This is a genomic window from Amycolatopsis solani (genome assembly GCF_033441515.1).
Lineage (GTDB): Bacteria > Actinomycetota > Actinomycetes > Mycobacteriales > Pseudonocardiaceae > Amycolatopsis > Amycolatopsis solani.
Window position 1 is genome coordinate 2,097,055 of the sequence record NZ_JAWQJT010000002.1, and the last position, 57,671, is coordinate 2,154,725.

The window sequence follows — 57,671 nt, forward strand, 5'->3', positions numbered from 1 at the left end:
GGACGCGCTGCCGGGCACTTTCGGGCGACACCAAGGGTTCCTCCACCGGGGACGGGCGACGGAACGAGCTTTACCGGACGGTAAAGCAGCGGGACCGTACAGTACACCTCCATGAGCCGGCCGAGTCCCCCTGATCGATCCAGCAGCCGCCGCAGCCCGGCCGCCCGGCCCACCGACGGCGAACTGCTCGACGCCGCCCGCGCCGTGTTCGCCGAGCGCGGCTACGCCCAGGCCACCATGGGACTGATCGCCGAGCGCGCCGACTCCACCAAACCGACGCTCTACGCGCACTTCGGCGACAAAGCCGCCCTCTTCCGCGCCACCGTGAGCCGCGAAGTCGCCGCGCTGCGGGACTGGGTGCTCACCGCCTACGAAACCGCGGGCGCGCGCCCGCTGGAAGACCGCGTCCGGCTCGCGGTGATGGCGGTGTTCAGCTACGCCGGTACCCACCCGGACAGCTTCCGGCTGCTGTTCGACTCCGCCGTCGACGAGATGTCGAACGAGCGCCGCGCGCTGGCCGACACCGTCGCCACGCACGTCCTCGCCCGGATCCACGAGCACCTGCTGGCCCACGGCCGCACCCCCGGCCCCGGCGCGGACCTGCTCGCCGCGATGATGGTGGGCCTCGTCGGCCGGGCCGCGATGCACGTCTCGCACTCCCCCGGCGTCGACCCGATCGCGGCGGGCGAGCTGGCCACCTCGTTCGTCGTGGCCGCGCTGCGCGGCCTCGACCCGGCGCTGCTCGACCACGTCGGCGACGCTCGCCCGTGCACCACCTGAGCGTCCACAACGGACTGATTGTCACCCGCTGAACAATTCCCGGCGGGCAACGGGATTCCCTCTTGCCGCTTTCGGCGGCCGCTGCGACGCTGCCGTTACCCGCAAGCGATGAACGCGTCTCCGGAAAGCGCTTGCCACCCCCGTTTCCCCGAAGAGGTGTTGATCAGCCATGAAAACACGCCTGTTTTCCGCCGCCGCCGCACTCGGCATCGCCGTCACCGGCTTGAGCGTGGCCGCCGCGACGCCGGCCTCGGCCGCGCCGTGCACCGACGTCGACGTCCCCGTCGCCCGCGGCACCGGTGAACCCGGCACGCTGGGCTTCATCGTCGGCGATCCCGTCTACCAGGCGGTCCAGGCCGCGCTGCGCCCGCGCACGCTGAGCAGCTACCGCGTCGACTACCCGGCCGATCTCGGCCAGCCCGCGTCGGTGCAGAAGGGCAACACCGATCTGGTCAACCACGTGAAAGCGCAAGCGGCGGCCTGCCCGCAGCAGCGGTTCGTGCTGGTCGGCTACTCCCAGGGCGCCAACGTCGTCGACAACTCGATCGGCGTCAGCAGCGACGGCGCCCTCGTCGGCGGCCCGATCGTGGCGACCATCCCCGCCGAGCTGGCGCCCCGGATCGCGGCGATCCTGCTGTTCGGCAACCCGATTCGCGCACTCGGCCGCCAGGTCACCGGCACCTACCAGAGCCGCACGAAGGACTACTGCGCCGACGGCGACCCGGTCTGCCAGGCGGGTGGATTCAATTTCCTCGCCCACCTGAGCTACGGGAACAACGCCGCCGACGCAGCCGCCTTCGCCGCCACGAAGGTCTGACGTCAGCAGTTGGCGGGGGCCGGTGTTCCGGCGAAGCGGTTGACGATCCACTGGTGGGCATCGGCGTTACCGGCCAGGATTCCGGTGGCGTGGTCCGCAAGGTAGGTCTTCCACTGCTCCCGGACGCCGGCCGCGCAGTACGCCCGGTGCAGCGCCTCCGCCTGCGGGGTGTTGACGATCTCGTCGGTGCTCGCGTGGTACTGGAACACCGGCACCCGCGGCGGGTTCGCCCCCAGCTTGTTCTGCGCGAGCCGCGCTTGCCACTGCGGCGTGCCCAGCGGGTTCGTCGTCGTGTAATCGCTGATCTTCTTGAACGAATAGTTCAGCAGCAATTCCGCGACGCACGCGTTCTTCTTGGCGTCGGACAACTGCTGACGCCCGGTGTCGTTGAGGAACGAATCCAGTTTCAGGTCCGGATAGGCCGCGTCCAGCCCGACCGCGGCGAACGCGAGGAACCCGAACCCGATGTACCCGTCGAGCCCCTTGGCGACCTCGGTCAGGTCCGCCGGGACACCACCCGCGACGACGCCGACGACGTTCAGTTCCGGTGCGTACGAAGGCTGTTTCTCCCCCGCCCACATCGCTCCGCCGCCGCCCTGCGAGTAACCCTGGAAGATCACCTTGGCGCTCTTGGCCAGCCGCGCGGACGGGAGGTTCTGCGCCGCCCGCACCGAGTCGATCACGGCGGGGCCCATCGACTGCCCGGTGATGTAGGTCGGCACGGTCGCCGGCGAGTAGCCCTCGTAGTCGGTCACCGCGACCGCGTAGCCGCTGGAAAGCGAGTCGTTGATGGCGGGCTGGTCGTACAGCGTGCCCCGCTCCATCGCCTTGGACGCCGTGCACTTGAACGCCGGGCCCTGCGTACCCACGGCGTAGCCGACGATCGGCGCCGCGGCGGGGTCCTTTCCCTTGGGCACCAGGATCGTCCCGGTCACCGCGTCCGGGCGGCCCTGGGCGTTGGTCGAGTGGTACATCACCTGCCAGGCGTCGGCGTTGGCCGCGTTGAGCAGCGGAACCGTGGGACGCCAGCGGAGCACGTCCCCGGGTTTCCCGGCCGGCAGCGGGGACGGCGGGGTGTAGAACGAGTCGTCGAACGGCCCGGGCAGGATCGGGGCCGCGCCGGCGGGCGGGCTCGCGGCCACCACTCCCAGCGCCACCAGAGCACAGCTCACCAGCGCCGACACCAGCTGTCGCACAGGGACGGACTTCACCGGAACCTCCATCGGGGTAGGGGATTTCGTTCAGGCGGGCAGGCCGAGAGCGCCGGCCAGGACCGGCCAGGAGTTGTGCAGGGCCCGCTGCCAGTAGGGCCAGCTGTGCGTGCCCGGCCCGTAGTAGTCGACGGTCGCGGGAATCCCCTTGGACCGCAGCAGGTCCGTGAAGCTCTGCGAAGAAAGCAGGGCCGACGGTTCGAGGACGTCGCTCTGGCCGGGCGGATCGAGCGGGCCCGTTTGCCCGTTGCCGCAGGAGATGTAGAGGGCCGTGCCGCGCAACTGGTCGGCGTGGTCGTACGGGTTGGCGGCCGACCAGAGCGGCCGCATCCCGAAGGAGTCACCCCACAGCTGGAGGTAGTTGTAGATGCCGGCGCGGGCGAGGATGCCGATGATCCAGACCGGGATGCCGGGGAAGAGCGTGTTCGGCACCCCGCTGTAGGACGCGGCCGCGCCGAACATGCCCGGGTGCTTGAACGCGTAGGCGAGCGCGCCGTACCCGCCGATCGACAGCCCGGCGACAGCGCGTTTCGTGCCGCCGCGGTAGCCGCGTTCGACGATCTGGCGCACTTCGGCGGTGTGGAAGGTGTCCCAGTCGGGGGTGGCGCCCAGGCCGAAGTTCCACCACTTGGTGTACATCCCGGCCGGCCCGTCGGTCGGCATCACGACGAGGGCGTCCTTGGTCGCGGTGAACGCCTTGACGTCGGTGAACTGGTCCCACGACCGGTAGTCGACCGGTTCGCAGCACCCGTGCAGCAGGAACAGCACCGGCCAGGTCCGGCTCGGCTGCGAAGCCCAGCCGGACGGCACGATCAGCCGGACCATCCCGGTGGTGCCGAGCGCGGGCGAACTGATCTTCAGGTCGACGGTCCGGGCGTCCACCCAGGTCTCGCCGACGACCTTCGCGCCGTCGTCGGCCACGGCGGGAGCGGCCACGGCCGGCGTCACACCCCCGGCGGCCACCAGCAGCACGGCCGACAACGCCAGCAAAGCCCATCGCTTCATCGCGACTCCTCGATCACAGGGGGATGTTGCCGTGCTTCTTCGCCGGCAGGGTCTGGCGTTTGGTCCGGAGGGTGCGCAGCGCCCGCGCCACGTGCAGCCGGGTCTGCGAGGGCGTGACGACCTGGTCGACGTACCCGCGTTCGGCGGCCAGGTACGGGCCGCCGTGGCGTTCGCGGTACTCCTCGGTGAGCCGGCGGCGCACCGCTTCACGCCGCCCTGGCGGCAGCGCGGCCAGCTCGCGCCGGTGGAGCACCTGCACCGCGCCTTCCGCGCCCATCACCGCGATTTCGGCCGTGGGCCAGGCCAGCACGGCGTCGGCGCCGAGGTGCTTCGAGCCCATCACCGCGTAGCCGCCGCCGTAGGCCTTGCGCACGACCACGGTCACCTTCGGCACCGTCGCCTCCGAATAGGCGTAGATCAGCTTGGCGCCGCGGCGGATGATCCCGCCGCGTTCCTGGCCGGTGCCCGGCAGGTAGCCGGGGACGTCGGCGAGGGTGAGGAGCGGGATCCCGAAGGCGTCGCAGAAGCGCACGAACCGCGCGGCCTTTTCGGACGCGTCGATGTCGAGCACGCCGGCCTGGTGCCGCGGCTGGTTGGCGACGACGCCGACCGAGCGGCCCTGGACCCGGCCGAACGCGCAGATCATGTTGGGCGCGAAGGCACTGTGCACTTCGGTGTACTCGCCGTCGTCGACCAGCGCGGCGACCAATTCGGCCATGTCGTAGGTCCGGTGCGGCGAATCGGGCACCAGCCGGTCGAGCTCGAGGTCGGCCGGCGTGACGACGGGACTGGTGTCGTCGGCGTACTCCGGGGCGAGGTCGAGGTTGTTCGACGGCAGGTAGGCGAGCAGGGTCTGCACCCACTCGACGGCGTCCTCTTCGGACACTGCCCGGTGGTGGGCGTTACCGGCCACTTCGGACTGGACGGCCGCGCCGCCGAGCTCCTGCGCGGTCACCCGCTCGCCGGTGACCGCGTGCACGACGTCCGGGCCGGTGACGAACATGTGTGAAGTCCCGTCGACCATCACGGTGAAGTCGGTGATCGCGGGCGCGTAGACGGCGCCGCCCGCGCACGGGCCCATGATCATCGAGATCTGCGGGATGACCCCGGAGGCGTGGGAGGTGCGGCGTCCGAGTTCGGCGTAGTACGCCAGCGAGACGACGCCCTCCTGGATCCGGGCGCCGCCGGAGTCGTTGATCCCGACGACCGGGCAGCCCAGCGACAGCGCGAGGTCCATCACCTTGAGGACCTTCTCGCCGGAGACTTCGCCCATGCTGCCGCCGAAAACGCTGAAGTCCTGCGAGAACACGCAGATCTGGCGCCCGTCGACGGTGCCGTGCCCGGTCACCACGCCGTCGCCCCAGGGCCGGTTCGCGTCCATCCCGAACTCGGCGCACCGGTGCCGCGCGAACTGGTCGAGCTCGACGAACGAGCCGGGGTCCAGCAGCAGCGCGATCCGCTCGCGCGCGGTCAGCTTGCCCTTGGCGTGCTGCCGGTCGACGGCCCGCTTTTCGGCGATCCGCACGGCTTCGTCCTGCCGGGCGGCGAGGTCGGCGATCCGGAACGCCGTCTCGTCCATCACCGCACCCCCGTCCCGAGCCGCGCGGCGAGCGCGGCGGCCAGCGCCGTCACGTGCGGCGGGTCGATCATCGACACGTGGTCACCGAGCACCCGCACGACGTCGAGGGCGGGGCAAAACGCGTCCCAGCCGAGGGTGTCGTCGGTGCGCAGGTACCGCGGGTCGAGCGCGGTGGTCAGCGGGTGCGGGTCCTGTGCCCGCAGCAGCACCACGCGCCCGTCGTAGCGCGCGGGGGTGTACCGCTCGGCGACCCGGGCGTCCACATAGGACTCGTACTGGTGCCGCAGCACCCCGGCGCCCAGATCCGGCACGAGCTCGGTCAGCTTCGCCATCACCCAGCGGATCTGGGCGTCCTCGTCGAGCCGCGTGAGTTCGTTGCGTGGCACGGAGAAGGGCACCCCGTACGTCCGCGAGACGTGGTCGGCGAACCGGTCGAAGCGGTCCAGCAGCAGCTCTTCCGCCGAGGTGCCGGGCGCGGGCAGCGGCAGGATGGTGTCGATGAGGAACACCAGTTCGGCGCCACCGAGGTGCCGCGCGGTCTCGTAGGCCAGGCAGCCGCCGAACGACCAGCCGCCGAGCCGGTACGGGCCGTCCGGCTGGATCTCGCGGACGAGCTCCGCGTAGCAGGCGGCCTTGGCCTCGACGGTGTCCTCGTCGTCGATCCGCTCGAACCCGTACACCGGCTGCCCTTCCGGCAACAGCCGCACGAGCTCGCGGTACACGCTCGCCCGGCCGCCCGCGGGGTGGAACAGGAACACCGGATCGCCGACACCGTCCCGCAGCACCCGCACCGGCCCGCCACCGTGTCCTTCGAGCTCGGGCCGCACCAGCTCGGCGATCGCGGCGACGGTCGGGGTGTCGAACAGCCCGGCGGGCACGACGTCGAGTTCGGCGGCGAACAGCGCCCGCAACCGTTCCGGATCCCCACCGGCGGCGAAGAAGTCGTCGTGCACCCCGGGTTCAGGACCGCCGACGGCGGTCCGCCAGTGCCGCGCGACCCACCGTTCGGCCGGATCCCGCGGCCCGGTGACAACCCGTCCGGCCGGCGCGGCCGCCCCGAACCCGGCCTGCTCGGCGAGGTGCGCGGCGAGTTCGTCGAGGCTCGCACCACGCAGCAGCAGCGGAATCGGCAGTGGCAGGCCGAAATCCCGCTCCACGGCGCCGCGAGCGCGCATGGCCGAAAGCGAGTCCAGCCCGAGCTGGGTGAGCGGCACGTCCCGCTCGACTTCGGCGAAGCCCAGCAGCCCCGCGATGAGCCCGGCGAGGTGGTCGGCGATCGCGGCCCTGGCCCGCTCGGGTGGTTGTCCTCTTAGTATTTCCAGACCATCCCAAGTGGACTGTTCACGGGGTTTGAACAGACCGAAGAACGGTCGTTCGGCCAGCCGTGGGAACATCTCGAGGACGGCTTCGGCGTCGATCCGGGCGACCCCCGTGTCCCGCCGATCGCTCGTCAGAACGGCTTCGAGCGCGGCCAGGGCTTCTTCGGTCCCGAGCGGGGTGAGCACCGGATTAGCCGACCCGGCCGCGGCGCCGACCTCGCCCCAGGCACCCCAGTTGATGGTCGCGGCGGGCAGTCCCTGAGCCCGGCGCCAGGCGACGAGCGCGTCGGCCCAGGCATTGGCGCCGGCGTAGGCGGCCTGCCCGGGCGATCCGAACAGCGCGGCGGCGGAGGAGTAGACGAGCCACCAGTCCAGCTCGACCCCGGCGGTCGCCTGGTGCAGCCGCCAAGCCCCGAGCGCCTTCGGCCGCCAGACGGCGTCGAGCGCCCCGGAATCGAGGGTGATCGCGGCCCCATCGGCAAGAACACCGGCGGCGTGCAGCACCCCACGAAGCGGCACACCCCCTTGCCCGGCGGCCGCGACGAGCTTCTCGGCGATGCCGGGTTCGGCGATGTCACCGGACACCACGAGAACTTCGGCACCGAGCCCGCCTGAACCGGCGGCGTCTCGCTCCTCGGCCGCACCCGGCTCGGCACGCCCCACCCCGAAGCCGAGTTCCGCCGGGTCAGCCGTACGGCGGCTGCTCAGCACTACCCGCGTCGCCCCGTGCTTGACCAGCCACTTCGCCGCCACCAGTCCGAGGCCGCCGAGACCGCCCGTGATGATGTAAGCGCCGTCCCGGACCGGTTCGCGGACCGGGTCGCCGAGGTCGGGACGGGTCAGCCGCCGGGTGTACCTCACACCGTCGCGCCACGCGATCTCGTCGTCCGGCGCGTCCGCGCGTATCTCGTCGCGCAGCCGGGTGAAGTTGTCGAAGTCGGCCAGCGAGACCCGCAGTTCCGGGTGCTCGAACGCGAGTACCCGCACCAGCCCGCGCACCGCAGCCGTGCCGGGATCGCCTGCCTCGCCAGGGCGGACAGCCTGCGCGCCCGTCGTGACCAGCCACAACCGGGGCGGCGCCGGCAGTTCGGCCAGCTCCGCGACGATCCCCGCCAGCGTCTCGACCAGCCGCGCGGCGGACTCGGGGTCCGGGCCGCCCGCCGGGTCGAGGCGGGCGATCACCGCGGTCGGTTGGCCGTCTCGCACCGATTTCGCGAGCGCCGCCCGGTCGGCGAGGCGGGCGGTGTCCAGCTCGATCCAGTGGTGCTCGCGCTCCGGGGCTTCGGGCAGCTCCGCCGGCTGCCAAGCCGCTTCGAGCAGGAGCCGTCCGAGCGCCGCGTCGCGGAAGCGGCGGCAGTAGACGTCGCGGAACTCCACCAGGACGACGTCCTCGGCGTCGACCAGCTGGACGCTCCCGAGCAGGCCGTCGCCGGACGGGCCGACCACGGCGTCCACCCGCACCCCCCGGCGCGGCTCGCCCGCGACAATCACCTCGCCCACGGAAAGCGGCAGGTAGAGGGCGTCCGCCGCACCGACGGCTGCGGCCAGCGCGTGCAGGCAGGCGTCGGCGAGGGCGGGGTGCAGCACGTACGCCGGGTGGTCGGCTTCGGGCAGCGCGATCGACGCCGACGCGCGGCCGCCGGTGGCCACCACCCGGCGCAGGCCGCGGAACGCCGGGCCGTAGGACTGCCCCAGCTCCGCCAGCGCGCGGTAGACGTCGACGGGCTCCCCGTCGACGGCACCGAACGGCGGCGACGGCGTCCCGCCCGTCCCGATCCGCGCCGTCGCGTGACGGACCCACTCGCCGGACGCGGACCTGGCGTGCACGCTCAGCTCGCCGCCGGTCAGGCTGGTCGTCACCTCGGTGTGCTCGCCGAGCGGCAGCACTTCCCGCAGTTCGAGGTCGTGCACGTGCCGTCCGGCGGCCAGCGCCAGCTCGAGGAACCCGGTCGCCGGGAACACCGGCTGGTCCCGCACAGTGTGGTCGGCCAGCCAGGGCAGCAGCGCGGTGCCGACGTCGGCGCGCCAGAGGTGCCCGCCGTCCGGGTGTTCGATGTGGACACCCAGCAGCGGGTGACCGCCAGCGGCGCGGACGGGCCGCCGTGGCCAGAACCGTTCGTGCCGCCAGACGGGCCCGGGCAGCTCGACCGGCACCGACCGCGGCCGCGCGGCGAGGACGCCGGGCAGGCCCAGCACGTGCAGCCGGGCGAGGCTGGTCAGGAACGCGGCCCGTTCGTCGGCCCGGCGGCTCCCCGACGGCAGTCCGAGCACCCCGGCCTGCTCGATCGCGGCCAGCGCGACGGGGTGCGGCGCGATCTCGACGAAGACGCTGTGCCCGTCCCCGGCCGCGGCGGCGAGGGCCTGACTGAACCGCACCGGACGGCGCAGGTTCGCGGCCCAGTACTCCACGTCGAACGCGGGCGGCGTCCGAGGATCGTCGAGAACGCTGCTGTAGCAGGGAATCCCGGCGGTGCCCGGGGTGAGCCCGGCCAGCTCTTCGCGCAGCCGCCCGAGCACGGCGTCGACGGCGGCGGAGTGCCCGGCCCCGCCGACGGGCAGCCGCCGCGCCAGCCTGCCGAGCCGTTCGGCGTGCTCGACGAGCGCTTCGACCTGGTCGGCGGGCCCGCTGACGGTGCACTGGGTGGCCGAGGCGTACACCGCGATGGCGACCTCGGGAAACTCGCCGAGCTCGGCGGCCGACAGCTCGACGACGGCCATCGCCCCCTCCCCCGACTGGTCGAGTTCGGCGAGCAGCCGCGCCCGCGTGGCCATCACTCGCAGACCCGCGGCGGCATCCAGCGACCCGGCCACCACAGCCGCGGCGACCTCCCCCATGGAGTGCCCGAGGACGGCGGCCGGGGTGACACCGTGCGCCCGCCAGAGAGCGGCGAGGGCGAGTTGCACGCCGAAGAGGGTGAGCTGGGTCGCGGCCAGGTCCGGCAGGTCGCGGCCGAGCGCTTCCCGCAGGGAGAACCCAGCTTCGGCGCGGAAGACGGGATCGAGGGCATCGATCTCGGCACGGAAAGCGGGCTCGGACTCGAGGAGGAGACGGCCCATGCCGGACCACTGCGAGCCGTAGCCGGAGAAGACGAAGACAACGCTGGGCTCGCCGGTGAGGTTCCGCGCTCCAGCCGGGCCAGCAGTCTCACCTGGCTCAGCCGCGGCACCCGGCCGGGCTGCCCCACCCGGGCCACCAGAGCCGGCCGAGCCCGCTGGCCCAGCCACGACACCCCGCCCGGCCGCCAGCTCGCGCAGCCCCGCCACCACTTCCCCGCGGCTCTCCCCCACCGCCGCGCCGCGCGCCGGCAGGTGCTCACGCCCGTGGGCCAGCGTTGCCGCGACCGCGCCGAGCGGTACCTCGCTCTCCTCGAGCGAGTCCGCCAGCTCGCCGGCCCGCGCCCGCAGCACCTCCCCCGAACGAGCCGACAGCGCGAAAACCTGCGGCCCCGCCGACTCCGCCCGCGCCGGGAACGCCGCGGCCGGCCACTCCTCGAGGACCACGTGCGCGTTGGTCCCCCCGAACCCGAACGCCGACACCCCGGCCCGCGCGGTCCCGGAATACCTCGGCCACGGCGTCCCCTCCGTGACCACCCGCAGCCCGCTGAAGTCGATGTACGGGTTCGGCGCGTGGAAGTGCAAGCTCGCCGGCAGGCGCCGGTGGGTCAGGGAGAGCACCACCTTGAGCAGGCCGGCGATCCCGGCGGCGCCTTCGAGGTGCCCGAGGTTGCTCTTGAGCGAACCGAGCAGCAGCGGGCGATCCGCGTCGCGTCCGAGCACCGCCGAGAGTGCCGCCGCCTCCAGCGGATCACCCAGCGGGGTGCCGGTTCCGTGCGCCTCGACGTAGTCCACAGTGGATGGATCGATTCCCGCGTAGGCGTCGCGCAAGAGGGCGGCCTGTGCCTCCGGGTTCGGGGCCGTCAGCCCGTTGGAGCGGCCGTCCGAATTCACCGCGCTGCCGCGCACCAGTGCCAGCACGCGATCGCCGTCACGCCGGGCCGCGCGCAACGGCTTCAGCACGACCACGCCGCAGCCCTCGCCGCGGGCGATGCCGTCCGCGGTCGCGGCGAACGGCTTGCAGTGGCCGTCGGCGGCGAGTACCCCGGCGCGGTGGAAGCCGGCCGTGATGGCCGGGGACAGTAGCACGTTCACCCCAGCGGCGAGCGCGATTTCGCTCTCGCCGCCGCGCAGGCTCCGCACCGCCTGGTGCACCGCGACCAGCGACGACGAGCACGCCGTGTCCAGTGTGAGGCTGGGTCCGCGCAGGTCGAGCAGGTACGACAGCCGGTTCGCGGCGATGCTCGCCGCCGCGCCGGTCCCCGACCAGACGTCGACCCCCGCGACGTCGGTCATCGTCAGCGAGCCGTATTCGGTGGCCGACAGCCCGACGAACACGCCGGTCCGGCTGCCGCGCAGGCCGGACGGCGGGATCCCGGCGTGCTCCAGCGCCGCCCACGCGACTTCCAGCAGGATCCGCTGCTGCGGGTCCATCGCCTCGGCTTCGCGCGGGGTGATGCCGAAGAACGCCGCGTCGAACCCGGCGACGTCGTCGAGGAAGCCGCCCCGCGCCGGCAGTCCGGCCAGATCCTCGGCGGGGGCGAAGGTCTCCCAGCGACCCTCCGGGACGTCGCCGATCGCGTCCCCGCCGTCGTCGAGGAACCGCCAGAACGCCGCCGGGGATTCGATCCCGCCCGGCAGGCGGCAGCCGAGGCCGATGATCGCGATCGGCTCGCCGGCTTCCCGTATCGGCTCAGGAACCCGCTCGGACTCCACTGTGGACAGATGGGTGGCGAGCGCGGCGATCGTCGGGTACTGCCAGACGAGCGTCGGCGACAGTGGGCGGCCGACGAACCGGCCCAGGTCGGCGGCGAGCGCCGTCGCGTCCCGAGAGGACAGTCCCAGTTCCTGGAGGGGCCGGTCGGCGTCGACGTCGCCGAGCCGGGCGAGCAGCCAGGCACGGATCCCGGCCGCGTTCACCCGAGCCGCCGCTCGGCCAGCGAACCGTCCGCATAGGACACGCGGCAGCGGGCCCGGCTGATCTTGCCGCTCGACGTCCGCGGCACCTCGCCGGGCGCCAGGAAGACGACGTCGTGCAGGCGCAGCCCGTGCCCGGCCGACACCGCCGCCCGCAGATCCGCGGCGGCGTCGGCGACCTCGGCTTCGAAACCCTTGGCCCGTTCGACGACGATCACCGCGGCTTCTCCTTCAGGGACCTCGACAGCGAAGGCCGCCGCGGAATGGGGCCGTACGGCGGGGTGCTCCTCCACGGTCTGCTCGATGTCCTGCGGGTAGTGGTTGCGGCCGTCGACGACGACCAGGTCCTTGAGCCGGCCGGTGACGAAGAGTTCGCCGTCGAAGACCACGCCGAGGTCGCCGGTCGCCAGCCAGCCCTCGCCGGTTTCCGGGTCGAGCGGCGGCAGGCCGAAGGTCGCCGCCGACGCCTCGGGCCGTCCCCAGTAGCCGCGGCCGACGTTCGGGCCGCTGACCCGGATTTCGCCGACCGTCCCCGGCTCGACGGCCTCCCCCGTCACCGGGTCGGCGACCCGCACCCGCTGGCCGGCCGGGCGGCCGCACGAGACGAGCGTCGTCCCGGACGCCGCCGGCATGGCGGCCCCGGCGGCCAGCCGGTCCCGGTCGAACGTCACCTGCCGGGCCGCTTTCCCGCTGTCCGTCACGGAAACGAGCACGGTGGCCTCCGCCAAGCCGTAGGAGGAACGGTGGCTTTCGGGCCGCAGCCCGCACCCGGCGAAGGCGTCCTGGAACTTCGCGATCGTGGCCGGCCGTACCGGTTCGCTGCCGTTGATCAGCGAGACGACCCGGCTCAGCTCCAGGAAGTCCTTTTCGGCCTCGGTCACGCGGGAAGCGCTGTAGGCGTAGGCGAAGTTGGGGGCCGCGCTGATCGCCCCGGGACTGGCCGAAAGCGCTTGCAGCCACCGCGCGGGACGTTCGAGGAACGCCAGCGGGTCCATCAGCACCGACGCCATCCCGGCCACCATCGGCGCGCCGATGCCGAGGATCAGGCCCATGTCGTGGAACAGCGGCAGCCAGCTGACCGTCGACGTCGTTCGGGCCTCAGCGCCATAGGCCGCACAGGCCTGACGGGCGTTGGCCAGCACGTTCCGGTGCGTCAGCACGACTCCGGCGGGCGCACGCGTCGAGCCCGAAGTGTATTGCAGGTAGGCGGGGGCATCGGGATCCGGCTGAGGCCATTCGCGCGCTTCGGCGTCCGGCAGCGCGTCGACGGCGACGACCTCCGGTCCGCCGGTGAACTCCCGCACCGCGTCGAAGTCCGCGGCGGTGGTGAGCACCACCCGCGGGGTGCAGTCGGCGAGCGCGCCGGCGAGGCGGCCCTCGTGCCCGGGCAGGCCCGGGGCGAACAGCGGCACGGCGACCAGCCCGGCCCGCAGCGCACCGAGGAACGCGACGACGTAGTCCGCCGACTGCCCGGCCAGCACCGCCGCCCGCTCCCCCGGCGCCGCGAGGTCCGCGAGCCGCGCGGCGACCGCGTCGACGCGCTCGTCGAGGGCGCGCCAGGTGAGCGTGACCGCGCGACCGTCCGCGGCCGCGCGGTGGTCCAGGTGCGTCACGGCGGGTTCGCCGCCGAGCACCCGCGCCCACCGGCGCAGCAGGGTCGCGAACGATTCGCCGTCACCGAGGTTTTCCGGCGTGGCGGGAATCGGCTGGGAAATGGTTTCCATGGTCCCTCGCAGAGAGCGTTTACCGGCGCAGTGAATAGCCGCGCCCGTGCGGTTGTCAATCGGCGGATCCCGGATGCTCACCGGGAAACGGGTTACGGGACCGCGCGTTTGTCACGCGGCGACGAGGTCTCGGCGGAACGGGCCTTCGACACGCGCACGGCCAGCAGCGCACCGGCGAACGTCAGCCCGGCCGCGGTGAGCAGCCCGGCGGTGTAGCCGCCGGCCAGCGCCGCCGCGGGAGCGGCGCCCCCTTCGAGTCGCGCCGCGCGCACCGCCGTCAGCACCGCGCCGATCAGCGCGACGCCGAGCGCACTCGAAAGCTCCCGGGCCGCGGTGAGCAATCCCGACGCCGTACCGGAATAGCGTTCCGCCACGACGTCGAGCGCGTGCGACGTCATCGGGACGGTGAAGGCCGACCCCGCCCCGATCAGGACCAAACCCGGCACGCGGGGCCAGATCGCCGGGATCCCGTTCACCGCGGCGAGGGCCAGCAGCCCGGCACCGACCGTGGTCAGCCCCGCCACTACTGTCCGAAGTGGACCGTGGCGGGCCACGGCCGGCGCCACCAGCGGAGTCGCGGTGACGACGGCCACGGCGACCAGCACCAGCGGCAGCCCGGCGCCGACCGGGCCGAGCCCCAGGAACTCCTGGTGCAGCAACGGCGTGAAGAAGAAGACACCGGAAATCCCCAGTCCCCACAGCAGTTGCAGGCCGAGCGAGCCGGTGAACACGCGGTTCGCGGTCAGCGCCGCCGGAACCAGCCGGTTCCGCGCCCGCCGCTCGCGGACGGCGAACACCCCGCCGAGCACGGCACCCGCGGCGAGCAGCGGGAGCGCGAACCGGGGTTCGGCCAGCGCGGCGGTGAGCAGCACCAGGCTCGCCGTCACCAGGGCCATCGCCGTCAACGGCGGCGCGCGGGTCGCCCCGCCGGCCCGGCCGGGGGCCGTCGGCAGCAGCACGAGCATCGCCGCCACGAACGGGAGGTTGACGAAGAAGATCCAGGCCCAGCCGAGGTACTCGCTCAGCAGCCCGCCGAGCGCGGGGCCGAGCGCCAGTGCCGCGGCGAGGCACGCGGTCCAGACCGCCGCGCCGAGCGTCCGGCCGCGTGCGTCAAGGTTCGTGCGCAGCAGACTGAGCAGGCCCGGCACCAGGAAGGCGGCCGCCACACCCTGCAGCACCCGGGCGGCGACCAGCAGCCACAGCGACCCGGCCAGCCCGCCGGCCGCCGCGCCGAGCCCGAACGCGAGCAGCGCGGCCGTCAGCGTCCGGCGTGGTCCCCAGCGATCGACCAGCGCGCCCCCGGCCGGCAGCAGCCCGGCGAACGGGAGCATGTAGCCGAGCGCGATCCATTGCAGCGCAACGAGATCGAGCCCGAGGTCGCGGCCGATGGACGGCGCCCCGGCGGCGACGATGGTGTTGTCGAGCGTGGTGACGAACGCGCCGAGCGCGAGGAGTACCAGGGTTTTCATCGCACGCTCCCCACCAGCCCGCGGGTGACGGCGCGCCGCCGTCGCGGGAACCACCAGTTCGCGGCCCCGAAGCGGGCCATCACCGCGGGCACCAGCACGCAACGCACGACGATCGCGTCCAGCAGCACGGCGACGGTCAGCCCGACGCCCGCCTCCCGCACGACGCGGGCGTCGACGAAGGCGAACGACACGAACACCAGCGCCATGATCAGCGCGGCCGCGGTGATGGTCCGGCCGGTCGCCGCGACGCCGTCGACCACCGCGGCCCGGGTGTCGCCGTGACGGCGCCAGGCTTCCTGGATGCGTGCGATGAGGAAGACCTCGTAGTCCATGGACAGCCCGAACAGCCCGGCGAACAGGAACACCGGCAGGTACGGTTCGATCGGCGCGCCGAAGGTGCAGACCACCGCACCCGTCGTCGCGGCCGCGGTCAGCAGGTTCATCACCGCCGCCGTCAGCGGGATCAGCACACTGCGGAAGACCCAGGCGAGCAGCAGGACCGAGATGCCGACGACGCTGATCAGGAAGAGCGGCAGCCGCGCGGTGATCGCCGCCGAGAAGTCGGCCTGGGTCGCGACGATCCCGCCGACGTGCGCGTCCGGGCCGCCGATGGTCGCCGCCATGGTCCTCGTCCAGGCCAGCAGTTCGGTGGTGGCCGGGTCGCCGGGCGCGGTCCGCGGGACGACGGTGAGCAGCCACCCGCCGCCGGGCAAGGCCGTCGGCGGGCCGGCGTCGGCGCGGGCGAGCACCGCCTCCCGCAGCGTGCCCAGCGAGGCGTCACCCGTGCCCACCACCAGCAGCGGGGCACCGGCGCCGGGGCCGAACCCGTCGGTCAGCAGTTCGGCGCCGGTGCGTGTGATGCTGCCCGGCGGGTCGTGCGCGGCGTCCGGCACGCCGAGCCGCAGGCCGGTCATCGGCAGCGCGAGCACGGCCACGACCAGCACCGCGGCCAGCGTGTACGGCCCGGGCCGCGTGGTCACCGAGCGCGCGAGCCGGGCCCAGCGGCCGCCGTTCCCGCCCGGCCCGACGCGCATCCGGGCGGCGGGCCGCAGCAACGCGGGCAGCAGGGTCAGCGCGGCGAGCGCGGTCAGCAGCACCGAAACCGCGGCGGCCACGGCGATCCCCTCGAGGAACGGCATGCCGACGGTCAGCAGCCCGGCCAGCGACACGCACACGGTGACGCCGGCGAAGACCACGCTGCGCCCGGACGTCGCCGCGGCGGCCGCCAGCGCGACCGGCGGTGGGTCACCTTCCCCGCGGCTCTGCCGGTAGCGGGTCAGCACGAACAGCGCGTAGTCGACGCCGACGCCGAGCCCCAGCAGGGCGGCGATCTCGGTGCTGATCTTCGGGACGGTCATGACGTGCGAGAGCAGCGTGACGACGGCCAGCGCGCAGCCCACCGAGACCGCCGCCGTGAGCACCGGGAGCAGTACGCACGTCAGCGAACCGAACGTCACCAGGAGCACCAGCGCCGCGGCGAGCAGGCCGATCCCGGCGTTGCCCAGGTCCGGGGCGGCCGCCGTCATCGCGGCGAGCTCGCCCGCGGCCCCGGCGGTCAGGCCGCGGGCGTCGCGGACTACGACGGCCAGCGCGTCGGCCACCGGCTGCCCGAGGTCCGCGGCCGGCGCGTCGAACCGCACGGTGAGCACGGCGGTCCGCCGGTCGGCGGACACCCCGGCGGGGGTCACCACGACGACGTGCGGGAGCGCCGCCAGCCGGGCGGCGAGGTCGTCGAGCCGGGCCCGGCCGGTGCCGGTGTCGACCGGGCTGTCCGGGGTGCGGGCGACGACCCGTTCCTCGGCACCGCCGGCGCCGTTGCCGCGCAACAGGTTCGCGGCCGCCGTGCTGTCCGCCGCGGGCAGGTCGACCGTGTCGCGGAACGCCGCGCCGGTGTGCAGCGCGGCGAAACCGAGGCCGCCCAGCGCCACCAGCCACAGCACGACGACCACGACGGCGCGGCGGGAGCACCACGATACGAGCGTCGTCATCGGGCCTCCTCGGTTGATCACGCTAACAACGAGGAAGGGCGCGAAGATACCGTCCGGCAGCACAAATCGCGGACCGGAAACCCTTGTGCCCGTGAGTGTTCCGCCGTTTGTCGGACAGGTGACAATACTGGGCGCCGCCATTGGTCTCCACGTGACAGAACCCGGTCGCGCGCCAGGGGCGGCGGTTGCCAACTCCGATCCCGTGTGAGTACATGACCTTCGCGCACCGGTGCCGGAAAGGGGTTGTGGCATGACGACGACCACCCAGGTGATCCCGCAACCCCGGGGCACCGGCCGCGCCCGCCAGCTGTGGTGCTCGCTGCCGGCGGAGGTCGCGCGGCGGTTCCGGCCGCACGCCGACCCGCTCGCCCGGCGGATCCTCGAAGAGGTCCAGCGGGCCGTGCCGGAGTACGCCAAGCCCCTCGAAGGCGAGTTCGGCAAGGTGATCGTGCTCGCGATCGAGCAGGCGGTGCTCAGCTGCATCGACAGCATCGAAGACCGGCCGTCCACATCGGACGAGTGGGCGGACTTGTTCGTGGAGGTCGGCAAGCGCGTCCACCACGACGGCGGCAGCGTCAACTCCCTGCAGGCCGCCTACCGCGCGGGCGGGCGGGCGGCGTGGCGGTACATCGCGGAACTCGGGCAGGCGCACCGGTTCCCGGCTGCGGTGCTCTGCATCGGCGCGGAGGCCATTTTCGCTTACGTGGACGAGATTTCGGCGTATTCGGTCGAGGGATACACGCTGGCGCAAGCGATGGGGACGGGCACGCTCGAACGAAGACGGCGCCGGCTGCTCGAACTGCTGCTCGCCACCCCGCCGTCGTCGCCGTCGACGCTCGCCACGATGGCCGAAGCCGCGCGGTGGCCGATGCCGGAGCAGGTCGCGGTCATCGCGCTCGAGCCGTGGACCGGGCCGCACGCACCGCCGTCGACGCACTTCGCCGACGACGTGCTGGTGGACCTCGACGGCCCGGAACCCTGCGTGCTGACCCCGCACCCGGACCGCGACCTGCTCGGCCTCGAAGGCCGCCTGCCCGGCCGGCGCGCGGCGGTCGGCCCCCGCGTCCGCCCGGCCGACGCGGCGACGTCGTCGCGGTGGGCCCGCCGCACGCTCGACCTGGCCCGCCGCGGCCTGACCGGCGACCACCCGGTGACGCACACGGGCGACCACCTCGCGACGCACTGGTTGCTGCTCGACCGGTTCCTGCTGGACGAGCTGTCGGCGAAGGTCCTCGCCCCGTTCGCGGACCTGACGGCGAAGCAGCAGACGCGGCTGGCCGAAACGCTGCTGTGCTGGCTGGAACACAACGGGAGCACGCCGGAGATCGCGCAGGCGCTGGGGATCCACCCCCAGACGGTCCGCTACCGGGTGGGCCAGCTGACCGAGTTGTTCGGCGACCGGCTGGCGGATCCCGCGCGGCGGCTGGAGATCCAGATGGCGTTGCGCGCGCACCGGCTGCTGGGCACGCGCGCTTCGGGCTCTTGACCGCGCGCCACGCGCGATCCTAGAGTTCCAGCACGGTGTTAGCGTTAACAGCGTGCTGGAGGACGTCCTGATGACCGCACCCGTTCCCGAGTTCTTCGGCCGCGCCGGCGACGCGGACGTCCACCGCTACACCCTGACCGCTCCCGGCGGACTCACCGTGCGGATCCTCGACCACGGCGCGGTGATCCAGTCGATCGAGGCACCGGACCGCGACGGCCGGTACGGCAACGTCGTCCTCGGCTACCCCGGCCTGGACGGCTACCTCGCGAACAACCGCCCGGACGCGGCGCGGGTCTTCCTCGGCGCGGCGATCGGCCGGTTCGCCAACCGGATCGCCGGCGGCACGTTCACCCTCGACGGCGTCCGCCACCGCGTCCCGCAGAACGACGGGAAGAACAGCCTCCACGGCGGCCCGGCCGGGTTCGACACGCGCGTGTGGTCCGCGGCCGCGTTCCCCGGCGGGGTGCGCATGAGCCTCATCAGCCCGGACGGCGACCAGGGCTACCCCGGCCGGCTCACCACCGAGGTGACGTACCGCCTCGACGCACCCGGCCGGCTGCGCATCACCTACCACGCGACGACCGACGCGCCGACGGTCGTCAACCTGACCAACCACACGTACTGGAACCTGGCGGGCGCGGGCGACGTGCACGACCACCGGCTGGAGATCGCCGCGAGCCGCTTCTGCCCCACGGACGAGAGCCTGATCCCGCTGGGCGCCCCGATCCCGGTGGCGGGCACCCCGTTCGACTTCCGCCACCCCTGCCGGATCGGCGCCCGTCTCGGCGAAGCCGACCCCCAGCTGACGACCGCCGACGGCTACGACCACAACTGGGTCTTGGACGCCGGATCGCCGTACGCGGCCCGGGCGTGGGACCCGGCGTCCGGCCGCGTGCTGACGGTGGAGACGACGGAGCCGGGCCTGCAGTTCTATTCGGGCAACCACCTGCCCGAGCGCGGCGCGGGGTTCGCGCTGGAGGCCCAGCACTTCCCCGACTCGCCGAACCGCCCGGACTTCCCGAGCACGGTGCTGCGCCCGGGCGAGGTGTACCAGCAGGAGACGGTGTACGAGCTGGGCCTCGCGGAGGGGTGACCTGCGGAGTAAGCAGGCGCCGGCCGCTTGCCTGCCGGCGGGTGCCGGGCGTTGCCTGCCGGCGGGTGCCGGACGCCTGCCCGCCGGCAGGTACCGGGCGCTTGCCCGCCGGGGGCGGCCGGGCGCCTGCCCGCCGGCAGGTACCGGACGCCTGCCCGCCGGGGGCGGCCCGGGCGCCTGCCCGCCGGCAGGTACCGGACGCCTGCCCGCCGGCAGGTGCCGGACGCTTGCCTACCGGCAGCGGCCGGCTGCGCCGGCCGGCCAGGCTCGCCACCAGGTGCCGCGCCGAGATCGGGCGGACGCGCGCCGGCCGCCGGCTGGGCCTCGCGGACGGGTGACGTGCGGAGTAAGCAGGTGCAGGACGTTTGCCTGCCGGCAGGGGCCGGACGCGTGCCCACCGGCAGTGCCGGACGCCTGCCCGCCGGCAGGTGCCGGACGCTTGCCTACCGGCAGCGGCCGGCTGCGCTGGCCGGCCAGGCTCGCCAGGTGCCGCGCCGAGGTCGGGTGGATGCGCGCCGGCCGCCGGCTGGGGCGTCGCGGGCGCCGGTGGCGTGGGCGACAGTTCGCCGACGGGCACCGGATGCGGGGTTACCCTCGCCGGTCATGGGAGATCTTTCCGCCGACCTCGCGCCCACCGGTGTGCTGCGTGCCGCCGTCAACCTCGGCAACCCCGTGCTCGCGCACGGGACGCCGGCCGAGCCCGGCGGGGTTACCGTCGATCTTGCGCGTGAGGTGGGTGCTCGGCTGGGTGTCGAGGTCGAACTCGTCTGCTTCGACGCCGCCCGGAAGTCGTTCGAGGCGCTGACCTCGGGCGCGGCCGACCTCTGCTTCCTCGCGATCGAGCCGGCGCGGGCGGCCGAGGTCGCCTTCACCGCACCCTACGTCGTCATCGAAGGCGTGTACGTCGTCCCGGACGGCTCGCCGGTCCGCTCCCCCGCCGACGCCGACCGGCCGGGCGTGCGGATCGGCGTCAAGCAGGGCTCGGCCTACGACCTGTACCTCACCCGGACGCTCTCGCACGCGACCATCGTCCGCGGCGAGGACGGCGTCACCGCCTTCGAAGAGCAGGGCCTCGAGGTGGCCGCCGGGATCCGGCAGCCGATGACCGCCTACGCGGCCGCGCACCCCGGGACGCGGGTCGTCGAAGAGCGGTTCATGCAGATCCAGCAGGCCGTCGGGACCACGCCGGACCGCCGTCCCGAGACCATCGGGTTCCTGCGTGACCTGGTCGAAGAGCTGAAGGCGAACGGCTTCGTCGCCGACGCCCTGCGCCGCGCGAACCAGCCGGACGCCACTGTCGCCGACTGAGCCGTTGTTGTCCGGACGTTGTTGTCCGGTCCCCGCGCCCCGGCGCCGGACAACCCCCGTGAGTTACACCTTGATGATCATCTGCCCACCCGCGGCGGAAGATTCACCGGGCTCGACCACGAGGGGACGAACACCATGACGCGCCTGCCCGCACTCGCGCTGACCCTGCTCGCCTGCGCCGACTTCGTCTGCGGCCCGGGCGGCGCCGCCTTTCGCCGCCGGGTCCGAGCACGCTGACCGGGCTTCCGCCACGCACCGGATCACGGTGCACCGGACGCTCACCCGGCTTTCGGTGGAACCGGCCGACCCGGGGAAGCCGGTGCGTATCCGCGAAGTGCTGGTGGACGTCACGGTGACGACGGTCTTCGTGACACCGGGCGACCCGCCCGCCGCCCAGCGCCCCTGACACGGCCCCTCGGCCGACATCGATCATCCGTTGCCGCCGTCATCGATGCGCTATTGCGTCTTCTCGACGGTCGCAACGAGTGCTACGTTCCTCGTGGTGCAGGTCGAGACCCGAGGGGCTGCGATGAGGCTTACTCCCAGCGCTCACACCGACTCGTTCTGCCGCGACCGGCTGCCGCCCGGCGAGCAGTGGCCGCGGCTGGTGTTCGACCTGCCGGAGCTGAGCTACCCGGACCGCCTCAACGCCGCGACGGCGCTGCTCGACGACACCGCCGCCCGCCTCGGCCCGGAACGGCCGTGCCTGCGTTCGCCGCACGAGACGTGGTCCTACGGCGAGGTGCTCGCCCGCGCCAACCGCATCGCGCACGTGCTCACCGCCGAGCTCGGCGTCGTGCCCGGGAACCGTGTGCTGCTACGCGGCACCAACACCCCGTGGCTCGCCGCCTGCTGGCTCGGCGTCCTCAAGGCCGGCGCGGTCGCCGTGACGACCATGCCGATGCTGCGCCGCCACGAGCTCGACAAGATCGCCGACCGGGCCCGCCCGAGCGTCGCCCTCTGCGACGAGCGCCTGCTCGACGAGCTCCCGCCCGGACTGCCCACGGTCGCGTACGGAACCGAGCTGGCCGAGCGCTGCGCCCGCCACCCGGCGACCTTCGCCGACGTGCCGACGGCCGCCGACGACGTCGCCCTGCTCGCCTTCACCTCCGGCACCACCGGGACACCCAAGGCGACCATGCACTTCCACCGCGACCTGCTCGCCGTCGCCGACACGTTCTCCCGGCACGTCGTGCGCCCCACCGCGGACGACGTGTTCTGCGGCACGCCGCCACTGGCGTTCACCTTCGGCCTCGGCGGCCTGTTGGTGTTCCCGCTGCGCGCCGGCGCGTCCGTGCTCCTGCTGGAACGCGCGACACCCAAGGAGCTAGCGTCAACCGTCGCAGAGCACGCCGTGACGGTGCTGTTCACCGCCCCGACCGCGTATCGCGCGATCCTCGGCGCCGGCGACGGGCCGCTGCTCGCCGGCGTCCGCCGCGCCGTCTCCGCCGGGGAAGCGCTCCCCGCCGCCGTGGCCGAGCGGTACCGCGAAGCCACCGGCCGCCCACTGATCGACGGCATCGGCAGCACGGAGCTGCTGCACGTGTTCATCTCCGCGGCCGGCGACGACGTCCGCCCCGGCCGCACCGGCAAGGTCGTACCCGGGTTCCGTGCCGCCGTCCTCGACCTCGACGGCGCGCCCGTGCCCGACGGGACTCCCGGCCGGCTCGCGGTCCAGGGCCCCACCGGCTGCCGCTACCTCGAAGACCCGCGGCAGGCCGACTACGTCCGCGACGGCTGGAACATCACGGGCGACACCTACGTGCGCGAGCCCGACGGCTACTTCCGGTTCGTGGCGCGCAGCGACGACATGATCGTCTCCTCCGGTTACAACATCGCGGCTCCCGAGGTCGAGGAAGTACTGCTGACGCACCCGGACGTCGAAGAATGCGCTGTCGTCGGCACACCCGACCCGGACCGGGGCTCGGTCGTGACGGCCTTCGTCGTGCTGCGCCCCGGCACCGCCCCGGGCCCGGACGTCGTGCACGCCCTGCAGGAGCACGCCAAAGCCGTTGCGGCGCCGTACAAGTACCCGCGCCGGGTGCGGTTCGTCGACGCGCTGCCGCGCAACGCCAGCGGCAAGCTGCAGCGGTTTCTGCTGCGCGAGCGCTGACGGGGGTGACGGGCCCGCTGCCGAGGTGGGGTGGCGGTGGGCCCGTCACGTCTGTGGGGTGCCGGGGACATGCCTCCATCGTAGCCGAACACTCGAACACCTGTTCGCGTCTGTTCAGGTGAAACCCGATCACAAAAAGTCACCGAATCCCCGCCTTTGCCCCCGGTGCAACACTTCCGGGCGACAAGGAGTCCTCAATGGACAGTCGCGGCACGGAACCCCGGACACCGCCCTGACCTGGCCCGCAGCACCATCACCCAGCCGTGCCGCGGAGGCGGTCGCCGGGCCCGGAACCCGACCCCATAAAGTCTTCGCGCAGCCATCCGGAGGTGAACGCCAGCGTGCCCGAGGTCGACTACTACGAGGTGCTCGGCGTCCGCCGGGACGCGACGGCGTCCGACGTCAAAACGGCCTACCGCAGGCTGGCCAAGACCATGCACCCGGACGGCGGCGGCACGGTCGGCACGTTCCGGCTGCTGCGCGAGGCCTACGACGTCCTGGCCGACCCCGTCAGCCGCGCCCGCTACGACTCCGGCGGCGCCACGGTGGTGCCCGTCCCGGTCCGCCCGCGTCCCCGGCGCCGCTTCGGCGACGAGCCCGGCTTCGTCCCCGACCTGCCCGACCTGGACGCCGAAGACCTGAGCTGGTGGCACTTCGCCGGCGAAGACACCCGGATGCGCCACGGCCGCCGCCGCGGGCCGGGGCACACGCCGGTCGTCGCCGCGGTGGCCGGGATGGTGCTCGTGCTGCTGCCGCTGGTCACCGGGGTCGGGTTCTCGCCGCCGGTGCTCGTCGTGTGGCTGCTGCTGACCGCGGGCACGGCACTGCTCGTCCAGCGGCTGGCGCGCGGCTACCTGCGCGCCGCACGGGCCCGCGAGGCCTACGCCGAGGAGTTCGGCGGCCGCACCGTCTTCGGCGCGCCGGGCACCGAGCGCGAGGAGCTGGCCGAGCGCCTCACGGCCGACCTGCTCGAGGCCTACCTGACCCGCCTCCCGGCCGCCCGCATCTTCCACGGCCTCGCCTGGCCGGGCTCGGTGTTCGCGGACGTCGACCACGCGGTGCTGTGCGGCAAGCGCCTGGTGCTCATCGAGTCCAAGCTCTGGCTGCCGGGCCACTACGAGACCGCCGAGGACGGCCGCCTGCTGCGCAACGGAAGGCCGTTCCGCGGCGGCGGGAGCCGGCTCGCCGAGAGCCTGGCGGCCTACCGCGACCTGCTGCCGGGCGTGGCCCTGCGCGGCGCGATGATCGTGTACCCGAGCCGCAGCGGCGAGCTGACCACGGCCGACCCCGGCGACTGGGCGGCGGCCCCGATGACCCCGGAGGAGTTCCTCCACGAGATCGGCGAGTGGCTGGCCGCCGATCCGTCCACTGTGGACCACCAAGCGCTGCGAATGGTCCGCGACCAGGTCGTCGGCGGAGGCGGCCGCGCGGCGTGAACGTCTTGAATGACTCATTCAGGTCGTCGGAGGTCCTGAATGAGTCATTCAAGACACCCGGACCGGCCCGGTGAGCCCCGCCGCCACGCTCGGCACCGTGCTGCTCGCCTACCTCCCCGCCGCGGTCTCCCCCGGCCCGAACTTCGTCCTCATCGCCCACACGGCCGCCGCCGGGACCCGCAAAGCCGCGCTGGCCGTCGCGCTCGGCGTCGTCGCCGCGGGCGGGATCCTGGCCGCCGTCGCCGTCTTCGGGCTGGGCACCGTCCTGGCCCACCACCCCTGGCTGGCCACGGCCCTGCGCATCGCTTGCGGCGCCTACCTGGCCTGGCTCGGCCTCCGCCTGTGGCTGACCGCCCACGCCCCCGAAACCGCGCCACCCGAAGCCCGCGGCAACGCGTTCCGCCGCGGTGTCGTCAGCAACCTCACCAACCCGAAGGCCGCGGCGTTCTTCGGCAGCGTCCTGACCGCGACCCTGCCGCCCACCGAGCCCACCGCCGTCAAGGCCGCCGCCGTCGCGCTGATCGTCGCCGCGTCGGCGGCCTGGCACCTCGGCGTGGCCCTGCTGTTCTCCTCGCCCGCCACGCAGCGCTGGTACGCCCGCGCGAAACCGGCCCTCAACCGCGTCGTGGGCACGATCCTCGTCGTCCTCGGGGTCATCCTGGCCACAACGCCGTGAAGGCCCCCTCGCGGCGAGCGAGGAGGCCTTCACGAACTTCCCTGGAGCTACCGGACCCCGCCCGACGCGCGCTGCTTCTGCGCGTGCGCGGACCGGGTGCAGACCTCACCGACGTCGACCGTCTGGCCGCGGTCGGCGAAGACGTCCGCCACACCGACGAGCTTGCCGTTCGGCGACGAGCACGTCAGCTGGTAGGCCTCCTTCGTCCCGTACGTCGGCGGGATCGGCGACGCGAACGAGACGTCCCCGGTCCAGTCGTCGACGGCGTTCGGGTCGGCCTGGTCGTAGTTGACCACCACGGCCTTGTAGTCGCCGGCCGGCGGGTCGAACAGCACGGCGTGCTCGGACGTCGTGCCGCCGTTCGCCGACGAGCTGACCAGGTTGCCCGCCGCGTCGTAGATGAACAGGTCCCAGTCGGTCGCGGTGTTCGCCCAGGTGATGTTGACGCTGAACTTCCCGTTGTCGACCTTCGGCAGGCCGTCGACGTGGAAGGTGAACGAGTCACCCGCCGGGTCGGCCGGGTAGTTCTGGTTGATCGGCGGCACCCCGGCCGGGTTGGCGACCGCGAAGCCCTGCTGCGCGGGGCCCTGCGGGGTGCGCCCGTACCGGCCGGCCACGTACGGCCGCGTCGACGGGTTGACCGACCACGCGAAGCGCCCGCCGGAAGCGGTGAACTTCGAGTTCAGGTCGTCGGTGTAGTAGATCGGCGGCTTGGTGGAGCCGTCGGGCTGGATCACCGGCGACGTCGGCGTCTGGAACGTCTTGTGCAGCTTGAGCTGGTAGCCCTTCGGCGCCGAACCGATCAGCGTCGAGTGCTGCTGCGGGTCGGCCGCGTTGCCCAGCATGTCCAGGAACGCCTGCCGGTTGCCGCCCTTGCCGGCACCGGCCGCGGGGGCAAGGCCCTGGTACTCCGCCACGACGCTGTCGGCGTAGGGCCCGTGGAAGCCGTTGCCGCCGACCTCGATGGTGAAGCCCCAGCCGCCGGTGGCCCAGTACGACCAGTCCTCGGTGGTGCCGGTGGTGTCGTAGAGCGCCCAGCTCGGCTCGCTGGTGTAGCCGTTGCGCGAAGCCAGCTTGTCGCCGAGGGCCTTGTACTGCGGTTCCTCCAGCGGCGGGCGGACGTCCGCCACGCCCGGCGGGCGCAGCACCAGCGCCGCGACGGTGTGCATCGTGATCAGGTTCGTCACCTGGCGGGACGACACGATCGAGCGCACGTTGCGCACCTCGGGCTCGCTGAACGGGCCGGACCCGCGGAAGGTGTCGCCGCTCCAGGCCAGCTCGGCGCCGTTGCCGCCCCAGAAACCGGCGTAGTTGCGGTTCGGGTCGGTGCCGCGGACGCGCCCGCCCGGGTTCGCCTTGCACACGCCGGTCGCGAACTGCGGCGGCGAGTCGTTGACGTTGCAGTTCTTGCGCTTCATCTCGTAGTCGAACCGGGTGAAGTCGCCCTTCGGCTCGGCCTCTCGGGAGATCTCGAAGCCGTCCGGGTTGATGATCGGCACGACGATGTTGCGCGTCTTGCTCACCAGCCCCCGGATGGCTGCGTCGCGCGAGTAGCCGTTGACCAGCTCGTACGCCCATTCGATGACGTGCTCGGCGGCCGGCCACTCACGGGCGTGGTGCACGCCCATGGTGAAGTTGACGGGCTTGCCGTCGGTCACGTTCTTGACGTCGGTGGCGATTTCGACGCCGACGACGTCGCGGCCTTCCCACGTCGATTCCGGCATGGTGAACGCCGAGACCAGGTTCGGGTTCTTGCGGGCGAGCTCCTTGAGCTCGTAGTTGTACTCGTAGAGGTGCCGGTAGCTGGTCCGCCCGGACGGCAGCGCGGAAGCCGCCGTCTTCGCCGCGTACTCGCGGTCGGTCTTGGCGTCCTGGACCGACTTGGCCGACAGGTCCGCTTCGATCACCTTGGCCTTGAAGCCGCTGTCCTTGAGCGTCTTGCGGTCGGCGTCGTTCGCCAGCACGACCTCGACGCCGGTCGCGTCGCCCTTCTCGGTGACGTCGAGGCCGAGGCCGTTGAGCTTGTTCTTGTCGGCGCGCGTCGGCGTCTCGACGCGGACGAGTTCCGCGCGCTGCGCCGCCGCGGCGGTGCCGGTCGGGGTGCCCTGCGGGGTGAGCGCGAGGAAGTCGACGCCGAGTTGCGCCTGCCCGGCCGAGCCGCCGTACCGGCAGCCCTGGACGACGAGCTGCTGGCCCTTCTTCACGAAGCTCTCGGCGAGTTCGTGGGTGCGCAACGCCGTCGAAGCGGCGACGACGGCACCGGTCGCCTTGTCGAAAACGGCGACGTCCCAGTCGCCTTCGGTGCCCGGGGTCGCCTTGAGGCGGGCCTGGACGAGACCGTCCACGGTGGACGTCAGCTCGCGGCGATCGGTGCCCGAGGTGCCCTTGGGCAGCACTTTCGCGAAGCACGAGCGGGGTACGGACTTGTCGGCGCGCAGGATGTTCTGCGCCGCACCGGCGGTACCGGCGGGTAGCGCGACGAACGTTCCGGCCAGTGCCACGGCCGAAGCCAGCAGCACCAGCCGTCTTGGTGAATTCCCCACAGGCATTGCCTCCTTGACCGAGGGCCCGGCACGGCGGACGTACCGGTAGCGGGTGACCATAATGGAGGAAATCCGGCTGCGGTAACCGCCGTAAGTCGTACAGCGTTCAGCACCGAGGGCTGCCCGGAAGGACCTTTTCACCGGGAGTTCATTCGGTGGTCGGCTACTGTCGGTCCATGGTCACGGTCCCTGCGCGACGGGTGTCGGTCGCGGTCTCGCTCAGCGGCCTGGCCGCACTGGCGATCGGCGCCGGCCTGGTGCTGCTGCTGCAGGTCATCCCGCCGACCGACGCGATCAGCCCGACCCGCCGCACGATCAGCGAGTACGGCCTGTCGGACCACAAGTGGGTGTTCGACCTCGCGGTGATCCTGGTGGCCCTGGGTTCGGCCGCGGGACTGACGGTGCTGGGCAGGCAACGACGGCTGCCGTTCGCGGCGGCGATCTTGGGTACATTGTGGACGGTCGGGCTGCTGGTCATCGTGGCGTTCCCGAAGCCGGACTGGGCCACGGTGTCCCGCGCCGACTTCGGCGGGACGCTGCACCGGATCGCGAGCGTGGTGGCGTTCGTGGCGCTGCCGTTGGCGGTGCTGGTAGCAGCCCGGACGGCGTTCCCGGAGTCACCGGGACGGCGCTGGCTGGCCCGCGTGCTGGCGATCCTGTCACTGGGCTGGTTCGCGGTGATCCTGGGCGCGGTGGTGGTGGCCGCGACCGAGGGCGGCCGCTGGTGGACGCTGATCCCGCTGGGTCTGGTGGAGCGCGGGATGGCCTTGACGGAGCTGATCGCGCTGGGGGTGCTGCTGGCGCCGGTCCGGTCCGGCGCGGCTCAGCCGCGGTAGAGCTCGGTCAGCAGACCGGCGGCGAGGTGCGTCGCCGGGTGCGCGTCGCGGTGGCGCCAGATCAGCCGGACGGCCACCGCCGGCGCGTCGCGCAGCGGCCGGTAGCGGATGCCGTCGCGCCGGTACTGGGCGGCGGTCGCTTCGGGCGTGACGCCGACGCAGCGCCCGGTCGCGATGGCCGCCAGCCAGTCGTCGATTTCGCTGGTGTACTCGACCGCCGGCCGGGCGTCTTCGGGCCACAGGTCCAGCGTCGTGGTACCGGTGCGCCGGTCCACGACGAGCGTGCGGTCGCCGAGCTCGGCGAAGCGGATCGTCCGGCGGCGGGCCCACGGGTCGTCCGAAGCGAGCGCCACGCACCGGCGTTCGTGGCCGACGACCGCGTGCGCGTACCGGCGGGTGTCGACCGCGGTGCGGACGACGGCCAGGTCACAGCGCCCCTCGGCCAGGCCGCCGGTCGCGGTGTTGGTGCGCACCAGCTGGAGCTCGATCCCCGGGTGCCGGTCGTGCCAGCGCCGCTGGAACTCCGCGGTGTGGCGGCCCAGCGCCGACCACGCGTGCCCGAGCCGGAGCCTGCTGTGCCCGGTCGTGACCTCGTGCACCAGCGTCCCGGCGTCGGCCAGCAGCGCCCGGGCGCGGGCGAGCACCGCGACCCCGGCGGTGGTGGGCTCGACGAGCCGGCTGGTGCGGTGCAGCAGCCGCACCCCGAGGATCCGCTCCAGCGCGAGCAGCGTGCGCGACACCGTCGCCTGGGACACCCCGAGCTCGATCGCGGCGTCGGTGAACGTCCCGGTGTCCACCACCGCGACGAGGTGGCGCAGGTGGCGCAGTTCCAGCGCGGACTCGGCATCCATGCGCCCAGCGTATAGCCGACGTATCGCATGCATTTTGCGTATGGGCGGGAGCCGCTGATAGTCGGGGCATGACGAACGTGCGCGAAGGGCGCTGGCGGGGTGCGGCGCTGATGGCGGGCAGCGGACTGGCCAACCAGGTGGGGGCGTCGGTCGCGGCGCTGGCGTTCCCGCAGCTCGGCCCGGCGGGGGTGGTCGCGGTGCGCCAGTGGGTCGCGGCCGCGGTGCTGCTGACGGCCGGGCGGCCGCGCCTGCGCGCGTTCACCGCCGCGTGGTGCTGGTCCGGGAACGCCGTGCGCGTGTCGTGGTAGTAGCCGCGGACCGCGTCGTCGCCGTCGTGCACCGTCATCGTCGCGATGACCTCGTAGTGCGGGTGAGGGAACGTCGACAGCGTCGCGTCCCAGTCCTGGGCGACCTCATCGCGGAAGTGGTCGAGCACCAGCTTCTGCCGGGCCGCCAGCACGTCGGGGGCGGGAATCTGCGGCATGACGGCTCCTATATCTACGGCGTAGGTAATCGACGATAACCTACACTGTAGGCACGCCGAGGGAAGGGGAAGCCGTGCTCGGAGGAGCTCTGGCCCGCGCGAAGCCCGTCGTCCGCTGGAGCCTCGGGCACGCGTTGCCCCGGACCGTACTGCGCCGCGAAGCGCGCCGCGGGGACCTGCAGGGGCGGATGGTCGTCGCGGCCGCCGACGGGCGCGATCTCACCGGGCTGTTCGAGGAGATCCGCGCCGCCGGGCCGCTGGCGCGCACCCGCTTCGGCTGGATGACCACCACGCACGCCGCCGTCCGGGAAGTGCTTTCCAGCGAGGACTTCCGCGTCGGCGTCATCGGCGCCGACGGCTCGCCGCTCGGGCGGCTGGTCGAGTGGTCGGCGGGCGAGCACCTGCACCCGGTGCGGCCGCCGTCGCTGCTCGCCGTCAACCCGCCCGCGCACACCCGCTACCGCAAGCTCGTCACCGGCGTGTTCACCGTGCGCGCCGTCGAGCAGCTGCGCGGGCGCGTGCAGGAGATCGCCGACGGCCTGCTCGACGGGCTCGACCCCGCCCGCCCGCTCGACCTCGTCGAGTCCTACTGCGGGCTGCTGCCGGTGACCGTCATCAGCGAGATCCTCGGCGTGCCGCCGTCCGACCTCGGGAAGGTGCTGGCGCTGGGCTCGGCGGCCGCGCCCAGCCTCGACCTCGGCCTCGGCTGGCGGACGTTCCGCCACGTCGAGACCGCGCTCGGCGAGTTCGACGCCTGGCTCGGCGAGCACCTCGACCACCTGCGCCGCCACCCCGGCAAGGACCTGTTCAGCAAGCTCGTCGCGGCCCGCGACGACGGCGTCGGCCTGACCGAGACGGAGTTGAAGTCCACCGCCGGCCTGGTGCTGGCGGCCGGGTTCGAGACGACGGTCAACCTGCTCGGCAGCGGCATCGCGCTGCTCGCCGCCGACCCCGGGCAGCTCGCTGTGCTGCGCGAACGCCCCGAGCTGTGGGGCAACGCGGTCGAGGAGGTGCTCCGCTACGACCCGCCGGTGCTGCTGACCGGGCGCCTCGCGACGCGCGCGACCGAGGTCGCCGGGGTGCCGCTGCCGCGCGGCGCGCTGGTGACCACCGTGCTGGCCGGCGCGAACCGCGACCCCGGCGTGTTCACCGATCCCGGTGTCTTCGACGTCACCCGCGACGGGGCGCGCGATCACGTGGCGTTCGGCGCCGGCCGCCACCACTGCCTGGGCGCGTCGCTGGCGCGCATGGAGGGCGAAATCGGGCTGCGCACGATCTTCGAGCGGTTCCCCGGCCTGCGCGTACTGCCCGGCGGCCGTCGCCGCCGGACGCGAATCCTGCGCGGCTACGAAAACCTGCCCGCGGTGCTCGCCCCGTGACGACCCGGCGGGGCCGTCCGCCGAAGGACCTCGGCGGCCTGTCCCGGGACCGGATCCTGGGCGAAGCACTCGCCCTGGTCGACGAAGAGGGCCTCGACGCCGTCAGCATGCGCAAGCTCGCGCGGCGGCTCGGCGTCGACCCGATGAGCCTGTACAACCACGTCGACGGCAAGGACGCGCTGCTCGACGGCGTCGCCGAGGTGCTGCTGGCCACGATCCCGGCGCCCCCGCCGGGCGACCTCCGGGAGACGATGTCCGCGCTGGCGCACGGTTTCCGGGCCGCGATGCTCGAGCACCCGCGCGCGGCGCCGCTCGTGCTCACCCGCCAGCTCGCGTCGATGACGGCGCTCGCACCGGTCGAGGCCGTGCTCGGACCGCTGCTCGCGGCCGGTTTTCCGCCCGAGCGCGCGGTGCACGGGCTGCGGGCCGTGCTGGCGTTCCTGATCGGCACGCTGATGCGGGAGGTCGAGGCCGCACCGACGTTCAGCGGCACCGATCCCGGCGGCGCCCGCCGCCGGCTCGCGGACCTCGAAGGGTCCGGGCTGCCCGCCGTTTCCGCGGCGGCGCCGTACTTGGCGGTGTGCGACCACGAGGCCGAATTCGCCTTCGGGCTGCGGATCCTGCTCGACGCCCTCGCCGAGCCCTAGCGGATCCGTTCGTGCAGCGCCGCCATCCGCGCGTCGAGGTCGGCCGCCGTCCTGGCCGCCGCCGACAGCTCGCCCGCGAAGTCCGGCGGGACGCTGTCGCGGTACTTGTACGACAGCTTGTGCTCGACGGCCGCCCAGAAGTCCATCGCGATGGTGCGCAGCTGGACCTCGACCTTGACCTTTTCGACGCGGTCGGACAGGAACACCGGGATGCGCACGATGAGGTGCAGGCTGCGGTAGCCGTTCGCCTTGGGCCGGGCGACGTAGTCCTTGGTGCGCAGCAGCTCGACGTCGTCCTGCACGGTGAGCATCCGGGCGACCTCGTACACGTCGGACACGAACGGGCACACGACCCGGATCCCGGCGATGTCGTCGAGCGCGGCGGCGGCGGACACCCAATCGCTGCCGAGGCCGCGGCGGTGCACCTTTTCCTTGATCGCTTCGGGCCGCTTGACCCGGCTCGTGATGTGCTCGATCGGGTCGTGCTGGTGGACGAAGTCGAACTCCTCGCTGAGGATGCGCAGCTTCGTCATCAGCTCTTCGATGGCGAACTTGTACATCAGGAGGAACCGCGGGAGCTGCCCGGCGACGGCGAGCTCGTCGGCCGCCTCACGCAGGGAAGCGTCCTCGGCCGCCGGGTCGGTGGTCACTGAAGCCTCGTGCTGTCGTCGGTCGTTGGCGAACGCCAGGGTACTGCGCTCTGGTTTGTCAACGATCGGCGACGGGCCGGAGTTCCCGCGGGTCACCGGTTCGGGGGGTGCGCACCGGCCCGCCACCGGTGGCGCACCCCCCGGGTCTCTACTTGCCGGCGGTCGCGGTCTCCGTTTCCGTTTCCGCGGTCGCGGTGCCGGTGTCGGTGGCCTTGGCCGCTTGGGCCGCGACGCACTTTTCGGCGGCCGCGGCGGTCTGCTCGGCGGCCTGGGCCTTGGCCTTCTGGTGACCCTTGCCCTTCTGCTCGGCGGCCATGCCCTGCTGGGCGGCCGGGTCGGCCGTGGCCGCGGCTTGGGCGACGCAGTCGAGGATCGCCGCGCAGTCCTGGTCGGAGACCGCGTTCTGGACGGCTTCGTCCTGCTGGGCGGCCATGCCGTTCTCGTCGGCCATGCCCTGCTGGTTCTGCTGGTCGGCCATGCCCTGCTGGTGCGCCATGCCTTGCTGGTCGGCCATACCCTGCTGGTCGGCCATGCCGTTCTGCTTGGCGGCGCCCTTCTGGTCGGCCATGCCCTGCTGGTGCGCCATGCCCTGCTGGTCGGCCATGCCGTTCTGCTTGGCCGCGCCCTTCTGGTCAGCCATGCCGTTCTGGTCGGCACCGGCGGCTTGGGCCACGCACTGCTCGACCACTTCGCAGGCCTGAGCCGCCGCGGCGTTCTGATCGGCAGCGTTTTCGTCAGCAGCGTTCTCGGAGGCGGCGTTCTGCTCGTCGGCAGCGCCGTTCTCGGCCGCCATGCCCTTCTCGGCGGCCTTGCCCTTCTGCTTCGCCTTGCCGTGCCGGCCGGCCATGCCCTGCTGATCCGCCATGCCGTCCTGCTCGGCGGCCATGCCCTTCTGCTCGGCCGCCTCAGCCTGATCCGCGCCGGCCAGCGCCGCGCACTCGGCCGCTGCCGCGTTGGCCGCTACCTTCCCGTCACATCCCGCGGCCTGGCGGCGCTGCTCGATCTGCTCCACCACCGCCTGGCGGTTGGCGATGCGGGCCGCCGATTGGGCGTCCGGGGCGGCCTGCTGGCCTGCGATGAACGTGAGGTTGTTCTGCAGCGCCGTGTCCAGACCACTGCAGTTCTCGGTCGCCGCGTTGCTCTCCGGGCTGCTCAGGGCGATCGCCGTCGCGGTCGCCCCCGCGACCGCCAGTAGCGCTACCAGCCCGATCGTCGCCGGTTTGCGGTGTCGTCCGGTCCTGCGGGTGTGGGGCATCAGCCCCTCCTCTCGGGTCGCCACCTCACCCGGTCACACGGCGGAACCGGCCGAATGGTTCACGGCGATCGGAAACGACCCGAGAGTCCTTTGTGGACTAGCCGAGCGAAGCGAGCTGCGGCACCGCCGGGGCCATGCCCTCGATCCACGCGGCCGGCGAGCCCGTCGTCGGGGTGACGATCGCCGTCTGGATGCCCAGTTTCGCGTAGTCCGCCATGGACCGGACGAAGTCGTCGCGGGTGTCCGGGGTGGGGCGCGGGTTGTTGGCCAGGATGGTCTTGCGGATGGTGTCGTAGTCGCGGCCGGCGTCGTCGCAGTGGCGGCGCAGCACGTCCAGCTTGTGCGCCACGTCCTCCGGCGAAGTGCCGAACAGGTTGCACGCGTCGCCGTACCGGGCGACCAGGCGCAGCGTCTTGCGCTCGCCCGCGCCGCCGATCAGAATGTTCGGGCGGTGGAGCGGCTGCGGTGAGCAGAGCGTCTCCGCCAGCTGGTAGTGCTTGCCCTCGAACGGGCCGTTGGCCGCCGGGTCCCACATCCGGCCGCAGATGCGCAGCGTCTCCTCCAGCCGCTCGAAGCGCTCGGCGATCGGCGGGAACGGCACGCCCATCGCCCGGTGCTCGCGCTCGAACCAGGCCGCGCCGACGCCGAGTGCCGCGCGGCCGCCGGACAGGATGTCGAGGGTCGTGACGATCTTCGCGAGCAGACCGGGGTGGCGGTAGGTCACGCCCGTGACCAGCAGGCCGAGCTCGATGCGGGACGTGTGCGCGGCCAGGTAGCCGAGCGTCGTGTAGCCCTCCAGCATGTGCGCCTCGGCGGGGAGGCCGGTCGGTTCGATCTGGAAGTAGTGGTCCATGAAGGACAACCAGGTCGCACCGGCCTCCTCCGCCGCGGCACCGACCCGGGCGAGCTCGCCGGCGATGGCGGCGGGGCCACCGTCGATGTCGAAGATGGGCAGGTGGAAACCGAGTTCCATGGGGTGTTCTCCTGACGTGCGGTCGAAGTGACCCCACGTTAGGTCCTGGAGCGCGCTCCAGGTCAAGCTAGCTCAGCCGCGCCACCAGGTCCGTCGCGATCCGGTGCTCCACCGCGGCCGGGACCGGCTGCACGCCCGGCGCCAGCCCGCCCGCCACCGCAGCCAGGCTGCGGACCTGCAGGGTGAGGCCCAGGTCCATGGCCTGGATCGAGTTTCCGTTGGCCGCGGTCAGGTTGAGCATCCGGCCGTGGTCGAGGACGACGATCTCGCGGCCATCCGCCAGCACGTGCCCGGTGCGGCGGCCCGGTTCGCCGTACTCGACCGTGCGGACCGTCGCCGCCCGCAGCGCCGCCGCGTCGATCTCCCACGCGAAGTGCCCGACGCCGGCGATCAGCGCGCCGTCCGGCAACGCCGCCAGCTCCGGCGCGCCGACGACGCCGGGTGCGCCCGTCGCCGTGAAAACCGCTTGCGCGCCGGCCAGAACCTCCGTCGTGGCACCGACGCGGTGACCGTCCAAAATGGCCTGAAGCGCCCGCATCGGATCCGTGTCGCACACCGCGACGCGGGCGCCGAGGCGGGACAGGGTGTCCGCGACGCCCTTGCCGCACGGCCCGTAGCCGAGCACCGCCGCGCGCATCCCCGGCAGCATCAGGTTGGTGGCGTTGAGGAAACCCTGCACGACGCTCTGGCCGACGCCGAATTCGTTCTCCACCAGCAGTTTCAGCCGCGAGTCGTTGATCACGACGACCGGGTGGGCGACGTGCTCCGCCCGCAGCCGGATGCCGCCGGTCGTCGTCTCCTCGGTGCCGCCGAGCCAGCCCGACGGCGCGCCCGAGCGCAGCAGCGAAAGCGTCAGGTCGGCGCCGTTGTCGAGGGTCAGGTCCGGCTCGCACTCGAGCACGGCGGCGACGTTGCGGGCGTGGGCGGCCTCGTCGTCGGCCCGGCGGGTGTGCACCCGCACCCCGAGCCCGGTCAGCGCCGCGGCGACGTCGTCGTGGGTGGTGCCGGGCGAGCCGGTCAGGGTGACCTCGACCCCGGCGCGGGCCAGGAGCGTGACCAGCGCCGCCGTCTTGGGCTCGACGTGCAGGCACATCGCCAGGCGCCGCCCGGCGAGCAGCGGCGCGGCTTCCTCGACGGCGGTGGCGGTCAGCGGCATGTGCTTGAGCGCCCACTCGGTGCCGGCATGAGCGGTTGAAGGCATGACTGTCCTTACGATTGAAAGAAAAAGGGGTTCCGGGGGCGGGGGAACCGTCAACCGTAGAAGTCGCAGCGGTAGGAGTGATCGCCGAAGATCGCCCGTCCGCTCATGCCGTCCAAGTTACCGCACCACCGCTGCGAAGAACGCCGCCACGTCCGGCGACGTCGTGACCGGGACGCCCGCCTGGCGGAGGTGACCGGCGAACTCCGCCGACTTCCGGCCGCCGCCGGTCACCAGGAACGGGGGCGCGCCCGCCGCCGGGTACGTCAGCGGGCTCGCCGAGCGCAGCGTCGCCGGGGCACGGCCCAGCGCCAGGAGCACCGACGCCCGCGTCACGGCGTCCGTGCCGCGGAGGTCGGTGAAGTCCGCCGGGGCCGACACCACCGCCGCCGCGCGGACGGGGGTGCCCGGCGTCAGGGCGAGGAGCGACGCCAGCGTCCCGCCCGCGCCGGTGCCCTGCACCGCGATCCGCGCCGGGTCGATCGCCAGCGTGGCCGCGTTCGCCTCGAGGAACCGGACCGCGCAGCGGGCGTCGTCGAGCGGGGCCGGCCAGCGGGCGGCGGGCGCCAGGCGGTAGTCGATCGACGCGACCGCGAAGCCGCGGGCGGTCAGGTCGTCCGGCCGTGTCCCGGCGAGCAGCGCGCCCGGCCCGGAGGGTTTGCGGTTGCCCAGCAGCAGGCCGCCGCCGTGCAGGACCAGCACGACCGGCGCCGGGCCGGTGCCGGGCGGACGGCGGATGTCCATCGCGAGCGGAACGCCGGCCGGGCGGCAGTACTCGACCGTGCCGCCGTCGAGCAGGGCCGAAGCGCCGGTCCCGCGGATGCCGTCGCCGGCCGCCACCACGCCCGCCGCGCCGGTCGCGATGACCAGCAGGAGGACCGGGAACAGCACGATCCACGCCGACACGCGCCGCAGCGCCGACGGCCGCGGGCGCGCCCGGCGGCGGGCCACCACCAGGAACCCGAACAACGCGAAGACCTGCAAGCCGGCGGCCACGTAGTCGGTGAAGCCGACGACCGTGTCCGCCGGCTGCCAGGGATCGAGCCGGGCCAGCAGCCCCAGCGGACGGGTGAGCACCCAGAGGGCCAGCGCCACGAACGCCGAGAGCGCGCCGAAGTGCGCCGTCTTGCGCGTCGGCCACCCCAGCACCACCACCACGGCGACGATCTCGACCGCGGCGACCGCGCCGAACAACATCGCGTAGAGCTGCCAGATCCGCCAGAGCGCGGGCACCGCGGCGGCCGGGATCAGCGCGCCGCCGAGCGCCGCGAATGCGGCCGTGACCAGCACCGGACCACGGCGCAGGGGCGGTGGAGCCGTCGACGGCGGGCGGTACGCGCTCCGCTGCCCGTCGACGACCTTCATCCCGCCAGTGTCACCCCGGACGCCCGCCGCCCGCCACGGCTACGCGCGGTAGTCCCAGTCCAGCTCCCAGCACCGCAGGTGGTGGTACCCCACGACGGCCACCGCGGCGCACCCGTCGGGGGCCAGTTCGATCGCGATGACGTCCTGGTCGCACTCGACCTCGGTGACCAGGCCGCCGCTCGGCAGGTGCCACAGCCGGAGCAGCCGCGACGACGCCGTGAGCAGGAGGTCCCCGTCGGCGCTGAGCGCCAGTGACGTCACCCGGTCGTCGGTCACGTTCGCCACGACTTCGGCCGACCCCGCGACGGACAGCACGACCTCGCCGGTGTTGTCGAAGCCGAGCCGGGTGGCGGCGAGGACCCGGCCGTCGGCGCTCGCGACGACGGCCGCTTCGCCGGCGTAGACGCGTGCCTGGCGCACGGTCGTGAAGCCGGCGGCGTCCAGCACCCACGCCTGCCCGTCGTCGCCGACCAGGACGGCGACGTCGCCCGACAGCACCACCCGCTCGCCCGCGCGCACCGACCAGCCGTGCAGCGGACGGCCCGTCAACCGGTTGCGCAGGATGCTGAGGCCGTCCCGGCGCACGAACTCGAACGCGGGGTTCTCGTCCTTCAGCACGGGGTTCCCGGCGTCGTCCCGCACGACGACGCCGGCGCGGCGGGCCGTCCTGAGGTCCCACAGCACGCCGGCGCCGTCCGAGTCCGTCGCGAGCACGTGGCGGTCGTCCGCGCACGCGGTCGCGTCCTGGAACTCCAGCTCGTGCCGGTCCGCCGCGGCGGCCACCTCGCCGGTGCGCAGGTCGACGACCCGGACGCCCCGGCCGAAGAAGTCCGCGAAGGCGTAGTGCCCGTCCCGGGTCAGCGCCGTCCGGCCGTGCAGGACGGCGTCGAAGCGGCGGGACGGCCACACGCCCGCGAAGGCGGCCCGCTCGCTGACCGCGCCCACCCGCCGCCACAGCGTCCGCAGCTCCGGGTGCCGCCGGTACGCGGGCATCGCGCGCACGATGTCCAGCTGGCGGCGGGCGGCGGCGAGCCGTCCGGTGTCGAGGAACTCGGCGGCCAGGCCGAGGTTTTCCCCGGCGATCAGCGCGTCCCCGGCCATCCGGTCGGTCGGCTGCGGGCGGGCGTAGCTCCAGGGCGCGGCGGGCCCCGGCTCGGGCAGGTGGACGACGGCGGTGGTGTGGACGATCTGCGGGGTGCGGCTGCCGAGCAGGACCAGCACGGCGCGTCCTTCGGCGTCCGCGGCGACCCTCATCGGGTTGCGGGAATGGACCGTCGTGGTGAACGTGCACCGGCCCTCGTCGAGCCGCCAGTGCTGGAGCAGGAGGTCGAAGGTGTTCACCGCGGTGCGGCCGTCGTCGCTGACCGCCAGCCAGCTGAAACCCTTGTTCCACGGCAAGGCGCTGCCGATGACGGTGACCTCGGCGGTCGTCAGGTCCACCAGCACCACGTTGTCGTCGTGCGTGGCCGACAGCGCGTACCGGCCGGTGGGGCTGAGCGCGCAGTTGTGCCGCAGGCCGCCGACCCGCCACAGCTCCTCGCCGGCGCGAGTGAACACCCGCAACGTCCAGTCAAAGCCGTCGAACGCGACCACGCGCTCGTTGTCCCCGGTGACCGCGATCGCCCAGCCCCGGCCGTACTCGGAATCCGGTACCCCGGCGCGGAGCAGCTCCACGGTCTCGCCCAGCACCCGCACCGATCCGTCGCCGGAGACCACGGCCACCACGGTCCCGTCGGGGCTGATCGCGACCGCTTCCACCCCGCTAGCGACGTCCACGACCCGGGTGCACTCCCCCGTCGTCGTGTCCCAGACCCGCACCTGCCCGCCGTCGTCCGCGGAGGCCAGCACGCGGCCGTCGGCGCTCAGGGACAGCGACCGGAGCCGGTTCTCGTGGCCCGCCAGGCTGTAGCGCACCCGGCCCTCCGGCAGCGACCAGACTTCAGCCTCTCGCTGCCGGAACGTCACGGCGGCCACCCGGCCGTCGGCGCTCAGCGCGAGCGGGGCCGAAAGGTTGACGAAGACCGGGCTGGGCCGTTCGGTGATCTTCCGGTCCGGCAGGGCGCGGGCGGTGGCGGTGTCCGGGCCGTCGGGCAGGTCGTCGAGCAGGCCGAGCGCGGATTCCTTGTCACCGCGCTCGATGTGGACGGCGGCGAGCAGGCGATCGGCGGTCCGGTCGCCGTCGTGGCTCAGCCGCACCGCGTCCAGCTCGGCGATCAGCTGCCGGTCGGTCTGCGTGCCGGCCCGCCACCGGCGCAGCCCGCGGTTGTAGGTCGCGTGCGGGTGGTGCGGGTCGGCGCGCAGGGCTTCCGCCCAGAGTTCGTCCGCCTGCTCGGCGTGTCCGAGGTCCAGCAGGGACAGCGCGCGGTTGGACAGCGCGTCGGCGAGCAGCGGGGCCTCGTCCGGCCGCTGCCGCGGGTACGGCCGGAAGACCGTGGACCGGTAGAGCTCCGCCAGCTCGTCGGCGAGTTCGCCGAAGCCCGCGGGCCGGGCCGCCGGGTCCTCGGCGAAGCACCGCCGCAGCAGGTCCGCGACGCCCGGTGGCACCGGCGGGAGGACCGGATCGGCGGGATCGGCCTCGAGGAACTGCGCGAAGACCCCCGCCGCCGCGTGCCCGAACATCGCCGGCGGCCCGCCCGCGAACATCTCGAGCACGCTCACCGCCCACGACCAGACGTCGGTCGCCGGGCCGAGGCGCTCGCCCCTGGCCTGTTCGGGCGAGCAGTACGCCACGGTCATGCCTTCGCCGCCGGTGACGTTGGCCAGGCCGAAGTCCGTGACCTTCGCCGCGCCGCCGGTGTCGAGCATGACGTTGGCGGGCTTGACGTCCTGGTGGATCACCCCGCGCTCGTGCGCGTGCCCGAGCCCCCATGCGGTCTGGATCGCCAGGTCGAGGATCCGGCCCACGGCCGGGCGGTGGCCGCCGCCGTAGAGCGTGCGATCACGGACGGCTTCGGCGAGGCTGCCACCGCCGGCCCATTCGGCGAACACCCGGGGCGTGCCGTCGACGCGGCGGACGTAGGCGCAGCTCACGACGTGCGGGTGCGCGCCGAGCCCGACCCAGGCCTCCGCCTCGGCCTCGAACCGCTCGGCGTCGGCCGGCGAGGCGACCAGCTCCTGGCGCGGCGTCTTGACCGCCAGTTCCATTCCCCACTGGCGGTGCCACACGCGGTACACCAGTCCCATGCCACCGGTGGTGACGACGTCGCGGACCTCGTACACCCCGAGCACGACGTCGCCCGGCGACCACATCTAGTCTACCTGCGCCACGTACAGCGGGGTGCCGAGCACGACGTTCACGCCGTCACCGGTGGGCCCGCTCAGCAGCCGCTTGGCGACGAACTCGAGGTTCTGGTCCGGCCCCGGCATGGCCTCGTTGGCCCGCCGCACGGCGGCCAGCGCGCCCTTGTGCGCACCGTCGTCCTCGTGCTTGATGGCTTCGGTCAGCGCACCGATGTCCGGGTCGCTGCGCAGCCCGGCGAGCAGGGACGGCAGCACCGACCGCGGCACTCCGCCGGGCGCGGGACCGCCACCGAGGATGTGGTGCCCGGACCCGCCGAGCCCGACGACGGTCCGTCCGCTCCGCCCGCCGAAGTACGCGAGCGTCGGCTCGGCGGGGAAGGGTCCCCAGCTCATCGGGAGCAGTCCCCAGAAGAACTGGCCGGGCTCGTCGACCGTGCCGAGGTCGCCGTGGTCTTCCAGGTAGCGGACGACCCGCTGCAGCTTCGCCGTGCGTTCGCCGCCGGCGGGTGCCTCCGAGGACTGCTTGCCGCCGAACAGCTTGAGGTTCACGCTGACCTCGGTGGTGCGCTTGCGCGTGAAGGCCGGATCCATCTGCGCGAGCAGCATGTCGACCTTGCTGTCACTGACGTACAAGTAGTACTGGAACGACAACGTGCTCCCCATCCCCCGGCGGCTCTGGCCGGATCATAGCGGCTACACGGCTTTGAGCACGCTCGCCAGAACGATCACCGCGCACACGGTGCCGTTGAGGACGCGGTGGTCCACGATGATCGCCGCGAACTCTCGCAGGGTCGCGCTCGGCCAGAAGTACCACGCCGTCGGGGCGCCGATGACCTGGCCGTTCACCTTGGTCTTGCGGGCGAGCAGCGCCGCGCGCAGGACGTGGAAGTTGTTGGTCACGACGACGCAGCGGTAGTCCGGCCGCCGCTCGCGCATCAGGCCCGCGCTGAACGTCAGGTTCTCCCGCGTCGTGCGCGAGCGGTCCTCGAGCACGATCCGCTCGCGCGGTACGCCCCGGCCGGTGAGGTAGTCCGCCATCGCGTGGGACTCCGGCAGCTCTTCCCCCGGCCCCTGCCCGCCGGAGGTGACCAGCAGCGGTTCGCGGCCCTTGCGGCATTCGGCGTCCAGCACCCGGCGGCCGCGGTCGAGGCGGGCGGCCAGCAGAGGCGGGACCTTCGTGCCGCCGAGCAGGCCGGAACCGAGCACCACCACGAAGTCCAGCGGGCGGCGGGTGCGGATCCGCCCGTACACCAGCGAATACAGCAGGAAGCAGACGAAGAGGAACGACAGGTACGCGACGATCCCGTCGAGGCTGTCGCGGACCGCCTCCAGCGGCGCCCAGCCCAGCTGGCCGACCACGAAGTCGAAGACGATGAGCGCCACGATGCCGACGCCGGCGGCCAGGGACAGCAGGTTCGCCGGACGGCGGCCTTCGCGGCGCAGCATCGTGACACCGTTGCCGATCAGGAACACCGCGAGCACGACGATGGTCAGCGGGATCAGCGCGACCAGCCCGAAAGCGACGAACGCCGCGGCCTCCGGCGAGATCGACGCCAGCAGCGCGAGCAGCGTCAGGCCGAAGAAAGCCAGCGCGAAGAACAGGTAGAAGCCGTTGCGCAGCTTGCGGCGGTCGAGCAGGAAGCTGACCAGGAACACGGCGAAGCAGAAGACGGCCGCGGCGAGCGGGAGCAGGGCCGGGTTCACGCGACCTCCAGCCGCCGCCAGGTCGCCAGGAACACCAGCGCCGCGGCGATGGAACCGAAGGAGGCGAACGAATTCGCGGCCAGGTAGACGACCCAGGCGTTGCCCCGCACCGTTTCCGCGTACCCGCCGCCGGCCAGCGACGCTCCGATGAGGAGGGTGCCGAGCCCCAGCGACACCACGGCCCCGAGGACGGCGAGGGTCACGACGAGCACCCGCGGGAGCCGGCGCGGCCCGTCGTGGCGGCGCACGGCCCCGCGCCGCGCCAGCCACCACGACGCCAGGCAGGCGAGCCCGAGGGCGATCGCGTCCGCGGCGAGGGTGTCGGAGAGCCGGTGCCACTTCGCCGTCACCGTGTACGCGCCGATGCCGACCGCCCACGACAGCAGGAAGAACAGCGTGACGCCGCGCCAGCGGTAGGGCACCACGAGCAGGGCGGCGAACAGCACGGTCATCGCGATCGTCGTGTGCCCGCTCGGCAGGCTGTTGCCGGCGTAGTGCCCGGTCACCTCGACCAGCCCCGGCCGGGGCAGCACGAACCGCTTGAGCCCCTGCGTCACGAGCTGGCCGCCGACGATCACGCCGACCGCCGCGACGGCGAGGTCGAGGCGCCGCCGCAGCACGCCCACCAGCGCCACCACGACGACGGCGACGGCCAGCGAGACCAGCGTGATCCGGCTCAGGCTCGCGTCGGCGACGGCCTGGTCGCGCGCGGCGGCTTCGTCGGCTCCGCGCAGCGCGGCGTTCTCCAGCTCCTGGCCGGGCACCGTCCAGACGGCGAGGAAGTAGACCGCGGCCAGGACGACGGCGCACCCGGCCGCGACGGCCGGCCAGCGACGGGCGGGAACCACCCCGGACCTCCTCCAGTGCGCGATTGCTCCGGACAGCGTAGTTGCCTGCTGCGATCGGACGCACACCGAGGGTGAGACTCAACCGCCGGCCCGGTTCGTGCGTGGACCTGACGTTCGAGTGGTCTGGTGTTGATTGTCTGGTGGTTTCTGAGTTATTCAGTTTGCCCATGTTCCGTGTTACGTTCGGTTCGACGAGCCCGCGGTAGTGCTCCGGGCTCGGCGTGCCCGCCCCCGCCCGGAGTGCTCCGCCGTCCCCGCCAGGCCGGTGCGCGGTTCCGTGCGCGTCCCCGGAGGAGTTCGATGCGCCGCTTCGTCGTCCTGGTCCTCGCGCTGCTGTCGCCGCTCGTCGTGGTGACACCGGCCGCGAACGCCGCCGTCACCCCCAAACCGCCGCCGCTGTCCACGCCGTGGACGTCCCAGGTCAGCACCACCAACCCGCTGCCCGAGTACCCGCGGCCGCAACTGCAGCGGCCCGACTGGCAGTCCCTCAACGGCGAGTGGGAGTTCCTCAACCCCGCCACCGGCTCGGGCGGCAGCGTCGACCGCTACGCCGCGCCGCCGCTCGGGCAGACGCTGCCCGAACGCATCCTGGTGCCCTACCCCGTCGAGTCGGCGCTGTCGGGCATCATGCGCAACGACAACCGCGACCTGATGTTCTACCGCCGCACGTTCACCGTGCCGGCGGCGTGGGCGGGCCGGAACGTGCAGCTGCACTTCGGCGCCGTCGACTACGAGGCGACCGTGTGGGTCAACGGCGTCCAGGTCGCCACGCACAAGGGCGGCTACGACCGGTTCGAAGCCGACATCACCGCGCGGCTCACCGGCGGCAGCAACGAAATCGTCGTGCGCGTCTACGACCCGACCGACGGCCGCGGCGAGAAGCAGCCGGTGGGCAAGCAGGCGAACTCGCAGTCGAGCATCTTCTACACGCCCACTTCGGGGATCTGGCAGACGGTCTGGCTCGAGCCGACCGCGCCGACGTCGATCTACTCGGTCGACATCTCCCCGAACCTGGCGAACAACACCGCCCGCGTGCGGGTGTTCGGCCGCGGCAGCACCAGCGGGTACTCCGTGCTCGCCGAGTCGATGACCGGCGGCGCCGTCGTCGGCAGCGCCACCGGCGGTTTCACGGAGTTCTCGGTGCCGGTGCCGAACGCGCGGCGGTGGTCGCCCGACGACCCGTTCCTCTACGACCTGCGGGTGTCGCTGCGCACCGCGTCCGGCGCGACGGTCGACCAGGTGGTCAGCTACTTCGGCATGCGCGAGGTCGGCACGAAGAACGTCAACGGCACGCTGCGGCCGACGCTCAACGGCGAGTTCGTGTTCCAGGCCGGCACCCTCGACCAGGGTTTCTGGCCGGACGGCCTGTACACCGCGCCGACCGACGCGGCGCTGGCTTCGGACCTGCAGAAGCACAAGGACCTGGGCTTCAACATGGTCCGCAAGCACATCAAGGTCGAGCCGGCGCGCTGGTACTACTGGGCCGACCGGCTGGGATTGCTGGTGTGGCAGGACATCCCGTCGACCCCGACGGCGGACAGCAACCGGACGGCCGCGCAGATCGCCGAGTTCGAAACCGAAGCGCGCGAGATCGTCGACGAGCACCGCTTCTCCCCCGCCGTCATCACGTACGTGCCGTTCAACGAAGGCTGGGGCGAGTGGAACCTCGACGAGACCAAGCGCGTCACGACGAACATCAAGAACCAGGACCCGACCCGGCTGGTGAACCCGCACAGCGGGTTCAACTGCTGCGCGTCGAAGGGTGACCCGGGCACCGGCGACATCATCGACTGGCACATGTACACCGGCCCGGACGGGCCACGGCCGTCCGGCACCCGTGTGTCGGTGCTCGGCGAGTTCGGCGGGCTGGGCCTGCGCAACCCCGGTCACGAGTACAGCCCGACCGGCGGCTTCTTCGCCTACGAACAGATGTCGAGCGCGGCGCAGCTGAACGACCGCTTCACCGGGATGATCCGGGACACGAAGCAGCTGATGCTCGCGAAGGGCCTGTCGGCGTCGGTCTACACGGAGATCACCGACGTCGAAGGCGAGTACAACGGGCTGCTGACGTACGACCGGCGGGTGCAGAAGGTCGACACCGCCCGCGTCCGCGCGGCGCACACCGACCTCATCAACGCGTCCAAGAACCTGAACGCGGCGGTGCCGCTGACGCTCGGGCACCTGCGGTCGTTCCGGGTGACCACGCCCGGGTACACCGACCGGTACCTGCGGCACGCGGATTCCCTGGCGCGCACGGACGTCCTGACGACGGGCAGCGCGGACGGGGCCCGCCAGGACGCCGCGTTCCGCACGGTCGCGGGCCTGGCGAACCCGCGCTGCTTCTCGTTCGAGTCGGTGAACTTCCCCGGGAAGTTCCTGCGCCACTCGGACAGCCGCGTCCGCATCGACAGCGACACGGGCGGCTCGTTCGCCGCGGACGCCACCTGGTGCTCCCGGCCAGGCCTCGCCGCCGGCGGGACGTCGTTCGAGTCGGTCAACTTCCCCGGCAAGTTCCTGCGGCACTACAACGAAGCCGTGTACCTGGCGGCCAGCGGCGGCACGAACCCGTGGGACACGGCGACGAGCTTCGCCGCGGACGCGACGTGGGACGTCTCGGCGCCGGCGTTGTGGCGCAGTTCGGTCCCGCTGACGGCGAACGCGCGCCAGTCGCTGCAGGTGACGACGTGGGGCTACACCGACCGCTACCTGCGCCATTCGGGCGGCCTCGCTTACACGGAGGTGGTGAACAGCGGCAGCAGCGCGTTGCTGAAGCAGGACGCGACGTACACGGTGCGGCGCGGGCTGGGCGAGTCGTCGTGCTACTCGTTCGAGTCGGTGAACTACCCGGGCCAGTTCCTGCGCCACCAGGACGGCCGGGTCCGCAATTCACCGGACGACGGCTCGGCGCTGATGCGCGCGGACGCGACGTTCTGCACCCGCCCGGGCCTGGGCGGCACCGGCGTGACGTTCGAGTCCCTGAACATCCCGGGCGCGTACCTGCGCCACTTCGACTCGGCGGTGTACATCGCGTCGGGCGCGGGGACGGGCTCGGACCGGCCCCAGACGGTGTCGGCGGACAGCAGCTGGACCGTGGCGGCGCCCTGGGCTCCGTGAGCGGGGGTGGTCCGGTGTGGACTGTCCACACCGGACCACCTGCTCGTCATCCGGCGTAGCATTCCGCCAGTGCGCCGAACGCCGCCTTCGGTTCCCACGGGACGTCCGCGTACGTGTCCCCGGTTCCCTCCTCCAGCACCTTCACCACACCCCAGCTCGCCATGTCCAGGTCCTCGGCGGGGTCGGCGCGGTGCACCAGCCCGTAACACACGAACGTGCAGGCGAAAGCCGCGTCGACGCCTTCCGTCGTGAACACCTCCAGCAGTTCACGGAAGTACCTCGCCTGCTCCTCCTCGTCCCGCACGTACGTGCCCTTCAGGCGGACCGGGGTGTCCCCCTCGTACTCGACGATCTCGCCGCAGCGAGCGCCGAGGTCGGCCGCGCCGCGGTACGGGGTCACGCCGAACTCCGTGATGGCCACCGGTTTGCCCGAGGCCACCAAGGTGCGAATGCCTTCGCGGTAGCGGTGCTCGACCTCCTCGGACCGGTGGGCGTCGACCGACACGATGTCGAACGGCGTCCAGTCCACCCGCTCCAGCGGCACCGACGCGTACGTGATCCGGCCGCCGAAACGGGCGCGGACCACCTCGGCCGCGCGGGCGAGGAAGTCGTTGACGCGGGCCGGGAGGTCCGCGATCAGCGTCCGGTCGGCCAGGACGTTCGCCAGCCGTTCCTCGATGCCCTCGCCGGGCAGGAAGCCGTGGTTGAACAGGCTCAGCTCGGCGCCGGTGACGAACACGACCTCGGCTCCCCCGGCGCGCAGCCGTTCGGCCCGATCCGCGCCGTCGGCGAACTGGGCCAGGATCTCCTCCGGACGGCGGTCCCAGGGGAACGGCGAGAACCACACCTCCAGGCCCAGCGCGGCCGCCTCGCGGGCGGCGAAGTCGATGCGGTCGAGGTCGGTGCCGATCAGCCGGACGGCCGTGCAGTGCAGGTCGTCGCGGATGATCGCCAGCTCACGGCGGACCAGGTCGGGGTCGAAGGGGCGGTTGAACCGCCCGCCGCGCTCGAAGCCGGTGTCGTAGCCGATGCCTTTGGCTCGCATGGGTCCTCCATTCAAGGTACGGTACGTACCGTACCGTACAACTACGGTACGGTCGGTACCTATGGCCGAAGCGAAGACCCGGCGCCGGGGCACGGAGCTGGAAGACGCGATCCTGCGCGCGGCGGCGGACGAGCTCGCCGAGGCGGGCTACGCCGGGCTGACCATGGAACGCGTGGCCCAGCGGGCGGGCACCAACAAGAACGCGCTCTACCGCCGCTGGCCGAACCGCGCCGCACTCGGCGTCGCCGCCTACCGCCACCTCGCCGGCGACCGGCTGAGCCCACCCGACACCGGCGACCTGCGCGAAGACGCCCTGACCCTGCTGCGCGCGATCAACTGCGGCCAGTCCACCCCCGCCGCCCGGATCCTCCGCGGCCTCCTGGCCGGGGTCGGCGACGAGCCGGAACTGCTGAAGCAGCTGAACGAGCAGGCCACCGACGGCGTCGCGAGCACCTGGCTGACGGTCCTCGACCGGGCCGTGGCCCGCGGCGAAGCACCACCCGAAGCACGGCACCCGCGGGTCGCCACGGTCGCACTCGTGTTGCTCCGCAACGAATACCTGACCCACGGACTGACCACAGTGGACGACGACGTGCTCACCGAGATCGTCGACGAGGTCTTCCTCCCCCTGGTCCGGCGCCGATGACGCGGCTCGCGCGCCACGAGAAGCTCGCCGCCGCCCTCGCGGACGCCCCCGACGACGTCCTGGCCACCGCGCGCCCGCTGGGCACCGGGATCGGCGGGTCGACCTGGCTCCTGCGGGTCGACGGCGAGCCGGTCTTCGTGAAGCGGGTCGCCCTCACCGATGTCGAACGGCGGCACGAAGGCTCGACCGCCGACCTCTACGGCCTGCCGCCCTGGTACCACTACGGCGTGGGTTCAGCGGGCTTCAGCGCCTGGCGGGAACTGGAGGCGCACCTCCTGACCAGCGAATGGGCCCGCACCGGGCAGTGCGCGAACTTCCCGCTCCTGCACCACTGGCGGATCCTGCCCGGACGGCCGCGCCCCCACACCGACCTGGCGCACGACGTCGCCTTCTGGCACGACGACCCGGGCGTGCGGCGACGGCTCGAAGCGCTCGACGGCGCCACCACCGATCTCGTGCTGTTCATCGAGCACCTGCCGCACGGTCTCGTCGAGTGGCTCGACGAGGACCCGGACGGCATCGACCTGGCCGGCCGGGACTTCCCCGCGATCAGCGGATTCCTGGCCGGCCAGGGCGTCCAGCACTTCGACGCGCACTTCGCGAACATCCTCACCGACGGCGAACGGCTGTACCTCACCGATTTCGGGCTCGCGGCCTTCCCGGGCTTCGCCCTCTCCGATGCCGAAGCCGAGTTCCTCGCCGAGCACGCCACACACGACCGCGCCTACCTGCTAACCCGCCTGGTGAACCGGATCGTCCGGAGCCACCCCGGTGATCGGGACCGCGACGCGTTCGTCGAGCGCCACGCCCCGCTGGCCGAGGTCGTCAACCGCTTCTACCGCGCACTGCAAGGGACGAGCCGCAAAACCCCTTACCCCGCCGAGGAAATCGCTCAGCAGTTGGTGCGCGCCGGCTTGCCCGCGAACCGGTCGGCCAGGTAGCCCACGACGTCGCCGGCCGAGAAGGCCAGGGTCGTCACGTGCTCGCCGAGGTACGTGCCCCACGTGACCGGCACCCCCGCCGCGCAGTACTCGCGCCGCAAGGTCCGGGCCTGCGCCAAGGGGATGATCTCGTCGGCGCTCCGGTGGAACAGGAAGACCGGGGCCTTCGGCGGCCGGGCGCCGAGCTGGTTCTCCGCCAGCCGGGCCTGCCACTTCGGCGTGGTGAGCGGGTTCGCCGTCGTGTAGTCGGCGATGTGCCCGAACGCGTAGCCGAACACCGCGTCGACGCAGGCGTCCTGCTGGGTCGCGTACAGCGTGCGGCCGCGGTCGTTGAGGTAGGCGGGCAGGTCCAGCTCCGGGTAGGCCGCGTCCAGGCCGAGGGCCGACAGCAGCAGGAAGCCGAACCCGATGCCGCCGTCGAGGTTCTTCGCCACCGCGTTCAGGTCCGCGGGCGTGCCGCCGGCGGTGATGCCCGCGACCGTCAGCTCGGGAGCGTACGACGGCGCCAGCTCGCCCGCCCAGGCCGCTCCCCCGCCGCCCTGGGAGTAGCCGGAGAACGCGACCGGGCCGCCCGCCGCCAGGCCCGCCGCCGGTAGCCGGGTGGCCGCGCGGGCCGCGTCGATCACCGTGTGGCCCTCGGAGCGGCCGACGACGTAGGTGTGCAGGCCGGGCGTGCCGAGGCCTTCGTAGTCGGTGATCGCCACCGCCCAGCCGCGGCTCAGCATCGCGTCGACGAACAGCGGTTTCTCGTAGTCCGGCTGGAACTTCGACGGCGCGCAGCGGTCGCCGATGCCCCGCGTGCCGCTGGCGACCGAGACGATCGGCCGCGGCCCGGCGCCGGTCCACGGCGCGGCCGGGACCAGGACCCGGCCGGACACCGCGATCGGGGTGTCCGTCGCGGACCTCGACCGGTACAGCACCAGGTACCCGCGCGCCCCGGGCTGGTCCGGCAACGGCCGCCACCACACGACGTCGCCGTCGGCGCCCGCCGGCAGCGGGCTCGGCGGCGTGTAGAAGGCGTCGCCGTCCGGGCCGCGCGGCGGGTCCGTGACCGCACCGGCCGTGGTGACCAGCAGGACGACGGTCAGCAGGACCATCCACAAGCGACGCATGGGAACTCCTCGTCGAGTCCGGGATACCAAGGGACTAGAAGACGCGGTCGACGTCTTCGGCGATCAGGTGGTCCAGCGCGCGCTCGGCGACGGCGGCGATGGTCATCGAGGGGTTGCAGGCGGCCGTCGTCCCCGGCATCAGGGCGCCGTCGAGGACGTACAGGCCCCGGTGCCCGAGCACGCGGCCTTCGAGGTCGCAGACCGCGCCCATCGCGGCGCCGCCGAGCGGGTGCCAGGTGCTGGGCACGACGGCGGTCGTGTCGAGCAGCACGCCGAGCGGCCCGGCGATGCGGGAAATCCGCTCGTGGATGCGCGCGCTCAGCTTCGCGTCGGCGTTCGACGGCCAGTGCAGGACGGCGTCGTCCTTCGCGGCGTCGTAGACGAACCGGCCGCGCCCGGCGCTGATCCCGTAGCCGACGAGCATCGTGGTGCGCAGGTCCGGCAGCGGTGGCAGGGACGCCTGGATGACGGTGTTGGCCGTCGCGGGGTCGTCCCACTCCTTGCTGCCGTAGACGACCGGGCCGCCCTGCGGGGCGCCGAAGTCGTCGGCGAGGTTCGTCCACGTGTAGATGCGGTCGCCGTTGGTGCCCCAGCCGTCGCCCAGCTCGTCGGGCAGGTCGGGGATGTCGCCCTTCGCGCCCGCGCGCATCAGCAGCCGCGTCGTGTTCGCCGTGCCGGCCGCCATGACGAGTGCCTTCGCGGTCAGGACCTTCTTTTCCAGCACGGTCCCGGCGGTGTCGATGCGGTCGGCGCGGATCTCCCAGCGGCCGTCCGGGGCGAGCGCGACGCCGGTGACGTTGTGGAGGGGCGCCACGGTGCAGCGGCCGGTCGCTTCGGCGGCCGCGAGGTAGGTGACGTCGACCGAGTGCTTGCCGCCGTTGTTCACCCCGAGGGCGCAGTCCCCGTTGGTGTAGGACGGTTTCACCGTGCCGTCGAGCTCGCGCAGCGCGAAGTCCCAGTCGATCGGCATCGGGATCTTCTCGACGGCGTACCCGGCGGCGCGCGCGTTGCGGGCGAAGACCCGCGCGGCCCGGTACGTCTGGCTTTCGACCAGCGCGTCCGGCGCGGTCTCGACGCCGAGCATCGCGGCGACGCGGGGGTAGTGCTCGGCGGCCATCCGGGCGTAGTCGAGCTGCTCGGGGAAGCAGGCGTGGAACAGCTCGGCCGTCGGCTGCAGCGTCATGCCCTGGTAGACGAGCGAGCCGCCGCCGACGCCCGCCGCGCACATCATGCTCATGCCCTGGCCGGTGACCTGTTCCAGCAGCCCGGTGTAGCGCTCGAACGGCGGCAGCGAAGGCAGCCCCGGCAGCGAGGGCGCCGACCCGAGCCAGAAGATCCGCTTGTCCGGCGACGACGTCGGGTGCGGGAACGTCTCGGCGTCCGGCCCGGTCGGCCAGCGCCGTCCGCGTTCGAGCACCAGCACCGGCACCCCGGCCTGGGCCAGCCGCAACGCCGTGACCCCGCCGCCGAACCCGGACCCGATGACGACGACCCGGTGGTCCTCGCGGGTGACCCGGGCGGCGCCGAGCGCGGCGGCCCCGGCGACGGCGGCGGCGCCCTTGAGGACGGTACGGCGGTTCAGGACGGGCATGGGCTCCTCCGGCGGTGATCGTGACCTGGGGTGACGGTAGGAACCCGAACCGAGAGATGGAACGGATTGCCGGTCTCACTACTCGCGAGTAACGTGTTGGCCCATGCGCGCAGGGCGACCGTCATCGGCCGTACCCCGGCGCGTCGACGCGCGCCGCAACCGCGAAGCGATCCTGCGCGCGGCCGACGAGGTGTTCAGCGAAGAGGCCGACGTCGCCTTGGACGAAGTGGCCCGCCGGGCGGGCCTCGGCCGCGCGACGGTCTACCGGCACTTCCCCGACCGCACGGCACTGGCGTTCGCCGTCGCGGCGCACCACCTCACCGCGCTCAAGGGCCTGGTCCGCGACGAGCCGTTCCGCGAGCTGCTGTGGCGCGTGCTGGCGATGCAGGCCCGGCGGCGGCCGCTGGTCCGGGTGTTCCGGGAGCTGCCGGAACGCAGCCAGCGCCAGTACACCCACGCGCTGATCGCGTTGCTGCGCCCCGCTTTCGAGCGCGCCCAGCGCGAAGGCGGCGTCCGCGCCGACCTGGAACCGGCGGACCTGGCCCTGCTGTTCGAAATGCACGAAGCGGCGCTGGCCGCCGGGCCGGCCCGGCGAGCAGAGCCGGCCGAGCGGCTCGTGCGGGTGTTCTTGGACGGCCTCGCCGCCGGTGCGCACGACCGCTCGTGAGTGTTAAGTCGGGTTAGAACCCGCCTTAACACTCACGAGCTGATCAGCCGGTCGCTCGCTCGCGCCAGAACGGGTCCCCGGTGAAGCGCGCTTCCCAGCCGTACACCTCCTCGCGCAGCCGGTAGTACTCCGCCGCCTCCGCCTCGACCAGCGCGAGGTAGCCCTCGGCCGCGCCCCCGAGCAGCACCTCGGCCGCCCGCATGCCGGTCCGGAGCGCGAACGCGACCCCGCCGGAGGACAGCGGGTCGACGGCCAGCGCGGCGTCGCCGACGGCCACCCAGCCGGGTCCGGCCGCCGGGGTCAGGTGGTGGCTGGCCGCGCTGACCACGTGGACCGGCCCGGCGTCGCCGGTGGCCAGCGCGTGCGTGTGCGCGGTGCGCGCCACGGCGGCCGCCCAGCCGTCCGGGGTGGCGAGCCCGGCCCGGGCGGCGTGGCGGGCGTCGGCGAAGGCGGCCACCAGCCGCCGCCGCGCCGGCAGGGGCGCGGCGTACCACCAGCCGTCCGGCACGGCCTCGAGGAACGTGTCGCCCGCCGTCGCGCCGGGCGGCAAGGCGAACACCCGGGCGGCGCACACCAGCCGGTCGCGGCCGGCCCGGCGCGCGCCCAGGCCGCGGGCGACCCGCGCGGACCGGCCGGTCGCGTCCACCACGACGTCCGCGACCACCGGCGAACCGGCGTCGACAGCGAACCCGCCGCCGACCCGCCGCACCCCGCGGACGGCCTCGCCGAGCCGGACCGCGACCCCGGCGGCCGCGGCCGCGTCGGCGAGCATGCGGTCGAAGGCGGCCCGGTCGGTGTGCCAGCCGTGGCCGTACGGGCTGAACACGAACGACCGCTCGGCCACCTCGGGACCGCCCCACGCACTGGCCGTCAGGTACGACGGCATCGGCTCAGCGGCGAGGAAGCGGTCCCACAACCCCAGTTCGCGCAGCAGCGGGTTCACCGACGGGGGCAGCGTTTCGCCCATGCGCAGCCCGTCGTACGCCGACCGCTCGTAGAGGACCACCGTCGCGCCGGCCCCGGCCAGCCGCAGCGCGGCGGTGGCCCCGGCCGGGCCACCGCCGACGACGGCCGCGTCAACCCGCATCGCCGACCGTCCGCCGCAGTTCGCCGACGAGCCGCCGCACGTCGTCCGGGACGGATTCGAGCCGGGCCGGCGCGCTGCCGTCGCACAGGAGCTCGACGCACTTCAGGAACTCCTTGGGATCGAGCCCCAGTTCACGCCACCGCTCCATCAGCCGGTCGTTGCCGGCCAGGGTGAGCAGGACGCACCGCAGCACCGCGCACCAGCGCCGGTCGTGCTCGGCCAGCGCGCCGCCGAGGTCGCCAGGGCCACCCGGCGGTGGCGTGTCCCCGCCCCGCCAGACCCCGGCCCACAGCGTGCGCTCGCGGGCGAACGGGTGGCCGCGGCCCGCCGTCCCGGTGGCCCGCACCCGGATCCCGTAGTCGCCGGGCACGGTCGCCACGAACGAACCGGTGAACTCGTCGTCGCCCGGAGTGAGGGCGAGGGTGGTGCGCGCGCCGCCCGGCCGGGTGATCTCCGCCTGGACCGACATCCCGGCCGTGACGGGGATGCCCGCCTCGGCCAGGCCCGCCACCAGCGTCACGGTGGCGCCGGGCTCGAACCCGCTCTGGTGGGCCGCCGCCGTGAACGACAGGTCCGACCAGGCGTGCACGAGCACGGAATAGCGCTGCGCCCGCCGCGGATCCTGGTCGCCGTGGGTGTCCACCCCGCGGCGGTCGTAGGCCAGGACCGCGTTCCACGTGCCGGGGTGGCTCGGCCGGGCCGGGTCGGCCAGCACCGGCATCGGGAGCCGGTAGAACGAAACCTGGTCCGTGACGACGAACGTGCCGCCCAGCGCCCGCGCGGCCGCGGGGTCGATCAGCTGCCCGTCGGGCGTCTCCACCAGGAAGACCAGCCGCTTGCGGTCCTCGGCGGTCAGGATGACGTCGACCAGGTGGTCGGTGTCGGACACCGTGAACGGCACGCGCTGCACCTGCCGGTACGCGATGGACCCGACCGGGTCCAGCACCACCTCGGCGTTGCTCACCCCCGCCAGTATCTGGAGGAAGTACTTCTTCAGCAGGAACTGGTTGTCCCCGCCGAGCGCCGAGCCGGTGATCAGCAGGTAGCCGCCGTGGTTGCCGGAAATGGTCTGCAGCGCGGCGGCGCTGGTGGTGGCGGCCGTGCCGAGGCCGACCGCGTACGTGGTCTCGTCGATCGCCGGGGCGACGGCGGAAATGTACTCGGGCCGGTTTTCGATCCCGTCGGTGAGCACCACCAGCGACCGGACCTGGGTGCCGGCGCCGGCCAGCGTCCCCCGGCCGGCCAGGATGCCGTCGCCGATGGAGGTGTTGCCCCCGGGGTTGAAGTCCGCGCCGTAGATCGCCGACCGCACGTCGCTGCGCGAGGTGTCGAAGGGGTCGTCCGGATCGCCGAGCGCGGTCAGGCTCCGGACCACCTTGGCGTCGTCGTCGAACGCCGTCAGCGACAGGGAATCACCGGGCAGCATCAGGTCCAGGAACGTCGTCGTGGCCTCGCGCAGGCTCTGCGCCTTGCTGCCGAGACCGTCGCCGCGGTCCTGGCTCATGCTGCCCGACTTGTCCAGCACCAGCGCGGCGGCGACGGTCTTGCGCGGCACGGAGTTGGCGCTGATCGGGATGGTCCAGGTCTGCCCGGTCTCCGGACAGGACGCGGTGACGCTGTCGGTGACGCTGTGCGCGGTGTTCGGCGCGGCGTAGACGAGCCACAGCCGGACCGTGGTGAACGCACCACCGGTGGGCGGCACGCTGACCGGGACCGGGGTGTAGCGGGACAGGCTCGGATCGGCCGGGCCGGCGGTGAGGGTCAGCGTCACCGGCGTGGTGGAGCGGACCTCGAACACCACCGCGCGGGCGGCTTTGCGCGTCGTCCCCAGCGGCCCCTGGGGCACGTCGCGGAACGTGATCGACGGCGTGACCAGGTTGACCGAGGTGTCCGCCGTGTCGCACCGGTCGGTCTCCACCAGGGTCGTGCCCTGACGGGTCACGAACCCCAGCTTGGCCCACTTGCCCGCCACGAACTCCGGCCGGCCGGCCACCGACCTGGTCCAGTCCCTCGTGCCCTGCCCCGGGACTTCGACCTGGTTCGGCCGGGGCACTGGCCACCAGTGGTCCGCGCACGCGTAGAAGTCCGACTGCCAGGGCACGGCCATCCGCGCGGTGACGGCACCCGGCACGACCTTGGTGTGGTCGAGCCGGAACGACGGGACGCCGTCGTTTTCCACGACGGGCAGGTACAGCGAAGCGTCGGTCAGCAGGACACCCGCCTCGATGCCGGGGTAGAACGCCCCGCCGACGCAGTTTTCCAGCGCCGCCTTGTCCAGCCCGCCCGGCGTGATGCCCGGGGACGGCGGCGGGCCCTGGCCCCAGGCCGGGTTCCAGTCGGCGGTCACGGTCCCGGTCGACCACTTCTGCATCAGCGCGAGCTGGGTGGGGGTGAGCCGCAGGTCGAGCTGGCCACTCGTCGAGTACAACCGGGGCATGTGCCCGGCGCCCGCGGGGGCGAGCAGCCGGTTGTACACCGCCGCCGAGCCGGCCACCGGATGGCTGAACGCGTGGTGGCCCAGCCCGGTGGAGTCCACCGCGCCGGAATCCACGGCCGCCTGCAGCACCGGGTAGACGTCGTCGGTGTAGGACGGCGTGCCCGGTGCGGTCACGTTGCCTGCGGTGACGTGGGCGTCGTAGACGGCGTCCCAGAGCCGGAGGACGTTGTCGATCGGCGGCGCGTACTTGGGCGGGCCGACGATCACCCAGGAGCCCGCCGCGGTGAAGGTCTGGCCGCCGATCTCGACGGTGGCCGTCACCGGGCCGTCGGCCACGTCGTCGTACCAGCCGTCGTTGTCGGCGAAGTTCTGGAAGCCGGCGTTCGCCGGGACCGCCCCGGCCCCGCCGAGCCCGCCGAGCACCAGCAGGTGGCCGTCGTCGTCGGTGCGCGCCTCGCCGAGCGGGACGGTCACCGCGGCGTGCCCCGGCACCTCGAACGTGCCGGTGTCGAACACGGCGCGCTGGTCCGGTCCGGTGAGGACCCGGTCGCCGGGATCGATCACCAGCTTGTCCCGCGCCGCGCCGGTGACCGTCTTGTTGCGCGGGCCGGCGACGTAAAAGCCGTCGGCCTTGGCCTTGCGGTTGACCAGGCGCACGGTCCACTCGATGGTGGCGTCGGCGGCGGTGAGCTCGACCGGCACGCCGTTGTCGTAGCCGAACACCCGGAACCGCGCCGCCTGGCGCTTGATCCGGCACTGCGCGTCCTTGTACCCGCCCGGCGGCGCGGTGCGGTCCCACGGCCGCTCCGGTCCGATGAAGAACTCGGTGTCGCTGTTCCCGATCCGGGCGATGCCGATCGCGGGATGGATGCGGACCTCGGTGATGGCCATGGTTTCCCCTCTCCGGTCAGTGCGTCCATGAAGTGCCGGGCGGGCCCCGGAAAATACGTCTCGGTTGCGGCACGGGGGTATCAGCGGATCACCGGCACGCTCTGTCCCGGCGAGCACCCGCGTGTGCGGGGGAAAGGAAGGACCATGTGGACTCGCAAGTTCTGGAAGGACGCCAGCGAGCGCGCCGTGCGCACTGCGGCCGGGGTGGCGGTCGCGACGCTCGGCAGCGGCCTGCTCGTGACCGACTGGGTCACCGCGCTGTCGACGACGGGGATGGCCGTGGTCGCCTCCCTGCTGGCTTCGCTGGCGAGCCAGCTGCCGAACCCGGACGGCTCGGCGTCGTTCGTCCCGCCCGGCGGTGGTTCCTGAACCCCGGCCTCACACCGTCGTCCACTCCGTGAGCACGACGTGCCCGCCGGCGCTGGTGAAGCACAGCCGGAAAGCGCCGGCGGGTTTCGGCCGGATGGCGAACCAGCCGAGCTCGTCGACGGGCAGCCGCCGCACCGGGCCCCGCCGCGGGCGGACCTCGATTTCCCCGGCCCGCGGCGGGGCGATCTGGCCGTGCAGCTCGTCGGCGTCGACCTCGATCCCGATGGTGACTTCGCGCCCGGTGAAGGTGAGCGAGCGCAGCGACGCCGGTTCCGCGCGGGCGCCGGCCGGCGCGGTCGTCGCCGAATCTTCGGTCAGCGTCGCCAGTTCCCCGTCGAGGCCACGCCATTCCAGCGCCGCCTTCCCGGTTTCGCTGAACCAGGCGGGGACCTCGGCTTCGGCCTGAAGCGCGGCACGCAGGTCGGCCAGCAGCTCTTCGTCGCTTTCCCACTGTTCCGCCATCGCGTCACGCTTCCGGAGCGGTCACGTACGGCGCGAGCGGTGCGCTGCGCCGGAGCGCGTCCAGGCACCGCAGGCGGGTGGGGCCGATCCCGCCGACGCGCATGTCGAGCCGGTCCGAAATCTCGGTGTAGGAGGGCCGCGGCTCGCTGAACAACAGCGTCAGCAGCCGGCGGCACCGGTCGGACAGCCCGGCGAACGCCTCGCGCAGCGCGAGGTACTGCTCCTGCTTGAGGACTTCGGCGTCGGCCGCGAGACCGTCTTCGCCGGGGAACCGGTCGTCCGCCACGAGGACCTGCCCGCGCCGTCCGCTGACCACGCGCAGGCATTCCCGCCGGGTGACCGTGACGAGCCAGCCGGGCAG

The 57,671-nt window shown here is 73.1% G+C and carries 44 protein-coding genes (2 of these 44 only partly in view); 18 read left to right on the forward strand and 26 right to left on the reverse strand.

Going from position 1 to position 57,671, the window contains the following annotated elements; all coding sequences use genetic code 11:
* Window positions 1-31 carry the start of a PucR family transcriptional regulator gene (locus tag SD460_RS30240; RefSeq protein ID WP_318307064.1) on the reverse strand. Its footprint begins 1,163 nt before the window's first position, so only the first 31 of its 1,194 coding nucleotides appear in the window; it begins with the start codon at window positions 29-31; the stop codon falls past the left edge of the window.
* 80 nt (window positions 32-111) lie between these two features.
* On the opposite strand from SD460_RS30240, the gene SD460_RS30245 reads away from it, so the two are divergent.
* Together SD460_RS30245 and SD460_RS30250 are read left to right on the forward strand one after the other, a co-directional pair.
* Window positions 112-780 (forward strand): TetR/AcrR family transcriptional regulator, encoded by a 669-nt coding sequence (locus SD460_RS30245; protein WP_318307065.1) that lies wholly within the window; start codon window positions 112-114, stop codon window positions 778-780.
* Window positions 781-949: 169 nt separating this feature from the next.
* Window positions 950-1,597: a cutinase family protein gene (locus SD460_RS30250; protein ID WP_290060852.1), complete on the forward strand. Its 648-nt coding sequence runs from the start codon at window positions 950-952 to the stop codon at window positions 1,595-1,597.
* A 2-nt stretch (window positions 1,598-1,599) separates the two neighbouring features.
* Here the strand turns inward: SD460_RS30250 and SD460_RS30255 are convergent, their stop codons facing one another.
* From SD460_RS30255 to SD460_RS30285, 7 genes are all read right to left on the reverse strand, one after another.
* Window positions 1,600-2,820 (reverse strand): lipase family protein, encoded by a 1,221-nt coding sequence (locus SD460_RS30255; RefSeq protein ID WP_438860687.1) that lies wholly within the window; start codon window positions 2,818-2,820, stop codon window positions 1,600-1,602.
* Window positions 2,821-2,838: 18 nt separating this feature from the next.
* Window positions 2,839-3,813, reverse strand: coding sequence for an alpha/beta hydrolase (locus SD460_RS30260; RefSeq protein ID WP_290060850.1), 975 nt, complete (start codon window positions 3,811-3,813; stop codon window positions 2,839-2,841).
* Between the two features lie 13 nt (window positions 3,814-3,826).
* On the reverse strand, window positions 3,827-5,392 hold the full coding sequence (locus tag SD460_RS30265; RefSeq protein ID WP_290060848.1) for an acyl-CoA carboxylase subunit beta: 1,566 nt from the start codon (window positions 5,390-5,392) through the stop codon (window positions 3,827-3,829).
* On the reverse strand, window positions 5,392-11,685 hold the full coding sequence (locus SD460_RS30270) for a polyketide synthase (RefSeq protein WP_318307066.1): 6,294 nt from the start codon (window positions 11,683-11,685) through the stop codon (window positions 5,392-5,394). The genes SD460_RS30265 and SD460_RS30270 overlap by 1 nt, the downstream gene beginning before the upstream one ends.
* Window positions 11,682-13,406 (reverse strand): fatty acyl-AMP ligase, encoded by a 1,725-nt coding sequence (locus SD460_RS30275; protein ID WP_318307067.1) that lies wholly within the window; start codon window positions 13,404-13,406, stop codon window positions 11,682-11,684. Before SD460_RS30275 ends, SD460_RS30270 begins: the two co-directional genes overlap by 4 nt.
* 92 nt (window positions 13,407-13,498) lie before the next feature.
* Window positions 13,499-14,875, reverse strand: a complete 1,377-nt coding sequence (locus SD460_RS30280) for an MFS transporter (protein WP_290063081.1) — start codon at window positions 14,873-14,875, stop codon at window positions 13,499-13,501.
* Window positions 14,872-16,863: an MMPL family transporter gene (locus tag SD460_RS30285; protein WP_318307068.1), complete on the reverse strand. Its 1,992-nt coding sequence runs from the start codon at window positions 16,861-16,863 to the stop codon at window positions 14,872-14,874. The genes SD460_RS30280 and SD460_RS30285 overlap by 4 nt, the downstream gene beginning before the upstream one ends.
* 250 nt (window positions 16,864-17,113) lie before the next feature.
* Here SD460_RS30285 and SD460_RS30290 point away from each other — a divergent pair, with 250 nt between their 5' ends.
* The 7 genes from SD460_RS30290 (at window position 17,114) to SD460_RS30320 (ending at window position 24,975) form a co-directional block, all read left to right on the forward strand.
* The gene (locus SD460_RS30290) at window positions 17,114-18,349 is read left to right on the forward strand and encodes a PucR family transcriptional regulator (protein WP_318307069.1); all 1,236 of its coding nucleotides are present in this window, start codon (window positions 17,114-17,116) and stop codon (window positions 18,347-18,349) included.
* Between the two features lie 52 nt (window positions 18,350-18,401).
* A complete protein-coding gene (locus SD460_RS30295) occupies window positions 18,402-19,442 on the forward strand; it encodes an aldose epimerase family protein (RefSeq protein ID WP_290063207.1) in 1,041 nt (346 codons plus the stop codon).
* A 603-nt stretch (window positions 19,443-20,045) separates the two neighbouring features.
* On the forward strand, window positions 20,046-20,750 hold the full coding sequence (locus SD460_RS30300; RefSeq protein ID WP_318307070.1) for a transporter substrate-binding domain-containing protein: 705 nt from the start codon (window positions 20,046-20,048) through the stop codon (window positions 20,748-20,750).
* A 265-nt stretch (window positions 20,751-21,015) separates the two neighbouring features.
* Complete coding sequence (locus SD460_RS30305; protein ID WP_290056985.1) at window positions 21,016-21,156, forward strand: hypothetical protein; 141 nt, start codon at window positions 21,016-21,018, stop codon at window positions 21,154-21,156.
* A gap of 123 nt (window positions 21,157-21,279) precedes the next feature.
* Window positions 21,280-22,863, forward strand: a complete 1,584-nt coding sequence (locus tag SD460_RS30310; RefSeq protein ID WP_318307071.1) for an AMP-binding protein — start codon at window positions 21,280-21,282, stop codon at window positions 22,861-22,863.
* A 341-nt stretch (window positions 22,864-23,204) separates the two neighbouring features.
* Window positions 23,205-24,299: a J domain-containing protein gene (locus tag SD460_RS30315; RefSeq protein WP_290056982.1), complete on the forward strand. Its 1,095-nt coding sequence runs from the start codon at window positions 23,205-23,207 to the stop codon at window positions 24,297-24,299.
* A 70-nt stretch (window positions 24,300-24,369) separates the two neighbouring features.
* Window positions 24,370-24,975: a LysE family translocator gene (locus SD460_RS30320; RefSeq protein ID WP_290056980.1), complete on the forward strand. Its 606-nt coding sequence runs from the start codon at window positions 24,370-24,372 to the stop codon at window positions 24,973-24,975.
* A gap of 47 nt (window positions 24,976-25,022) precedes the next feature.
* On the opposite strand, the gene SD460_RS30325 is transcribed toward SD460_RS30320, so the two are convergent.
* Window positions 25,023-27,494 carry a M14 family zinc carboxypeptidase gene (locus SD460_RS30325; protein ID WP_318307222.1) on the reverse strand — a complete coding sequence of 824 codons (2,472 nt, stop codon included), beginning with the start codon at window positions 27,492-27,494 and terminating at the stop codon, window positions 25,023-25,025.
* A 200-nt stretch (window positions 27,495-27,694) separates the two neighbouring features.
* Between SD460_RS30325 and SD460_RS30330 the strand changes: the two genes are divergently transcribed.
* Window positions 27,695-28,354, forward strand: a complete 660-nt coding sequence (locus tag SD460_RS30330; protein ID WP_290056977.1) for a DUF998 domain-containing protein — start codon at window positions 27,695-27,697, stop codon at window positions 28,352-28,354.
* Here SD460_RS30330 and SD460_RS30335 read toward each other — a convergent pair.
* Window positions 28,342-29,205: a LysR family transcriptional regulator gene (locus tag SD460_RS30335; protein WP_318307072.1), complete on the reverse strand. Its 864-nt coding sequence runs from the start codon at window positions 29,203-29,205 to the stop codon at window positions 28,342-28,344. The genes SD460_RS30330 and SD460_RS30335 overlap by 13 nt on opposite strands.
* Window positions 29,206-29,273: 68 nt before the next feature.
* Here SD460_RS30335 and SD460_RS30340 point away from each other — a divergent pair, with 68 nt between their 5' ends.
* The 3 genes from SD460_RS30340 (at window position 29,274) to SD460_RS30350 (ending at window position 31,715) form a co-directional block, all read left to right on the forward strand.
* A complete protein-coding gene (locus SD460_RS30340) occupies window positions 29,274-29,513 on the forward strand; it encodes a DMT family transporter (RefSeq protein ID WP_290056973.1) in 240 nt (79 codons plus the stop codon).
* A 250-nt stretch (window positions 29,514-29,763) separates the two neighbouring features.
* Window positions 29,764-31,068, forward strand: coding sequence for a cytochrome P450 (locus SD460_RS30345; protein WP_318307073.1), 1,305 nt, complete (start codon window positions 29,764-29,766; stop codon window positions 31,066-31,068).
* Window positions 31,065-31,715, forward strand: a complete 651-nt coding sequence (locus SD460_RS30350) for a TetR/AcrR family transcriptional regulator C-terminal domain-containing protein (RefSeq protein ID WP_290056969.1) — start codon at window positions 31,065-31,067, stop codon at window positions 31,713-31,715. The genes SD460_RS30345 and SD460_RS30350 overlap by 4 nt, the downstream gene beginning before the upstream one ends.
* Here the strand turns inward: SD460_RS30350 and SD460_RS30355 are convergent.
* From SD460_RS30355 to SD460_RS30395, 9 genes are all read right to left on the reverse strand, one after another.
* A complete protein-coding gene (locus SD460_RS30355; RefSeq protein ID WP_290056967.1) occupies window positions 31,712-32,365 on the reverse strand; it encodes a GTP pyrophosphokinase in 654 nt (217 codons plus the stop codon). The genes SD460_RS30350 and SD460_RS30355 overlap by 4 nt on opposite strands.
* Before the next feature lie 148 nt (window positions 32,366-32,513).
* The gene (locus SD460_RS30360) at window positions 32,514-33,620 is read right to left on the reverse strand and encodes a hypothetical protein (RefSeq protein ID WP_290056966.1); all 1,107 of its coding nucleotides are present in this window, start codon (window positions 33,618-33,620) and stop codon (window positions 32,514-32,516) included.
* A 97-nt stretch (window positions 33,621-33,717) separates the two neighbouring features.
* Window positions 33,718-34,593, reverse strand: a complete 876-nt coding sequence (locus SD460_RS30365) for an LLM class F420-dependent oxidoreductase (RefSeq protein ID WP_318307074.1) — start codon at window positions 34,591-34,593, stop codon at window positions 33,718-33,720.
* A 67-nt stretch (window positions 34,594-34,660) separates the two neighbouring features.
* Window positions 34,661-35,794, reverse strand: a complete 1,134-nt coding sequence (locus SD460_RS30370; RefSeq protein WP_290056964.1) for an adenosylhomocysteinase — start codon at window positions 35,792-35,794, stop codon at window positions 34,661-34,663.
* Between the two features lie 117 nt (window positions 35,795-35,911).
* Window positions 35,912-37,156, reverse strand: a complete 1,245-nt coding sequence (locus SD460_RS30375; RefSeq protein ID WP_318307075.1) for an alpha/beta hydrolase fold domain-containing protein — start codon at window positions 37,154-37,156, stop codon at window positions 35,912-35,914.
* A 39-nt stretch (window positions 37,157-37,195) separates the two neighbouring features.
* Window positions 37,196-40,405, reverse strand: coding sequence for a protein kinase domain-containing protein (locus SD460_RS30380; RefSeq protein ID WP_318307076.1), 3,210 nt, complete (start codon window positions 40,403-40,405; stop codon window positions 37,196-37,198).
* Window positions 40,406-41,059 carry a DUF7019 family protein gene (locus SD460_RS30385; RefSeq protein ID WP_290056959.1) on the reverse strand — a complete coding sequence of 218 codons (654 nt, stop codon included), beginning with the start codon at window positions 41,057-41,059 and terminating at the stop codon, window positions 40,406-40,408. It lies immediately after the preceding gene.
* Window positions 41,060-41,089: 30 nt separating this feature from the next.
* Entirely contained in the window at window positions 41,090-42,100 is a 1,011-nt protein-coding gene (locus SD460_RS30390) for a YdcF family protein (RefSeq protein WP_290056957.1), read from the reverse strand.
* Entirely contained in the window at window positions 42,097-42,948 is an 852-nt protein-coding gene (locus SD460_RS30395) for a phosphatase PAP2 family protein (protein ID WP_290056956.1), read from the reverse strand. The genes SD460_RS30390 and SD460_RS30395 overlap by 4 nt, the downstream gene beginning before the upstream one ends.
* A 300-nt stretch (window positions 42,949-43,248) precedes the next feature.
* On the opposite strand from SD460_RS30395, the gene SD460_RS30400 reads away from it, so the two are divergent.
* The gene (locus SD460_RS30400; protein ID WP_318307077.1) at window positions 43,249-46,062 is read left to right on the forward strand and encodes an AbfB domain-containing protein; all 2,814 of its coding nucleotides are present in this window, start codon (window positions 43,249-43,251) and stop codon (window positions 46,060-46,062) included.
* A 46-nt stretch (window positions 46,063-46,108) separates the two neighbouring features.
* Here SD460_RS30400 and SD460_RS30405 read toward each other — a convergent pair whose 3' ends face one another.
* Window positions 46,109-47,107 (reverse strand): glycoside hydrolase family 113 protein, encoded by a 999-nt coding sequence (locus tag SD460_RS30405; RefSeq protein ID WP_290056954.1) that lies wholly within the window; start codon window positions 47,105-47,107, stop codon window positions 46,109-46,111.
* 61 nt (window positions 47,108-47,168) lie between these two features.
* On the opposite strand from SD460_RS30405, the gene SD460_RS30410 reads away from it, so the two are divergent.
* Both SD460_RS30410 and SD460_RS30415 read left to right on the forward strand, forming a co-directional pair.
* Window positions 47,169-47,753 (forward strand): TetR/AcrR family transcriptional regulator, encoded by a 585-nt coding sequence (locus SD460_RS30410; protein ID WP_290056953.1) that lies wholly within the window; start codon window positions 47,169-47,171, stop codon window positions 47,751-47,753.
* Window positions 47,750-48,694, forward strand: coding sequence for a BUD32 family EKC/KEOPS complex subunit (locus tag SD460_RS30415; RefSeq protein ID WP_290056952.1), 945 nt, complete (start codon window positions 47,750-47,752; stop codon window positions 48,692-48,694). The genes SD460_RS30410 and SD460_RS30415 overlap by 4 nt, the downstream gene beginning before the upstream one ends.
* Here SD460_RS30415 and SD460_RS30420 read toward each other — a convergent pair.
* Both SD460_RS30420 and SD460_RS30425 read right to left on the reverse strand, forming a co-directional pair.
* Window positions 48,646-49,806 (reverse strand): lipase family protein, encoded by a 1,161-nt coding sequence (locus tag SD460_RS30420; protein WP_290056951.1) that lies wholly within the window; start codon window positions 49,804-49,806, stop codon window positions 48,646-48,648. The genes SD460_RS30415 and SD460_RS30420 overlap by 49 nt on opposite strands.
* A 34-nt stretch (window positions 49,807-49,840) precedes the next feature.
* Window positions 49,841-51,397, reverse strand: a complete 1,557-nt coding sequence (locus SD460_RS30425; protein WP_318307078.1) for a GMC oxidoreductase — start codon at window positions 51,395-51,397, stop codon at window positions 49,841-49,843.
* 103 nt (window positions 51,398-51,500) lie between these two features.
* On the opposite strand from SD460_RS30425, the gene SD460_RS30430 reads away from it, so the two are divergent.
* The gene (locus tag SD460_RS30430) at window positions 51,501-52,064 is read left to right on the forward strand and encodes a TetR family transcriptional regulator (protein ID WP_290056948.1); all 564 of its coding nucleotides are present in this window, start codon (window positions 51,501-51,503) and stop codon (window positions 52,062-52,064) included.
* 43 nt (window positions 52,065-52,107) lie between these two features.
* On the opposite strand, the gene SD460_RS30435 is transcribed toward SD460_RS30430, so the two are convergent.
* Both SD460_RS30435 and SD460_RS30440 read right to left on the reverse strand, forming a co-directional pair.
* Window positions 52,108-53,151 (reverse strand): tryptophan 7-halogenase, encoded by a 1,044-nt coding sequence (locus tag SD460_RS30435; protein WP_318307079.1) that lies wholly within the window; start codon window positions 53,149-53,151, stop codon window positions 52,108-52,110.
* Window positions 53,141-56,479 (reverse strand): LodA/GoxA family CTQ-dependent oxidase, encoded by a 3,339-nt coding sequence (locus SD460_RS30440; RefSeq protein WP_290062247.1) that lies wholly within the window; start codon window positions 56,477-56,479, stop codon window positions 53,141-53,143. The genes SD460_RS30435 and SD460_RS30440 overlap by 11 nt, the downstream gene beginning before the upstream one ends.
* Window positions 56,480-56,623: 144 nt before the next feature.
* On the opposite strand from SD460_RS30440, the gene SD460_RS30445 reads away from it, so the two are divergent.
* Window positions 56,624-56,848, forward strand: coding sequence for a holin (locus SD460_RS30445; RefSeq protein WP_290062248.1), 225 nt, complete (start codon window positions 56,624-56,626; stop codon window positions 56,846-56,848).
* 9 nt (window positions 56,849-56,857) lie between these two features.
* On the opposite strand, the gene SD460_RS30450 is transcribed toward SD460_RS30445, so the two are convergent.
* Window positions 56,858-57,310, reverse strand: coding sequence for a hypothetical protein (locus SD460_RS30450; protein ID WP_290062249.1), 453 nt, complete (start codon window positions 57,308-57,310; stop codon window positions 56,858-56,860).
* A gap of 4 nt (window positions 57,311-57,314) precedes the next feature.
* Window positions 57,315-57,671, reverse strand: partial view of an RNA polymerase sigma factor gene (locus tag SD460_RS30455; RefSeq protein ID WP_290062250.1) — the 3' portion only. Its footprint extends 210 nt past the window's final position; 357 of the gene's 567 nt are visible here — the last part of the coding sequence; the start codon falls outside the window, past its right edge — the gene reads right to left on this strand; it ends in the stop codon at window positions 57,315-57,317.

Coding starts and splice junctions, on each gene's coding strand:
- SD460_RS30375 (WP_318307075.1), bottom strand. CDS start 37,156: ATGAAGGTCGTCGACGGGCAGCGGAGCGCGTACCGCCCGCCGTCGACG.
- SD460_RS30450 (WP_290062249.1), bottom strand. CDS start 57,310: ATGGCGGAACAGTGGGAAAGCGACGAAGAGCTGCTGGCCGACCTGCGT.
- SD460_RS30300 (WP_318307070.1), top strand. CDS start 20,046: ATGGGAGATCTTTCCGCCGACCTCGCGCCCACCGGTGTGCTGCGTGCC.
- SD460_RS30330 (WP_290056977.1), top strand. CDS start 27,695: ATGGTCACGGTCCCTGCGCGACGGGTGTCGGTCGCGGTCTCGCTCAGC.
- SD460_RS30425 (WP_318307078.1), bottom strand. CDS start 51,397: ATGCCCGTCCTGAACCGCCGTACCGTCCTCAAGGGCGCCGCCGCCGTC.
- SD460_RS30440 (WP_290062247.1), bottom strand. CDS start 56,479: ATGGCCATCACCGAGGTCCGCATCCATCCCGCGATCGGCATCGCCCGG.
- SD460_RS30255 (WP_438860687.1), bottom strand. CDS start 2,820: ATGGAGGTTCCGGTGAAGTCCGTCCCTGTGCGACAGCTGGTGTCGGCG.
- SD460_RS30435 (WP_318307079.1), bottom strand. CDS start 53,151: ATGCGGGTTGACGCGGCCGTCGTCGGCGGTGGCCCGGCCGGGGCCACC.
- SD460_RS30275 (WP_318307067.1), bottom strand. CDS start 13,406: ATGGAAACCATTTCCCAGCCGATTCCCGCCACGCCGGAAAACCTCGGT.
- SD460_RS30285 (WP_318307068.1), bottom strand. CDS start 16,863: ATGACGACGCTCGTATCGTGGTGCTCCCGCCGCGCCGTCGTGGTCGTC.
- SD460_RS30360 (WP_290056966.1), bottom strand. CDS start 33,620: ATGCCCCACACCCGCAGGACCGGACGACACCGCAAACCGGCGACGATC.
- SD460_RS30380 (WP_318307076.1), bottom strand. CDS start 40,405: ATGTGGTCGCCGGGCGACGTCGTGCTCGGGGTGTACGAGGTCCGCGAC.
- SD460_RS30290 (WP_318307069.1), top strand. CDS start 17,114: ATGACGACGACCACCCAGGTGATCCCGCAACCCCGGGGCACCGGCCGC.
- SD460_RS30310 (WP_318307071.1), top strand. CDS start 21,280: ATGAGGCTTACTCCCAGCGCTCACACCGACTCGTTCTGCCGCGACCGG.
- SD460_RS30250 (WP_290060852.1), top strand. CDS start 950: ATGAAAACACGCCTGTTTTCCGCCGCCGCCGCACTCGGCATCGCCGTC.
- SD460_RS30340 (WP_290056973.1), top strand. CDS start 29,274: ATGACGAACGTGCGCGAAGGGCGCTGGCGGGGTGCGGCGCTGATGGCG.
- SD460_RS30400 (WP_318307077.1), top strand. CDS start 43,249: ATGCGCCGCTTCGTCGTCCTGGTCCTCGCGCTGCTGTCGCCGCTCGTC.
- SD460_RS30420 (WP_290056951.1), bottom strand. CDS start 49,806: ATGCGTCGCTTGTGGATGGTCCTGCTGACCGTCGTCCTGCTGGTCACC.
- SD460_RS30415 (WP_290056952.1), top strand. CDS start 47,750: ATGACGCGGCTCGCGCGCCACGAGAAGCTCGCCGCCGCCCTCGCGGAC.
- SD460_RS30245 (WP_318307065.1), top strand. CDS start 112: ATGAGCCGGCCGAGTCCCCCTGATCGATCCAGCAGCCGCCGCAGCCCG.
- SD460_RS30410 (WP_290056953.1), top strand. CDS start 47,169: ATGGCCGAAGCGAAGACCCGGCGCCGGGGCACGGAGCTGGAAGACGCG.
- SD460_RS30445 (WP_290062248.1), top strand. CDS start 56,624: ATGTGGACTCGCAAGTTCTGGAAGGACGCCAGCGAGCGCGCCGTGCGC.
- SD460_RS30265 (WP_290060848.1), bottom strand. CDS start 5,392: ATGGACGAGACGGCGTTCCGGATCGCCGACCTCGCCGCCCGGCAGGAC.
- SD460_RS30385 (WP_290056959.1), bottom strand. CDS start 41,059: ATGGGGAGCACGTTGTCGTTCCAGTACTACTTGTACGTCAGTGACAGC.
- SD460_RS30280 (WP_290063081.1), bottom strand. CDS start 14,875: ATGAAAACCCTGGTACTCCTCGCGCTCGGCGCGTTCGTCACCACGCTC.
- SD460_RS30430 (WP_290056948.1), top strand. CDS start 51,501: ATGCGCGCAGGGCGACCGTCATCGGCCGTACCCCGGCGCGTCGACGCG.
- SD460_RS30260 (WP_290060850.1), bottom strand. CDS start 3,813: ATGAAGCGATGGGCTTTGCTGGCGTTGTCGGCCGTGCTGCTGGTGGCC.
- SD460_RS30365 (WP_318307074.1), bottom strand. CDS start 34,593: ATGGAACTCGGTTTCCACCTGCCCATCTTCGACATCGACGGTGGCCCC.
- SD460_RS30335 (WP_318307072.1), bottom strand. CDS start 29,205: ATGGATGCCGAGTCCGCGCTGGAACTGCGCCACCTGCGCCACCTCGTC.
- SD460_RS30405 (WP_290056954.1), bottom strand. CDS start 47,107: ATGCGAGCCAAAGGCATCGGCTACGACACCGGCTTCGAGCGCGGCGGG.
- SD460_RS30370 (WP_290056964.1), bottom strand. CDS start 35,794: ATGCCTTCAACCGCTCATGCCGGCACCGAGTGGGCGCTCAAGCACATG.